Origin of the sequence: Frigidibacter sp. RF13, assembly GCF_026626305.1 — a bacterium.
Classification (GTDB): domain Bacteria; phylum Pseudomonadota; class Alphaproteobacteria; order Rhodobacterales; family Rhodobacteraceae; genus TMP-24.
The window spans coordinates 1-56707 of sequence record NZ_JAPNUE010000015.1 but is presented as its reverse complement, the minus strand read 5'-3'; the positions used below and the strand labels follow the sequence as shown (position 1 = coordinate 56707).

The window sequence follows — 56707 nt, the reverse complement described above, 5'->3', positions numbered from 1 at the left end:
TGCTGCTGGGCGGCGGCGACCGAATTTTCGAACAGGATGCCGGTCGAATGGGCCATCGTCTGGTAGATCGTGCCCAGCGCCATCGCAGGCGCCTCGCCCACGACCTTGACGTTGGATTGGGTCACCGCGTCGGTGATCTGGCTGTTCACGGGGGTAGGCCAAGTCATAGGTTACTCCTCTCTCTCTCAGGTGAAAATGCGTCGGCCGGTCTGGCGTCAGCTCTTGAAGGCGTTCAGGACGGTGAGAAGGCCAGTCAGATTGTCGGCGACACCGACCTGACCGATCTTTTCCGACGCGCCCGCCGTCGCGGTCGTGTCGAGGCTGTAGATCTGCATCACGCCCTGGTTCGCAGCGGCCTGGGCCAGAGCATTCTGCTGCTGGGCGGCGGCGACCGCGTTCTGGAACAGGATGCCGGTCGAATGGGCCATGGTCTGATAGACCGTGCCCATCGCCATCGCGGGTGCCTCGCCCACGACTTTGACGTTCGACTGTGTCACCGCATCGGTAATCTGGCTGTTCACGGGGGTAGGCCAAGTCATCTGTTACTCCTGTGGTAAGGGACTCGGGGGTCTATCCGGGCCTCAGCCGCGGAAGGCTTTCAGAACGGTCAGAAGGCCGCTCATATTGTCAGGCAGGCCGGTCTGGCCGACCTTTTCGGACGCCCCGGCGACAGCGGTCGTGTCGAGGCTGTAGATCTGCATCACGCCCTGGTTCGCCGCCGCCTGGCTCAGCGCATTCTGCTGCTGGGTCGCGGCAACGGCATTCTGCATGAGGATGCCCGTCGAATGAGCCATCGTCTGGTAGATGCTGCCCATCGCCATCGCGGGTGCACCGGCGACGACCGTCACGTTCGTCTGGGTCACCGCATCGGTGATCTGGCTGTTCACAGGAGTGTTGGAGACCATCTGTCTTTCCTTCGCTATAGGGCCACTTGTCAGGGTTGACCGGATTTGGGTTTGTCGGCCGTCAGGCGGACTTCTTCGTGGCCGCGCGGCGGCCTTCAGCCTGCAGCGCGGCGGCAAGCTGTTCGCGGATTTCAGCCGAAAGTTCGTTGCAGATACGGATCGCGGTCTCCGTCACTTCATTCAGCCGCTTTTCGATCCGCGCCTCGGCCTGCAGCAACTTCATGTCGACCGCCGCCGTGACCTCGATACGGATCAGTTCGGCCAGGAGATGGGCAAGCGATTGCAGTTCCTGCGCCGGGGGCGCGGCGCCCGGGCCGGGCAGGTGGTTTTCAAGCAGCATCTGTAAAGTCCGTTCCTCCAGCCGAGAGAGCGATTTCGGCCCGCCCGGGGCTTCCGTCGCACCTACGGATGCAGCGGCCTGCGCCGCACCCGACAGGGTCTGAGCTTCATCGCGTGCGACAGAGGCGAGTGCCGATTGCATCGCCCGCTCCGCCGCGGTCCGGCCTTCGGCGATCACCGCAGAAGCGGCCGCAAGCCCGGTGTTCAGCTTGCCCATCGCCTCGTTGCTCATCTGCTGCTCGCGCTCGTACCAGGCGACGACAAGACGCGTCTCCTCCTCGGTCAGCTCGCGGTTCAGCCACGACTTGGCGACCTGAATCACGCGGGCAAGCTCGGTGATCAGCCCGCTCATTTCCGCTCGCTCTTCTTCGGGCCGGGCCTCAGGGGCCGATCCAGCGGGCGTTCCTCGAAATCGACGGTGACGCGGCGCTCGGTACCGCCTTCACGCACGGTTTCACTGATGCGCTCCTCAAAAAACTCGCGCCGGGCCTCGACCTCGGCCGCCGCGCGCCAGGCGCGGCCAAGCGCGTCGCGTGCCGCCGTCAGGTCGGACGCGAGCCGGTCGATCGGCGGCAGGCTCACGTCCTCGCATTCGATCAGAAACTGGCTCCAGTCTGCGAGGACCTGGCTCAGCAGCGCCGACGTGCGGTCGCGGAGATGTTCGATATCGTTCAGCATTGGGGCCTCCGTGTCGTGGCGGGATTGGTCAGGCATTGGCGATTTCGGCCGGTTCGACCCGGCCGTATCCGGCAAGGCCCAGAAAAGGCGCGACCAGCCGCTCGTAGCTATCGGCATCCACAAGCGCGTTGCGCGGTAGTTGCATTGCGGCCTCAACGCGGGCCTGAACCGACGGCGGGAAGCGCGGGGCGACGACGGCCGGATTGAAATTGCCCGGGAAAATCAGCTGGAAGATTGCCTTGGACAGTTTCTGCAGCGTGATTGCGGGGCCTGGATTGGCGGTGTTCAGCTGCGCGACAACGACGTTGTAGAATGGCTCGCCGAAAATCACCGGATTGGTCGAATCTGGTTGCTGGCCTCCGTGCTCGAACCGGAAGGGCACGACGATCGCGATCTCGTTTTCCTCCCTGGGGATGTTCGGCATCTGGAAGATGTCCTGCAGCACGAAGAGCGCGCGCATCTCCCCGTCCGGGCGGACGTTTGCCCCGCCGAGCGCGTTCCACCGCGCCTGTTGCCATTGCCCGTAAACCCCTGCGATCTGTTCGAGATTGGCGTTTGTCAGGAACGGCGAATAGATCTGCGCGATCAAGGGCCCGTGCGCGCGCAGCCGTCGCGGCATGAGGTTCAGCGCCATCATGGTTTCGGGCATCGAGTGATGCAGCTGGGCGACCATTCCGGCAAAGGCAGCAAAAGCCCGCCCGTCGTTCATGAGGGCGACGATCCGGTCGCGGATCGTGTCCACTGCACCGATCGCCCCGTGCTCGTCGATCGAGTCGAGCATGGCGAGGACTCCCAGCGCATCCGTGGCCGAGCCCGAAATATCCCCGGTCTCATAATATCCAAGCGCCCGGTCGATGGTGCCAAGCACGTCATCGTTGGGAAGGTACCACTGGGTGATACCGACCGGCGGGATCGGATTGAGAATGTCACGCCGCTTGATGCGAATGCGGTTCGTCGTCTTGTTGAACGCCTGGCGGTTCTGAAGCGATCGCAGAAGGGCCTTGATCGGCGTGGTGTGCGGGCTGTCGGGCGCCTCGCCGAACCGGTCGGCGAAAGCCCTCAGTATATCGCCGAACCCCAGGGGGTTGATCACGGTATTTTCCCGAAGCAGTCGCAACTCGGCAAGCATGCGGATGTTGTTGCTGGCGCCGTCCAACGGATCGTCCGCCCGGTATCCCGTCCAGACGGATTCGCCTGAGAAGGTGATCGGGTGCTCGATCTGCTGACCGGCGACGATCCGGCGCGCCTCGTCGCAAAGCCGCTGCGCAAGCCTTGCATGGCGATCAAGTGGCCCGCCCTGCGACAGCGCGAGGTCGAGAAGGCGGATGCAGTAGGCCTCGTCCACCTGCTTAACTTTCGATTTCTGGGCCTCGACCTGGGGGCCGACGAACCACTGGACCTGATCGACCTGTGCGACGAATGTCATGCTCTTCTCCTCTGTCCGCCTAGCGCCCGGTCCGGCTGGCGATGCTTTCGGTGATCTGTTTGATGGCGAACCCGGCCGAGGCGGCCTCCATCGCGCCGCCCGCGGCGGCGACGGCCATGGCGCCCGCCAGCAGCAATTCCGTCCCGGCGATGGCGAGCCCGTCCTCGACCGCGCTTGCCTCGTTGCCCGAGGCGATATCCTCGGTCAGCTTGCGCAAGATCACCGACTGGCTCGCCATAACGAGCTTGGTCATCCCGTCGAAATAGGCCGCCGCCGACTGGGCCGCGAGGCCTGCGGCCTGGCCGATCATCTGATCGGGCGGCGTGACGATCACCGTGGGCGCATAGGCGGTCACTTCGCGGTTGCCGAACTGGACCGACTGCACCGTCTCGTCATTCATCGCCGAGGTGTCGCTGCTGTCGTCACCGCCCGGCATCACCGGGGGCGTACCCGCCCCCGGCGCGCCGGGGGCAGTGATCGGCCCGGCACCGGGGCCAGCTTCGGGGCCAGCTTCGGGGCCAGCGCCGGGCGCCTTCAGCGCCAGCGTCAAGGCGCGGTATTTCTGCAAGGGCGATGTCGGTGCGTCAGCCATGGCCATGCCCGTTCCTCCGATCCGTTTCTCCAGCGCCGCGGCGTCCTGCGCCGCCCGTGCCACCGCCCGGCGCGAGGCGAATTCGACCGCCTTCTCCGCGCCCGCGATCCTGCCCTCGGCCTTCGTGGCCACTGCGGCGACCGCGCTTTCCGCCCGGCCCGCCGCATCCGACAGAAGGTCGGTCTCGACCCGGTCGAACGCAGAGGCGAGCGCACCGGCATCCTTCGCCGCTCCTCCGCCTGTCGCGCCGCCGAGGCGCGAGAGGACCATGTTCTTCAGCGCGCCAAGCATCGCTCATGCCCGGTCACGATTTTGGCGTGTGCGGCGTGACGCCCGAGCCGCCACCTGATCCACCCCCGCCGCCCCCGCCCGGTGTCGTCGGAATCGCGAGGATCTCGCGCACCGCCGTCGCGACGACGGCATTGCCGATCTGGTTGAGGTTCTGCTGGCTCTGCACCGCGTTCTGCATCGACAAACCCGCGGCATGCGTCGCCATCTGGTAGAGCATGCCCAGAGATTGCGCAGGCGCGCTTGCAACTACATTGACGTTCGACTGGGTGACGGCGTCGGTAATCTGACTGTTCACGGGGGTCTGGTTCATCTGCGGTCCATCATTCGGCTGGTGTTAGGTCTGACTGCACAAGCGCCTTCACCAATGAAGACGCGCGAGCGGCGGGCCTGTGAGGGCGCGGGGCGGATTTTTCTTCGACGAGCGCGCGCCGCAGCCGGTCTCGGGCTTCCTGCACACGCTTGCGCGCGCAGGCCTCGCTGATCGAAAGGCGCCGCGCTATGCCGCTGTACGGCTCTTCGTCGAAGACGCGGGCACTGAGCGGCGCCGACAGCGCCGAGGGCAGCGCGGCAAGCGCCAGTGCAAGGCGGGCAAGTACCTCGCGCGCGGCAAGGCGGCGTTCGATATCCTCGTCGCCTGCGATATCCTCGGGCAACAGATCGGAGGGCGCGCCACGCAGGGCGAGACCGCGCCAATGATCCCGCGCCACATGGCCAAGCGCGGTGTGGAACAGGGCCTCGGCATTGCCGACAGGGCGCTCTGTCCGGCGGACATATTCGATCAGCTTGAGGAGCGTGCGCGACAGAAGCGCCTCGGCCAGATCTCGGTCGCCCCGCGCGAGCCGCCGCGCGCGCCGCTGGAGTGGTGCATAGGCATATCGCCAGAGCGCCGCGATCTCCTCGGCCGGGTCGCCGCCACCGAACGGTGCCATCTGGCTCATGCTATCCTCCCTCGTTTCGGGGAAGCTGGCACCAGTTGCTTCGGCGATCAGTTACTCGCGTAACAGTTGTCACTCATTCGTGCCGGCCAGATCGTAGCGGCGCCAGAATGCCTCGCTGCGGGTCACCGTCACCCGGCCCCGTTCCAGCGTGATCTCGCCTTCGCTCGCCCATTTTTGCAGCGTGATATTCACCCGCGTCCGGCTGGCATGAACGAGCGTCGCGATCCGCGGCTGACTGTCCTGAAGCGGTATCGGTGCCTCCGGCCCGTCCGATACCTCCGCCCTGTCCCTCAGATAGGACGCGAGGCGCTTTTCAAGACTGTAAAGCGACAGCCGCCGGAAGTTCTCGCGCAACGCCGCAAGTTCCGCCCGCGCTTCGCGCGCGATCGCCGCCTGCATCACATCAAGCACCAGAAGCGCCCGGCTGTCACGCTCCGACAGACGGATCGCCTGACAGTCGCAGACCGCAAGCAATGTCGCCGACCCGCCCCTTCCGTCTGCAAGATCGCTGAGCCCGATCACCGCGCCCGGACCGTGACTCGACAGGAAGGCCTGCCTACCGTCGGCTTCGCTCAGGACTGCATCGATCATCCCCGCAAGAACGATCGAAAGACCCCTGACCGGTTCGCCTTCGGTGTGAATGATCTGCCCGCGCCGGTAGCGCACCAGAAGCGCGCGCTCCGCGAGCCGCTCAAGATAGTCAGAGCGCAGGGGGGCGAAGAGCGCGACGGCTCGAAGATGCGAGAGAATGATCTCTTTGGCTGAATAAGGCGGTCTGCTGCGCATCGGCACGGTTTTCTGTGCCAAAAGGCGGGATCCGCCAGACGGCTGCTGCGGTCAGGACAAAGAAAACCAAGGACAGATACCCCACATAATACACACTTATAGGTTGTAGTTCGTACGACACAACGAATTTGAAACACGCGACCTCGTTTTCTCCGTCCCAGCCCTCAGACGCTTGCCATTGCCCGAACATCGGGGCACTCTCGCCCTGTTCTCAGGGCGGGGCGAAATTCCCCACCGGCGGTATGGCGCCCCGGCGCCGAGCCCGCGAGCGCCCCGGATTTCGGTCCGGGGGTCAGCAGATCCGGTGCGAGGCCGGAGCCGACGGTTACAGTCCGGATGAAAGAGAACGAGCAGGGAAACGGCGCACAGCCGTGGCCATGCTTCGTGATCGCCTTGGGTGACAGTGTCGCTTTGAAAGGAGATCATGATGACACCCACCCGTTACGCCTTCCTCAAGGCCAACTGGCACGCCGATATCGTCGACTGCGCGCTCGAGGGCTTCGCCGCCGAAATCGGCGCCGTTCTGATCGATGTCTTCGATGTCCCCGGCGCCTTCGAACTGCCGCTTCTCGCCCGCGACCTCGCCGCGACCGGGCGCTACTCTGCCATCATCTGCGCCGCCTTCGTGGTCGACGGTGGCATTTACCGCCATGAGTTCGTCGCCGAGGCCGTGGTGGGGGCGCTGATGCGGGCGCAGATGGAAGCGGGGGTTCCAGTCCTGTCCGTGGTACTGACCCCGCACAACTATCAGGAAACCGCGGCGCACCGGGCCTTCTTCACCGCTCATTTCGTCGAAAAGGGTCGCGAAGCAGCGCGCGCCGCGCGCGCTATTACCGGCCTCAGATCGGACCTGCGCGCCGCCTGAGCACCTGTGTCTGCTTCACGTTCTGTCCGAAAATACTCCCGCGGGGTCCGGGGGGCAGGCAGCCCCCCGGCCTTCCGCCCCGCCCGGCACGCCATAGCGCGCGAGAAACATCTCGACCGCGCCTTTGGCCACGCGGTCGCGGTCGGCCTTGGTAAAGGTGCGTTTCACACCGAAAACGACGGCGGGGAATATATCCGCCTTGCACAGCTCGGCGAACTGGTCGGCCGCGAGGAGCGTGTCCTCGATCACCAGTTCGCCCCGCGCGACCGACCCGTCCAGATAATCCCTGATCCGGTCGCGGACGAGCGCGGGGCCGCTTTCGTAGAACTGCTGGCCAAGCTCCGGAAATCGTTCGGTCTCGGCCACGCAGATGCGAAAGACCCGCCGACCGAAGTCCGAGAGGAAAAAGTCGATGATCCGCCGCGCCGCCTCGGGCAGGACGCAGTCGGGTGGCAGGGTCAGGCCCACCAACTCCACCGCCTCATCGGCCTGACGCTTGCATTCGCGCCGGGCAATCTCGACGAAGAGGATGCGCTTGTCCGGGAAATAGCTGTAGAGCGTCGCCTTCGAAACGCCCGCCTCGCGCGCGATATCATCGACCGACGCGCCCTCGAACCCGTCGCGCATAAAGACTTTCCGGGCGCCTTCCAGCACCTGGTCGAACTTGCGCCCCTTGCGGAGCGTGTCTGCGGCTTCGATTGTCACGTCGGTCTCTCCCCGGAGCCGATCATAACCCCTCGCGTCGGCCTGCCGCAAGCGAACCGGCGCAGTAAGGCAAGAGGGCGGGCCCCGCCGGAGGCCCGCCCCTGTTCCGCCGGAGAGGGGGGATGAGTGGTGGCACCGGCGGAGCGTTCGCTGACCGCCGTCAGCCTTCGGCTCCGGTGCAACCCACAGACTGGGTCGCTGGGCCGGTACAGCCGCGCGTCACGCCCGCATCGGTCGGGAAGTCGAGGCGCGGAATGTCGAAGCTGAAACCTCCGGCAGTGGCCGGCAAGGCGGCGAGGCCGAGAAGTATAGCGACAGAGGCGGTACGGATAAGGCTCATGATGCCCTCCAAGTAAACTGTTTCGTTCAGTGAATTCATCTAAACTCACCAGTTCACTTATGCAAGCGAAAACTGAACTGATGAGTTCATTTTTGCCCATCTGCGGCAACCCGCCGCAGACTGACGACCTGATCGGCACGGGCTTGTGCTTGCACATCTCGGCGCCTAGCTTGGAATCATTCCAAAGAGGGAGGCATCCATGATCCCGGGCCTTGCGACGCGGCGGCGCTTCTCCGACCTCAGCGAACAGGAGATCCTCGCGCTCGCCATCTCGTCCGAGGAAGATGATGCCCGCATCTATCGGACTTACGCCGAACGGCTGAGGCAGGACTATCCGGCCTCCGCCCAGGTCTTCGACGCGATGGCGGTCGAGGAGGATACCCACCGCCAATGGCTGATCGAACGCCACCGCGCTCGCTTCGGCGAGGTCATACCGCTCATCCGCCGTGAACATGTCGCGGGCTTTTACGCCCGCAAACCGGTCTGGCTGATTGAGAATCTCGGGCTTGACCGGATGCGGTCTGAGGCCGCCGCGATGGAAGCGCAAGCCGCAAGTTTTTACGCCCGCGCCGCCGCGCAGACCCAGGATGCCGCGACCCGCAAGCTTCTGGGAGACCTCGCCGCCGCCGAGGCGCGGCATGAGGCGAAGGCGGGCGATCTGACCGAACGCCATCTGGACGGCGAGGCGCGGGCGGAAGAGGACAGCGCAGCACATAGGCAGTTCCTTCTGACCTGGGTGCAGCCGGGCCTTGCCGGTCTGATGGACGGGTCGGTTTCCACCCTCGCGCCGATATTCGCCACTGCCTTCGCGACGCAAGACCCGCATACGACGCTGCTCGTCGGTCTCGCCGCTTCGGTCGGCGCGGGCATATCCATGGGCTTCACCGAGGCGGTCCATGACGATGGCGTCCTCTCGGGCCGGGGCGCGCCGTGGAAGCGCGGCCTCGCCTCGGGCGTGATGACCACGCTCGGCGGGCTCGGCCATGCCCTGCCCTACCTCATCCCCGACTTCTGGATGGCAACCGCCATCGCGATCGCCGTGGTCTTCGTGGAACTCTGGGCCATTGTCTGGATCCAGAACCGCTATATGGACACGCCCTTCCTGCGCGCCACCTTTCAGGTCGTCCTCGGCGGCGCGCTGGTATTTGCCGCTGGCGTCCTGATCGGAGGCGGGTAATATCGGGTCCGAATCGAGAGGTCTGACGTCTATGTATTTCCGCGAGAAAGTCCGCTACGAACCTCTGCCGCTACCTGACCGCGTGCGCCGCCCCGATGACGAGGCAGTGCGCGAGGCCCTGGCCTTTCGCGATGACCTTAGAAAGCGCCATTCGGTCAGGGATTTCTGCGCCGATCCGGTCCCGGAAGAGGTGATCCGCGCCTGCGTCGAAGCCGCAGGGACCGCGCCCTCGGGCGCCAATCACCAGCCCTGGTTCTTCGTCGCAATCTCCGACCCGGCGATGAAGGCGCAGATCCGGGCGGCGGCGGAGGAAGAGGAAAAGGATTTCTACGCGGGCGGCGGCGGCGATGAATGGCTGAAGGCGCTGGAGCCGATCGGCACGGGCGTCTCGAAACCCCATCTCGATATAGCGCCATGGCTGATCGTGATCTTCGCCCAGCGCCATGGCGTGACCAAGGACGGAGAGCGGTACAAGAATTACTATGTCCCCGAAAGCGTGGGCATCGCCACCGGCATGCTAATCGCCGCGCTACACCGGGCCGGGCTGTGCTGCCTGACCCATACACCGAACCCGATGCGGTTTCTGAACGGTCTCTGCGGTCGGCCGGAAAGCGAAAAGCCGATCATGATCCTCGCTGTCGGGCACCCGGCGGCGGACGCGACAGTTCCGGCGGTCGCGAAACTGAAGAAACCGCTGGACGATATCCTGTCTGTTCACAAGGGCTGACCTCTCCGCCCGCGCGCCCGCCGATTTCTTTAAAAGAAATCGGCCCGGAGTTTTGAAAAACTCCGGGTCCCGCCCCTCCGGTGGCCTCTGGCCCCTTCCACGGCGGAATGTTATGCGCGGGATGAGATGCTGGAGATTTTCCTCAGAACCCTGCCCTTCTTCGCGCTCATCGGCCTTGGCTGGGGCGCGGGGCGGTCGGGCTTCTTTCCGGCCGTCGCCACCGAATGGCTCACCCGCTTCGTCTTCTATTTCGCGCTGTCGGCGATGCTCTTCCGCTTTGCCGCCACCCTGCCGATCACCGGTATCTTCGATCTGCCCTTCGTTCTGGCCTATCTGACCGGCTGCTTCGCCATCTACGGCCTCGCCTTCGCGGTCGCCTTGGCACGGCGCCTGAAAATCGAGGAAGCGGCGATGGAGGCGCAATGCGCCATCATCGGCAACACCGGCTTTCTCGGCGTTCCCCTCCTGGTGGCGCTCCTCGGACCGCAGGCAGCCGGGCCGGTCCTCATGTGTCTGGTCGTCGATCTGATCGTCTTTTCCTCGCTCATCACCCTCATAGTCACCGCCAGCCGCGAACGGCAAGTGGGTGCCGCCATCGTCCGCAGCCTCGCGGGCGGGCTGGCGAAGAACCCGATGATCGTCTCGATGGTCGCGGGGATGATCTGGTCCTTCTTCACCCCCACCCTGCCCCGGCCCGTCGACGATTTCCTGACGATCCTCGGCGCCGCCGCCACGCCCGGCGCGCTGTTCGCCATCGGCGCCTCGCTTTCCGGCCGCTCGGCCGACCGGCCGGCCGCCGCGCTCTGGCTCAGCCTGTGCAAGCTCGTCCTCCATCCCGCCGCAGTCGCGCTTGCGGCCCTTCATCTCTTCCCGGTCGACCCGTTCGCGGCAGGCGTGATGATCGCCGCCGCCGCATTGCCGGTCGCGGGCAACGTCTATATCCTCGCCAGTCATTACGGCATCGCCCCCCGGCGAGTGTCGGCATCCATCCTCATTTCCACGGCGGCCAGCATCCTTACCGTCCCGCTGGTCGTGGCCTGGATCACCAACGCCTGATCGGAGGGCCAATGCAGACCATATCGGAGAACAAGTGCTACGGCGGCATCCAGGGGGTCTATTCCCATCGTTCGGATGCCTGCGCCTGCGACATGACTTTCGGGCTTTTCCTGCCGAAAGAGACCGCGGACGAGCCGGTGCCGGTTCTGTGGTATCTCTCCGGCCTGACCTGCACGCATGAAAACGCAATGGTGAAGGCAGGCGCGCAGGCTTGGGCTGCCGACCATGGCATTGCGCTGGTTTTCCCCGACACAAGCCCGCGCGGCGAGGGCGTCGCGAATGATGAGGCCTACGATCTCGGCCAGGGCGCGGGCTTCTATGTGAATGCGACGGAGGCGCCCTGGTCCACCCATTTCCGCATGTGGGATTATCTGGCCGAGGAACTGCCCGATCTCGTCACCGCGACCTTCGCGGTCGATGAGGATCGCCAGGCGATCACCGGTCATTCGATGGGCGGCCACGGCGCACTGACGCTCGCGATGCGGCTGCCGGGGCGGTTCCGCTCGGTCTCGGCCTTCGCGCCGATCGCCAACCCGACCCAGTCCGACTGGGGGAGGAAGCAGTTCGCGGCCTATCTGGGGACCGATGAGAGCGCTTGGGCCGCGCATGACGCCACGCTTCTGATGCGGCGCTTGGGGTTCGACGGGCCGGTCCTGATCGATCAGGGCTCGAAGGACCAGTTCCTCGACCTTCTGAAGCCCGAGGCACTGGCGCAGGCGATGATAGAGCGGCGCCAGAATGGCCTTGTCCGCATGCAGCCGGGCTATGATCACAGCTATTTCTTCGTCTCCACCTTCATGGCCGATCATATGGCCTTCCACGCGGAGGCTCTGTTTCGGGATTGAACCATCGCGCGCGCCCGCTCCTGTCATCGGCTGACCTGCCATGACCCTCTTCATCGACGCCGACGCCTGTCCGGTGAAGGATGAGTGCATCCGCGTGGCCGAGCGTCAGTCGGTGCCGGTGAAGCTCGTCTGCAACGGCGGCATCCGCCCGCCCGTCCATCCGTTGGTCGAGACGGTCTATGTGACCGAGGGACCCGACGAGGCCGACAAATGGATCGCTGAACGCGCGGGCGTTGGCGACGTGGTGGTGACGGGCGACATCCCTTTGGCCGCGAAATGCGTGGCGGCGGGCGCCCGTGTGCTGAAACACGACGGCGAGGCGCTGACGGAAGCCAATATCGGCAATGTGCTGGCCACGCGCGACCTGATGGCCGACCTGCGCGCCGCCGATCCGTTCCGGCAGGGCGGCGGCAAAGGCTTTTCCAAGGCCGACCGCTCGCGCTTTCTCGACGCGCTCGACCGCACGCTCCGCGCCGCCGCGAGGCAGTCATGAGCCCCAGCCGCGCCGCGCTTCTCGGCATCCTGTGCATGTTGGGCGGGGTCTTCTTCGGTACCGTCCTCGATGTGGCGATCAAATTCCTGTCGTCGGGCTATGCGCTCCATCAGATCATCCTGATCCGCACGCTGGTGGCAATTGCGATCCTTGTCGCGATCGTCCTCCGACAAGACGGCGATTTCCGCCAGTTCCGCACCCGCCGGATCGGCGCGCACTTCTGGCGCACCATGATCGTGATGCTGTCGAACGTCTGCTTCTTCACCGGCCTCGCCGCCATGCCCTTCGCCGACGCCCTGGCGATCGCCTATGTCGCGCCCCTCCTCATCACCGGCGCCTCGGCGCTGTTTCTGGGCGAGAAGGTCGGCCCCCATCGCTGGGGCGCGGTGATCGCCGGGCTCATTGGCGTCGTGGTGATGCTGCGGCCCGGGGCTGAGGCGATCCAGCCGGCCGCAATCCTCGTCCTTCTGTCGTCCGTCTGCTATGGCATCAGCCAGCTGATGACCCGCCAGATGCGCGAGACGGAAAGCACGGTGACGCTGAATATCTACCTGCATGTGGGTTTCCTGCTCATCAGCCTCGTGATGGGTCTCGTGGCGGGCGACGGGCGGTTCCTCGGCGATCCGGACAGTACCATCGCCTTCCTCTTCCGGCCCTGGGTCTGGCCGCCCCTGCCGGATTGGCCGATCCTGATCGTCACCGGCATTTCCGTCGCGGTTGCAGGTCTTTTCGTCAGTCAGGCCTACCGGCTGGCAGAGGCGGCGCTGGTCGCGCCCTTCGAATATCTCGGCATGCCACTCGCTATCCTCGCGGGCGTCGTCGTCTTCGGCACCTGGCCAGATGCGACCGCCTGGGCGGGCATCGCACTGATCGGCGGCGCGGGCCTCTACGTGCTCTGGCGCGAGACGGTGCATCGGTCAGTCAAAGACCCCGCAACCCCGGTGGGGGGTGATCTGTGACAGCGATGCCCGGCGCGATTGCTCCCTTGCCCACGCCGCTCCGCGGCATCTTCTTCGCGCTCGGCGGGGCGCTTGTGCTGTCTGTCAATGATCTCGCGATCAAGGCCCTGTCGGGCAAGTATGCGCTGCACCAGGTGATCCTGACCCGCGCCTTCGTGGGCATGGCTCTGGTCCTGACCGTCATGGCCCTGTCGCAACGCGGGCTCTGGCAGATCTTCACCCGCCGGCCGCTGGACCATCTGATCCGCGTGTCGGTCGTGATGGTGTCGAACGTCACCTATTTCCTTGGCCTTGCCGCCCTGCCGCTTGCCGACGCCGTGGCGACTGCCTTCGTCGCGCCTCTCTTCATCACGCTTCTCTCGGCCCTGATCCTGAAGGAGCCGGTCGGCCCCCGCCGCTGGGCCGCCGTCGCGGTCGGCATGCTGGGCGTGATCGTGATGCTGCGCCCCGGCGCGGGCGTGATCCAGCCTGCAACCCTCCTCGTCCTCATCTCCGCCTTCAGCTACGCCTCCAGCCACATGATGACGCGGCGCATGAGAGAGACTGAAAGCGCGATGACGCTGAATTTCTACACGCAACTCGGCTTCATCCTCGTTTCCTCCACCATGGGCCTCTGGGTCGGCGATGGGCATATGTCGGGCGCGTCCGACCCTTCGCTCGCCTTCCTTTTCCGGCAATGGCATTGGCCGCCCCTGGCCGACTGGCCCTATTTCATCGCCACGGGCCTTGCCGTCGGCATCGGCGGGCTGATGATGGCGCAGGCCTACCGCACGACCGAGGCGGCGCTGGTCGCACCCTTCGAATATGCGGGCATGCCGATGGCAATCCTTTGGGGTGTGCTCTTCTTCGGCACCTGGCCCGATCTGACGGCATGGGCGGGGATTGCACTTATCTGCGGGGCGGGCCTTTATACGCTCTGGCGGGAAACGGTCAGGAAACAGGTGCAGGATGTCGCGGCCCCAAGCGGTGATCTTTGATATCGGCAATGTGCTGGCCGAATGGCACCCGGAACGGGTCTATGACCGGCTGATCGGGCGCGCGCGGCGCGAACGGCTGTTCGCCGAGATCGACCTGCACTGGATGAACGCGTTGATCGACACCGGTGCGCCTTTCCGCGATACGGTGCAGGCTTGGGCCGACGACCATCCCGAATGGTCGGCCGAGATACAGCTCTGGCACGACCGATGGATCGAGATGTTCTCGCCCGTCATTCCCGGCGCGGTCCGCCTGCTCGACGCGCTGCGTGCCAAGGGCGTGCCGGTCTTCGCGCTGACGAATTTCGGCATCGACACTTTCGCTTACGCCCGCACGCAATATGATTTTCTGAACCATTTCGACCGCGCCTATGTGTCGGGTGAGATGGGCGTCATCAAGCCCGATCCCCGCATCTACGAGATGGTCGAAGCCGATTGCGGCCTGCCACCCGAGAGCCTCCTTTTCACCGACGACCGCGCCGACAACATCGCTGCTGCCGATCGCCGGGGCTGGCGCACGCATCAGTTTGAAAGCTGGCAGGGCTGGGCACGGCGGCTGGTGGCAGAGGAACTCTTGACGGAAAAGGAGGCAGGCCTGTGACATTCCGTATTGTCGGCGCGGAGGCCGAGGCGAAACTGAACTGGCTCGATCTGACCGATGCTCTGGCGGCGGGCCACGCCCTGCCGCGCGCCGAGGTCGGCGATACGCTGCTGCGGCATGGGCCGGATACGCTCCTGACCCGCTCGGCCTGGATCCCCGGCATGGGGATTGCAGTCAAGGCCGCGACCATCTTCCCGGGCAATCCCGCGAAGGGCTTGGATGCGATCGACGGTGCGGTCAACCTCATGTCGGCTGACACCGGCGCCTTGGAAGCACTCGTCGATTTCAAGCTCGTCACCAAATGGAAGACCGCCGGCGACAGTCTCCTGGCCTCCCGCCGCCTCGCCCGCTCGGATGCCGAGACTATCCTGATCGTCGGCGCGGGTGCCGTCGCGCGCTCGATGGTCGAGGCCTATTCCGCCGCCTTCCCCAAGGCGCGCTTTCATGTCTGGGCCCGCAACCCCGACGCCGCCCGCACCTTTGCCGACGCGACCGGCGCCACGCCAGAACCTGACCTCGAAGCGGCGGTCCGCCGTGCCCATGTAATCGCCACCACGACCATGGCGACCGAGCCGCTGATCCGGGGCGTCTGGCTTCAGCCCGGCACACACCTCGACCTGATCGGCGCCTACCGGCCCGACATGCGAGAATGCGACAGCGACACGTTCGCCCGCGCCCGCGTCTTCGTCGATGCCCGCGTCACCACGCTCCACCATATCGGCGAACTGATGGTGCCTTTGAAGGAAGGCGTGATCACCGAGGAGGATGTCGCTGCGGACTTCTACGACCTGCCGTCTGGCCGCTTCACGCGCAGGACCGCCGATGAAATCACGTTGTCCAAGAACGGCGGCGGCGCGCATCTCGATCTGATGACCGCACGCTACATCCTCAAGGCTGCCAGCGGCTGATCCTCCACGTTCTGTCTACAAATACTCCCGGGGGCCCGGGGGAGAGCCCCCGGCTGTTCAGGCCGGAACCGCCGCTGGCCGGTTTTCCCGGATCGGCAGATGGATCAGCGCCGAGAAGGCCCCGACAGCAACACCGATCCACCACACGACGGTGTAGCTGCCATAGGCATCATACATCCGCCCGCCGAGCCAGACGCCGAGGAACCCGCCAAGCTGATGGCTGAAGAACACGATACCGTAGAGCGTGCCCATATAGCGCAGCCCGTAGATATGCGCGACAAGGCCCGAGGTCAGCGGCACGGTCGCAAGCCACAGCGCCCCCATGGAGATGGAAAAGAGCGCGACCGACAGGGGCGTGATCGGCAGCATGATGAAAAGCGCCGCCACCACCGTCCGCGCGGCGTAGATGCCGGACAGAAGATACTTCTTCGTATAGGTCTTGCCGAGCCAGCCCGCGGTGATTGATCCGACAATGTTGGCCAGCCCGATCAGCGAAATCGCGATGGCGCCGAGGCGAGCCGTCGAATTGATGCCGATCCCGGCCAGCATCCCCGACGGGTCGATTGCCGCGCACATCTCGGTCACCAGCGCGGGGAAATGCGCGGTGATGAAGGCAAGCTGATAGCCGCAGGAGAAGAAGCCAAGGAAGATGAACGTGTAGGACGGGTCGCGGAAGGCTTTCAGAAGCACTTCGCCCATGCTTTCCTCAAGCTCCGCCCGGCTCGCCCGCTCCGGCGCGCGCATCATCGGCAGGACGGCGAGAATGGCGAGGATGGCGACCGCAAAGATTACGAAGACTGTCTGCCACGGAAAATGGTCGAGAAGGGTCGAGGCGATCGGCGCGCCGATCACCTGCCCGGCAGAACCCGCGGCGGTGGTGATGCCCAGCGCGATGGAGCGGTTTTCCGCACTCGCCGCGCGGCCGACGACGGCAAGGATCACGCCAAACCCCGTCCCGGCGATGCCGAAGCCCACGAGGAACTCCAGAACCTGATGTTGGCCCGGCGTCACCGCAAGGGACGACAGGACAAGGCCTACGGCGTAGAACAGGGCCCCCGCGATAATGGCGCGGCGGTCGCCGAACCGTTCGGCCAGCGCGCCGAAGATCGGCTGGCCGATGCCCCAGGCAAGGTTCTGGATGGCGATCGCGAGCGAGAAATCCGCCCGCGCCCAGCCAAACTCGGTGGCGATCGGGATCTGGAACACACCGAAGCTCGCGCGGATCGCGAAGCCCACCATGATGATGAGGCAACCGGCGATGAGGACCGGGGTGATGAGGGGCGCGCGCGTCTGCATGGTCTTCTCCTGTCAGCACGCGAGCCTTGCGCCGCCCTCATGGCAAGGTCAAATCGGAAATTGTGACGCAGACAATTCCGCTCCGGTATGACTTCGGAACAGTTACACGCGACCCACCGGGCCTCCACCCTGCGCCGGTCTACCGGGCCAGCACCAGCGCGTCGGCGTCGCTCCAGGAAAGCGCAACCTCGGCGCCCGCGGCAACAGCGGTTCGTTCGCTGTTCGACCGATAGACCACGACCGGCGCCGTCAGACCGTCGACCGCCACCAGATAATGACTGCGGTCGCCAAGGTAGGAGACCGAGGCAACCCGACCTGCGACGCTGTTCGGCCCGGCAGCGCCAGCAGCGGATATTTCGATCTTTTCCGGTCGAAGCGCCATGAGGATCGCCTCGCCGGACGCCACCGGTCGATCGGGCGATCTGCCGACCAGATTGCCAAGGGCGCGGCCATCGGCGATCACCTGCCCGCCGTCCACCTGCTGCACTTGGGCGGGAAAGAGGTTCATCGTACCGACAAATTCCGCCACCTCGCGGCAGTTCGGCCGCTCGTAGAGCCCTTCGGGCGTATCAATCTGCAAGACCCTGCCCCCGGACATGACCGCGATCCGGTCCGACAGGGTCAGCGCCTCTTCCTGATCATGGGTCACGAAGACGAAAGTTATGCCGACGGTGCGCTGCAGGCTGCGCAGCTCCTGCTGCATCTCCTCGCGCAACTTCTTGTCGAGCGCAGAGAGTGGTTCGTCCAGCAACAGAACCTTCGGACGGCAGACGAGTGCGCGGGCAAGTGCCACGCGCTGGCGCTGGCCGCCGGACAGCTGATGGGCGCTGCGGTCGTCCAGGCCCGTCAGTTTCACCAGTTCGATCGCCTCGTCAGTGCGCGCCTTCGCCTCGGCTTTCGTGAGGTTCTGGTAGACCAGCCCGTAACCGATGTTCTCGCGCACCGTGAGATGGGGAAAGATCGCATAGCTTTGAAAGACCATGTTGGTCGGCCGCCGGTTGGCTGGGACCCCGGCCATCGGCTTGCCGTCGATCGTCAACTGCCCGCGTGTCGGCTGTTCGATCCCTGCAAGGATGCGCAAAAGCGTGGTCTTGCCGCAGCCGGAGGCACCAAGAAGCGAAAAGAACTCGCCGCGTGCAATGTCGAAGCGGATATCCTTCAGCGCCTGAAAGCTGCCAAAGCTTTTCTCCACCCCTTCGATGCGGATGATCGGATCGTCCATCAGATATCTCCGGGATTGTCAGACGCCACGCCGCGCTTCCTGACGATTTCCGCAACGATCACCAGCACGGCGGAGCCAACGAGGATGAGCGAGCCAAGGGCGAGCGTGCCGGGCAGACGGTTCGGGAAGCGCAACTGCGAGAAGAGGAAGACCGGCAGCGTATTGTCCGTGCCGGTCAGGAAGAAAGAAATGACGAATTCATCGAAAGAGATGATGAAGCACAAAAGCAAGCTCGAGATGACGCCCGGCGCAGCGAGCGGCAGCGTCACCCGGCGGAAGGTGCTCCACCCGCTGGCACCCAGATCGCGCGAGGCTTCCTCGAGGCTCTTGTCGAACCCTTCGAGCCGCGACATGAGGACAGTCATCCCAAACGGGATGCACAGCATCAGATGCCCAGCCGCAACGGTCCAGAGCGAGAGTGGCAGGCTGAGAAGCCTGAGCACCACGATCAGAAGCCCGACGGCCAGCACGATGGATGGCACGACTAAGGGCAGCATCATGAACGACAGGATCGCGCCACCGGCGGGCACGCGGTAGCGGGTCAGGGCAAGGGCGGCGGGCAGCGCCAGCGCGGTCGCCGTCACCGACACGCCAAGCCCGACGATCAGAGAGTTCTTCAGCGCGGTCATCATCGAGGTGTTTTGCGCCATTTCGCCATAATGGCGCAGCGTGAAGCCCTTCAGCGGGAAGGTCGCGAAATTCCCGTCATTGAGTGAGAAGAGCGGCATCAACAGCATCGGCCCGTAAAGGAAAAGAACGAAAAGCACCGCATAGAGGAAAAGCGGATCGAAGCGCCGCGTCATCCGATCCTCCGCCTTATCCGGCCGTAGCCGATCAGCCAGAGGAAGAGGCCGACCAGCACCGCGATGATCAGCATCATCACGATGGAAATCGCCGCGCCCATCGGCGCATTGTCCTGCCTGAGGAACAATTGCTGGACAAGGCTGCCGATCATCGTGCCGCCCGGCCCGCCGACCAGCGTCGGTGTCACATAATCCCCGACCGTCGGGATGAAAACGAGGAGCGTTGCCGCGATCGTCCCCGGCATCGACAGGGGCAGCGTGATGCGGCGAAAGCGTTTCCAGCGGCTGTCGCCAAGGTCGGATGCGGCCTCCAGCAGCGTCCGGTCGATCTTTTCAAGGCTTACATAGATCGGCAGGACCGAAAAGGCGATCCAGCTATGGGCAAGCGTGATCATCACCGCGAGCGGATTGTAGAGCAGGAATTCCAGCGGTTCCCTGATGAGGCCGAGCCACTGGAGCCCCGAGTTGATCGCCCCGTTGAAGCCAAGGACGATCTTCCAGGAAAAGACCCGGAGCAGATAGCTCGTCCAGAAGGGGATGGTCAGCAGGATCATCCACATCGCCTTGTAGCGGGTGACGCGGAAAGCGAGGAAGTAGGCCATCGGCCAGGCGACCCCGATCACGCAGATGGTCGCGACCAGCGACATGGCGAGCGACTTCACCATCAGGACCGCGGGCACCGGATAGGCGAGGGGGAAACGGATGCCGTACCAGACCGTTCCCTCGCCCGGTTCCACCAGCCGGGAATAATTCGCAAGGGTGAAGGTCCGGTCGATCTCGAACCCGGACTGGGTCCAGAAGGACATCACGATCAGCGCCACGACCGGCGCCAGCAGCGTCGCCGCCATCACCAGAAAGGCCGGTGACAGCAGCGACAGACCTGTACGTGCGGAACCCGAAGTCATGACGCCGGCGGGCGCTTACATCTTCAGCGCCTTTATGTCGCCCCAGACCCGGTTGTGCTCGACCTGCACCTCGTCAGTGGGGGTGCGGAAGAGGATGGCAGAGGCCATCATCGCCTCGGGGTCGGTTATGCCCATCGCCGCCACCTCGGCCGGGTCGGCAGCTTCGAAGCTCTTCATGTTGGCATGGCCGTAGCCCGAGGATTCGATCAGGTACTTGCCGGTTTCAGGGCTGAGCCAGGCATCGATGAAATCATAGGCCAGCGCCGGATCGGCCTTGCCGGAATTGAGCATCGTCAGCCCGCAGAACCAGGTGAACATGCCCTCCTTGGGCTTGGCATATTCCACCGGGATGCCTTCGGCTTTCAGGTTCTTCACCAAGTCGTTCCAGGCATAGGCCGCGACGATTTCGCCCGAGGCCATCGCCTGCTGCACTTCCGACGGATCATTCCAGAGGAAGCGGCTGACATTCACCGCCTTGGCGCCCCAGGTCTTCGCGGCCTCCTCGAGCGCGGCACCCGATAGTTTGTAGGCTTCGTCATAGGGCATGCCGCCGACCATGGCGCCAATCTGGAAAGCGAGTTCGTTGTCGAGCATCGACACTTTGCCGGTGTAAGCCTCGTCATAGAAGATCGCCCAAGTCGGGTCGGCGGCGAAGGCGGGATCGATCAGATCGCTGCGATAGGCAATCGAGGAATTGCCCCAGTCCGCCGGGGCCATCACCACCTTGCCGTCCTGCACCACGCCCTCCGCGGTCTGGAGCGCCGGAAAGACATCGGCCCAGTTCGAGAGTTTCGACGTGTCGATTTCGTTGACCAGCCCCGCGTTCACGAACCTGGCTACGGAATAGTTGCAGGGATGCATGACATCGGCGGCAAATCCGGCGCGAACCTTGGCCAGCGCCTCCTCTTCGCCGCTGAAGATCGAGAAATCGGGCAGCGCGCCATGCTTGGACACATAGGCACCGACATATTCGGCGGCATCATATCCGCCCCATTCGAGACAAGTCAGCGGCCCGCCTTGTGCCCGCGCTACGCGTGGCAGAACCGTCAGACCAACACCAAAGGCACTCGCCGATCGAAGCATTTCACGGCGCGATAGCTTACCCTGCGCCATCCGGTCGATGAACTTGACGCGTTGCATTGGATGCCCCTGCTAATGTGAGAATGAAGGATGATTGCACGGGTTTTTCATTTCGAGAAGAGGGTTTATCGCCAACCGGTGGTTGCACAAATTTCGCTTGCCAGGGCGACAATGTCGGCTTCAATCTGCCGCCCTCTATCATCCGAAAGGCGCTTTCCATGCAGTCGGTCGACCTGATTCTCATCAATGCCCGTATCGTGACCATGGACGGCTCGGCGCCCTATGCCGAGGCTCTGGCAGTACGTAACGGGCGCATCCTTGCGCTGGGCTCGACGGCGGACATAAGGGCGCTGGCGAACGGATCGACGCGGGTGATCGACGCGGGCGGGCGGCTGGTGCTGCCGGGGTTTCAGGACACGCACATCCATCTGCAGGACAGCGGGCAGGACTATAGTCAGAATGCCGACCTGTCCTTCGCGCGTACCCCCGATGACATCGTCTCGACCCTTGCCGCCTTCGCAAAGACCCATGCGCGGCCCTGGGTGAACGGTACCGGCTGGTATTCCGGCATCTTCCATGCCAGAAACCTCGACCGGCAGCTTCTCGACCGCGCCGTGCCAGAACGGCCCTGCCTGATCGTCGCTTCCGATGGCCATAATGGCTGCCTGAACACACTCGGCTGCCAGGCAATCGGCCTCACAGCAGCGACACCCGATCCGCAGAACGGTCATTTCGTGCGCGGGCCGGACGGGGAGCCGACCGGCATGCTCTACGAAAACGCCATCATGTGGGCCGAGGCGCGCATGCCGCGTCCGTCGGATGCCGACTTTGCCGATGGCGTCAAATGGGCGCAGGCGCTTGCGCATCGGAACGGGATCACCGGGGTGCTGGACGCGCGGGTCGAGGAACGGCATGTGCGCGTCTACCGCGCTCTGGAAGCGGCGGGCGAGCTGACGCTGCGGGTCGCGGCGACCGCATTGGTCAATGCGTTCGACACGACAGACGGAGCGGTAGAGCGGCTGACCGGCTTCCGCGCCAATGCTGGTGGTGGCCGGTTCAAGGTCCATTCGGCGAAATTCTTCCTCGACGGCGTGGTCGAGAACCGGACGGCAGCGATGATCGCGCCCTATTCGGATGCCGAGGGCGGCAATGCCCCCCTGATGTTCAACCCCGACCAGATCAAAGAGATGTTCACCGCCCTCGACGCCGCGCGGTTCCAGATCCATGTCCATGCGATCGGCGACATGGCGGTCAGGGCGGCGCTCGACGGCTGCGAGGCGGCACGGCGGACGAACGGTGACTGGCCGTCGCTGCATCAGATCGCCCATATCCAGTTCATCGACCCCGCCGATATTCCGCGCTTTCACCAGCTTGGCGTGATGGCGAATGTCCAGCCGCTCTGGGCGCGCAGCGAGCCCTCGGTGACCGATGTCGCCGTGCCGATGGTCGGCAACGAGCGCAGCCGCTGGATCTACGCATTCCGCTCGCTTCTCGACGCGGGCGCCGCAATGGCGCTTTCGAGCGACTGGGGCGTCTCGACCCTCAACCCGTTCCAGATCATCGAAACCGCGGTCACCCGACAGCCGCCGGTCGCCGAGGGCAAGGTGCCGCCCTTCCTGCCGGAGGAGCGGATCACCCGGGAGGAGGCGATCGCCGGTTACACGACGGGCGCGGCGGCGGCGGCCTGGCGCAGCGCCGATACCGGCACGCTTTCGCCGGGCAAATGCGCCGACCTCATCCTCCTCGACCGCGATATCCTCACCTGCCCGGCCTATGACATCGGCGACACGCAAGTGGTGGCCACGCTCGTGGATGGCAAGGTCGTGCACGGCGGGGTCTGAGCTGAGGGGCGGTAACGGCCGCAAGCCCGTTGCACGCAGGACACCGGCGCGCTTGGCAGCCGCCGCCCCGGCGCGGCGTGGTTGTCCCGGCGCGGCCTTTCCCCTAAAGCTCCGTGAAGAGGATGAGGGGGCCCCAATGTACCGCGTCTGGAACTATATCTCGACCTATTCGCTTCTGCTGATCGCCGGCGCGCTTGTTGCGCTGGTCTGGGCCAACATCGATCCGCACAGCTATCACGCGCTGGTCCATTACGTGCTTGTCGACGATTTCCTGATCGGCGAGGCAGAACCCGAAGGCGGGTCGGTCAGGCGGGTGCTGACGCTGCATTTTCTGGTGAACGACGTGCTGATGGCGCTCTTCTTCGCCATCGCGGCCAAGGAAGTCTGGGAGGCGGTGATCCTCGAAGAGGGCAGCCTGCGCGGACGCAAGGCCGTGACCCCGCTCATCGCCACGGCAGGCGGCATGGTCGGACCGGTCGCCGTCTATCTGGCGCTCGCCGCTGCGCTTGGGGTCTTCGATGCCGTCAGCCGCGGCTGGGCGATCCCCACGGCCACCGACATCGCCTTTTCCTATCTCGTCGGCCGCATGGTGTTCGGCGCGGGCCATCCCGCGATCCGCTTCCTCCTGCTTCTGGCCATTGCCGACGATGCAGGCGGGCTGATCATCCTGGCGATTTTCTACCCGACCGCAGAGCTCGCGCCTGAATGGCTGCTGCTGTCCATCGGCGCCTCAGTGGCGGCTTTCCTTCTCTTCAACTGGCTGCCGAGGTATCTTGATCGCGGCAATCAGTTGCGCCCGACCTCGACCTGGGTGCGCAAACGGCTGAGCTTCTGGCCCTACGCGATCGCGGGCGCGCTGAGCTGGTATGGCTTCCAGGAAGCGGGGATTCACCCGGCGCTCGGCCTTCTGCCGATCATTCCGGCGATCCCGCATGCCGACCGCGCTTTCGGCATTTTCGCCGAGGCGGAACAATATCTGACCGACCTTCTGAACCGCATGGAACATGCGCTGAAGGTGCCGGTCGAGATCGTGCTTTTCTTCTTCGGCCTTCTGAATGCGGGCGTCGAGTTCAGCGCGATATCGGAGCCCACGTGGCTTGTCCTTCTCGGGCTGATCATCGGCAAGCCGGTAGGGATTTTCCTCTTCGGCTGGATCGCGGTGCGGCTTCTCAGGCTCGGCCTGCCGGACGGGATGGGGATGCGCGAACTGTTCGTCGTTGGCTGCGTGGCGGCGATCGGCTTTACCGTGGCGCTCTTCGTGGCGACCGTGGCTTTCCCGGCGGGTGCAGTACAGGACGCGGCGAAGATGGGCGCGCTCTTCTCGTTCGGCGCAGCCGCGATTTCCATCCTGGCCGGGCGGCTGATGCGGATCGAGAAGGTCGCGGACTAAAGGCGCTGCGGCGCGAGGAGCAGGGGGGCGCGATGACGCGCCTTTCCCCCATGTGCCCGTTGCTCGGCCCCGGCCTTGCCATCATAATGCCCGCAAAAGGCTGTATCGCCTCGTTAACCAGCCTGAGCTAAAAGGGGAATCGAGCGGCTCCCGGGAAAAGATGCTTGAGTTTGTGAATGTCTCGAAGTCCTACTGGACTGGTCAGCGGCGCAAGGTCATCCTCGACCAGGCGTCGTTTCGGGTCGAGCTTGGCAATTCGCTTGGCATCCTCGCGAGGAACGGGACCGGTAAGTCCACCATCATCAGCATGATGGCAGGGCTTGAGAAGCCCGACGAAGGCTACGTTAAGAAGACCTGCCGCGTTTCCTTCCCCCTGGGCTTCATGGGTGGCGTCGCAGGTAGTCAAAGCGCGCGCGAAAATGCCCGCTACATCGCCGGTCTCTACGGGCTCGACCCCGACTATGTTGAAGCCTTCTGCAGATGGGTCTGCGGGCTTGAAGAATATTTCGACATGCCGCTGTCGACCTATTCTACGGGCATGAAATCGCGCTTCAGCTTCTCGCTTCTGCTCGCACTTGAATTCGACATGTATCTGATAGACGAAGGCATGCCCTCGACCTCCGATGTCGAGTTCAACCGCAAGGCTGGGTCGATCCTGAAGGAGCGATTGGAAAAGGCAACCGTGATCGTCGTGTCTCACCAGGTCTCGACGCTCGAGCGGTTCTGCCGGTCGGGCGCGGTATTGAAGGACGGGCGGCTCACCTTCTACGATACGCTCGAAGAAGCGAGATGGCACTATGAACAACCCGCCTAAGGCCACCCGCTTCCGCGTCAGGCGCGTCGAGGCACCGCCCGCACCCGCGCCTGCGGGCGCGCCGCAGTCCGACTTGCCTTTTGCGCCGGCACCCGAGGATGATGGATTCGGGGGGCTCAAGCTTGACGCCGGGCCCGTCGCACCTGCGTCGCCCCCCGACATGGATGCCGCCCTCGCCGCTATTCGCACCGAAGGTCTGAGCGCGCGCCAGTTGCGGCTCGCACGCCGGATAGCACTGCGCCACGGGATCGACGCAACGAGCGACGAGGAAGCCGTTTTCCTCTTGCGTCGGAAGGGTATAGACCCGTTCCAGCGCGAGAACATCCTCGGCCTGGTCGAGGAAAGCGCCGTACCGTCGGCACCTGCGGCAGGCTCTGCCTCGGAAAAGTCGGGCGGCAAGGCTGTGGTACCTGCGGGTCCCATGAAACTGCCCTCGACCCAGGTCCTGAGCGAGAATGACCGCGCCCGCGCCATTATCGAGATGCAACGCGACATCGTGCGGCGGCGGCGGCGCAATTTCACGCTTCTGATGATGCGGCTGGCGTTCTTCGTCCTTTTGCCGACCTTCTTCGCAGGCTGGTACTTCTACAAGCTTGCGACACCCTTCTATGCCACCAAGTCCGAATTCCAGATCCAGCAGTCCGAAAGCGCGGGCGGGATCGGCGCGAACTTCCTCAAGGGCACGACCTTCGCAAATTCGCAGGATGCGATCGCGGTACAGGGTTACCTGCAATCGCGCGAGGCGATGCTGCGGCTGGATGAAAGCCTTGGCTACAAGGATCATTTCTCGCAGAGTTTCGTCGATCCGTTGCAGCGGTTGGAACCGGGTGCGACAAACGAAGCCGCCTACAAACTTTATAAACGCAATGTGAAGATCGCCTACGACCCGACCGAAGGGATCGTGAAGATGGAGGTCTCGGCGGTCGATCCGGCGACCAGCCAGAAATATTCGGAAGCACTTCTCAAGTTCGCCGAAGAGCAGGTCGACAACCTGACCCATCGGGTCCGCGAGGACCAGATGAAGGGCGCGCGCGAAAGCTATGCCGACGCCGAAACAAAGGTGAAGGAGGCCGAGCAGAAGGTTCTCGATCTGCAGACCAGGCTCGGCGTCCTCGACCCGAAGGCGGAAACGACGCTCGTGATGACCCAGGTCGCCGAGCTGGAGGGACAGTTGCGCCTAAAGGAGCTGGAGCTGAGCCAGCTTCTGGACAATGCCAAGCCCAATCAGGCGCGCGTCGATGGGGTGAAGGGCGACATGACGCGCATTCAGGGCCAGATCGACAGCCTGCGCGCCTCGATGACCCAGGACGAGAACAGCACGCTTTCGCTTGCGCAGATCACCGGCCAGCTCCGCATCGCCGAGACTGAACTGCAAACCCGGCAGCTGATGTTGTCGAAGGCGCTGGAACAGCAGGAATCGGCGCGGATTGAAGCCAACCGTCAGGTCCGCTATCTGTCTGTAAGCGTGGCGCCCGTCGCCCCGGACGAGCCGACCTATCCGCGCGCGTTCGAGGATACGGCGCTGGCGTTCCTGGTCTTCGCGGGCATCTATCTGATGATGTCGCTGACCGCCTCCATCCTGCGGGAGCAGGTGACCGCCTGAGGAGCTGGCATGACGGCAATGAAAGATGTGGCCTTCGGCAACGTGACCGTGGGCAATGACCGGCCCTTGACGCTGATCGGCGGACCTTGCCATCTCGAAACCCTAGATCACGCGCTGATGATCGCCGAAGTGCTGAAGGAGGCCTGCGCGAACGCGGGCGCGCAATATGTGTTCAAGGCGAGCTATGACAAGGCCAACCGCACCTCGCTGAAGGGCGGGCGTGGCCCGGGGATCGATGCCGGGCTGAACATCCTCGCCGAGGTCCGGGCGCGGACCGGCGTGCCGGTCCTGACAGACATTCACGGCGTAGAACAGGCGCGCGTGGCGGCCGAAGTGGTTGACGTGATCCAGATACCCGCCTTCCTCTGCCGCCAGACCGATCTTCTGGTCGCGGCCGGAGAGACGGGCGCGGTGGTCAACATCAAGAAAGGCCAGTTCCTCGCGCCCTGGGACATGGAGAATGTCGCCAACAAGGTCGCCTCGACCGGCAATGAGCGCATCCTCCTGACTGAACGCGGCGCCTCCTTCGGCTACAACACGCTGGTCGCCGACATGCGCTCGCTGCCGACAATGGCCAAGACCGGCTATCCGGTGATCATGGACGCCACCCATTCGGTGCAGCAGCCGGGCGGCCTTGGCGGCTCGACCGGCGGCCAGCGCGAGTTCGCCCCCGCGATGGCGCGCGCCGCCGTCAGCCTTGGCATCGCGGGGGTCTTCATCGAGACGCACGAGGAACCGTCACGCTCGCTCTCGGATGGGCCTAACATGGTTTATCTCAAGGACATGCCGCGCCTCATCGCACTGCTGATGCAGATCGACCGGATCGCCAAGGCAGACCCGATCAGGGTCTGACGCCAGGGCTTGACCGGCCGCTCATCGGTCCCTGCGGTCCCTCTTCGCTGGGTTCCCCGGCGAGGAAAACGCGGTTGCGCTCGACGAACCACCCGGCGGGGGCTTCAAACCGCCTGCCCGGCCGCCCAGCCCGATGACCAGGCCCATTGGAAATTGTAGCCGCCAAGCCAGCCGGTCACGTCCACCACCTCGCCGATGAAATGAAGTCCCGGCACCGTCCGCGCCTCCATCGTGCGGGCATCGAGCGCCCTTGTATCGACGCCGCCGAGCGTCACTTCGGCCGTCCGGTAGCCCTCGCTTCCGATCGGCCTGACCCGCCAGCGGTTCACCGCCGCGCCGATCCGGTCGAGCGTTGCGTTCGACTGGTCGGCGAGCCGCCCTTCGATGCGGAGCCCGGCAAGAACCGCGTCTGCCAACCGCGCGGGAAGATGGGCCGACAGCGCCCGCCCGACCGATACCTTGCCGCCCGACCCGCGCGCCGCCCTGAGCGCGGCAGCAATGTCGCTGCCCGCGGCGAGATCGACCTCGATCTCCTCACCCTCGCGCCAATAGGAGGAGATCTGCAGGATCGACGGGCCGGAGAGGCCGCGATGGGTGAAGAGAAGCCCCTCTGCGAACCCGGCCCTGCCATGGCCCACCCGCGCCGAAACCGACAAGCCGGAAAGATGCTTCCAGGCCGCGAGGTCATCCTCGCCGAAGGTCAGGGGTACCAGCGCGGGTCGCGTCTCGGTCACCGGCAGGCCAAACCGGCGCGCAATATCATAGCCGAAACCGGTCGCGCCCATCTTCGGGATAGACTTACCGCCCGTCGCCACCACCAAACGTTCGGCCTCGACCGGCCCGCGCCCTGTCGCCAGCAAGAACGCGCCCGGCCGAGTAACCTCAGTTGCCTGGGTTCCGAGCCACAGGTCGGCCCCAGCCTCTTCCATCTGACCGCAGAGCATCCCGACGATCTGTCGCGCACTGCCATCGCAGAAGAGCTGCCCGAGCGTCTTTTCATGCCAGGCAATCCCCGCACGATCGACGCGCGCGATGAAATCCTGCGGACGGAAGCGGCTGAGCGCGGAAAGGGCAAAGCGGGGGTTCTGCGACAGGAACCGCTCGGACGCGACCGAGAGATTGGTGAAATTGCACCGCCCCCCGCCGGAGATACGGATCTTCTCGCCCGGCGCCTGCGCATGGTCGATCACAAGCACCCGGCGCCCGCGCCGCGCGGCCTCGATGGCGCACATCATGCCCGCCGCGCCCGCACCCAGGATTGCAACATCGACCCGTTTCATCGCCCCGCGATACAGGCCCGCCTTGAAGACATCAATCGAAAGAAAGCCGCGTTTAGCTCTTGCGGCGCCGCGCGCGCTTGGCTATTTACCCGCCCGAGTTGGGGCGTCGCCAAGTGGTAAGGCATCGGTTTTTGGTACCGACATACCTAGGTTCGAATCCTAGCGCCCCAGCCAACCACTCCCCCTGACAGAGACGTCTGACGGCCGACGCCGGAATAGTCGGCCATTTCCGGGGCTTTGCCGGACAGGCCGAGGGACGTGAGACGGCGAACAGGGGCCAACCTCCGGCTTTTGCGGCCGCAGTCTCAAAGTCCCAATTTGCGGTCTGGCGTTTGCCCCGAGGGCGATGCGCCGCGCATCATCTGCAGATGCGCGCCGGGGCTCAGAGTCGGGCGATCAGCGCGCGTTGCTCCGCCCAGTCGAGCGGCAGCGCATGGCGGAATATCCACTTCGAGGTGAGGCCGAGCGGCTGACGGCCTTGCAGCACCTGCCGGATGATGTCGGGGGCGAGAAAGGCATAACAGATCGCCTGCTGCACCCGGTATTTGGGCACGCCGTCCTCGTCGGCGATCTCGGCATAGGTCTTGCCAGCCTTGATCCGATCGAGCCAGCCGAGAGCGGCGGCAATATTCGTAAGGAGCCTTTGGTCTGGCGGCCCGGCCTCGTTCCCGAGGATGAGCTTCGTCTCCACGCCGCGGCGACGCATCGTGAAGGCGGTCGCGACCCTGAGCTGGTCCGGGTCGATGCGATCCTCCGCAACGTTGAACTGTGCGCTGATCGCGACCGGGCAAAAGGCGATCCCGAGCCGACCTGGCGCGAGATCGACCCGCGCGATCAGATCTGCTACGGCGCGCGCCCGAACGTCTGGCGGGAGATCGTCACCGATGCGTTCCACGATCCGGCCGCGGGCGCCGAGGAGTTCGTCGGTGGTCGCGTCGAGGAGGATTGCGGCCAGGACGCTTGCATCCCCAAGGTGCCGCACCGCGATGCGGACGGTCAGCTCCTCCAGCATCTGCGCGTTGAGCCGCCAGCCGGTGACATCTGCCTCACCGCTCTGCGCAATCAGCCGGTGCGAAACGTAATAGCGATGACGGACGCCGCTGCGGGCCTTCCCGTGGCTCGGGGTCAATCGGTCGCCGGTCTCATCGAAGAGCCTTCCCGTCAGCAGCGACCGGAAGGATGATCCGCCAGTGTCCCGGCTCCTGGCCTTGGCCGCATCCGACTTCAGGCGGTCCTGTACCGTTTCCCACGTCGTCGGATCGATGATCGCCGGGTGCTGGCCCTCGTGAACCTCATTCCGGTGGCGGATGCGCCCGGCGAAGACTGGATTGGTCAGCAGGTAATGGATATGGCCGCGATCGAAGGGCGTGCCGCCGCTGATCGCGCCTGAGGGTGAGGTACGCTGCTTGGATCGCAGTCCCAGTCTCGCGGCCTCCTCCTTCACCTCCCGGACCGTGCCGAGGCGGAGGTAGAGATCGTAGAGCATCTTTACCGTTGCCGCCTCCGCCGCGTTGATCTTCAGCGTCCGGCCGTCGGCCTCGTAGCCCAGGGGGACGTTGCCGCCCATCCACAAGCCCTTGCGCTTGGAGGCGGCAATCTTGTCGCGGATCCGTTCGGCGGTCACCTCGCGCTCGAACTGCGCGAAGGAGAGAAGCATGTTGAGCGTGAGCCGCCCCATGCTGGTCGCGGTGTTGAACGACTGGGTGACCGAGACGAAAGAGGCACCCGCCGCGTCGAGCCGCTCGACGATCTTGGCGAAGTCGGCCAGGGACCGCGTAAGCCTGTCGATCTTGTAGACCACGATCTGATCGACCAGCCCCTCCTCCACATCACCGAGGAGCCGCTGCATTGCCGGGCGTTCAAGGGTTCCGCCCGAGAGGCCACCGTCATCATACTCAGTCGGCAGCAGCACCCAGCCCTCGGCCTTCTGGCTCGCGACATAGGCAGCACAGGCTTCACGTTGCGCATGGAGCGAGTTGAACTGCTGGTCGAGACCGTCTTCGGAGCTTTTGCGCGTATAGATGGCGCAGCGGATCTTCGGCATCGCTCAGCCCTCCCTGATTTCCCCGCCTGCGGCCCTTCGGCTGACAAGGCCGAAGAAGCGCGGGCCGGACCAGTTGGTGCCGGTGATGCGTTTCGCGATGGAACTCAGAGACCGATAGGTCTTGCCGTCGAAGCGATAGCCGTCGGCGAGCACTTCAACCCGGTAGCTGCGCCCATTCCAGTCGCGGACGATCTGCGCACCCGACGAGGGTCCGAGCGCGGTAGCAGCCGCCTCCGGGCTGCTCCTACCTTCGGCCATCATCCGAAGCGCCCGGCGCTCGGTTGCTGTCAGCCCGCCGAGCGCCTTCACCTGCCGCTCATGGGCAATCACCCGGGCCATGAACTCCGGCGCGAGGTATCGGGGCGGAGGGCACCCGACAGTCTCCTCCCAAAGACGTTTCAGACCGTCACGATCCGGGCCAGCCAGATCAGCAAGCAGGCTATCGCCCATGTCGCGCGGCATCACGCGGCACCCGCCGCCGGCTCGGGTGCTGCGTCAGGACTCCCGGCGATGCGATCTGCAGGCGCCGCGTCGCCGCAGCCCGGATCTTTCGGAGAGTCGGGCGCGAGCGGTTCCGCTGCCGACGGCAACCCATCACCGGGCAATGCCGCCCTAGCCTGTGCCGCGATCCGGTAGCGGGTCGGTTTCCCGTCCGGCCGCTTCTCAGTGACGACCGGATAGCCGGCCTTCCTCAGTCCCGACAAGGCCGCCCGTGCCGTATGCGGCAGCCAGCTGAACTGTGCGCTGATCGCCGCAAGCTCCACGCCGTTCTTCACCGATAGCATCCGGAGCAGCTGATCGCGCTTCGACGCCGGTCCGGCCTCGACCTTCGCCTCCGCGCCGAGGGCCGCCGGGGCAGGTGCGCGAACCAGGCGCGTCGCCGACTTTGTCGGAGAGGCCACGGATGACATTATGTTTACCGCCGGTCCTGCCGTATTAGTGTTTGTCCTTATCTTCCTGGTCATGCGGGCCTCCTATGCCATGCCAGCGCCACCCCGGCGCCGGTACTGACGGAAGCCCGGCAGGGCTCCGGGCCGAGGCGTGCCCGCGAATTGGTGCGTCGGCCTCACCCGCAGCAACGCTTCGATCGAAAGAGAAGTCCAGTCAAAGATGCGCCGCCGCGGGACCCACATCGCCGGGGTGCCTCTCGATCCGTTTCTCGGCAACGTCGACGTGCCGGAGGTCAGTCTCGCCTGGCACGAACCCATCGCTGCTCCTTGTGCACGAGCAGGAGAACCTTGTCTGGAAGCGAATATGTCGACCAGGGCGATCCGGTCGACATTGTCCGCGCGCCTACTAGGGCCATCGCCGCCACGTCTCGCGAACGCCACCGAGTATAGGTCGGAAGGAGGAAGATTCAACATGACAGGCGACAGACTGAAGGCCGCGCCAGTTGATGCGCCGATGCGCGGCGAGCTGCACCGACGCAGCCGTCTGTCAGGCGTCGAAAGGCCAGCAGACGGAGGATCCCGCGGCGTGCGTTGCGCGGGTGAAAACAGGGTATAACAGGGAATATCTGCTTCTTGGGCCGGGTTTCGGGGAATTTCTGGCCAGATCCGGAAGCGATTTCCATGGGTTACGAGGTGAATTCCCTGTTCCTGAATAACAAGGAACGCTGCCACCCATAACAGGGAATTGCGCGTCGCAGTAACAGGGAAAGCGACCCTGCCGGAACAGGGATTGAGAGGCGGGAAAATGCGTGATCAGCCGCTATTGGAATGATCTCGCGCAATCCGATCCACCTCCCCACACTCAGCGCGACGATCGCTGTGCCGAAGCCGTCGAGCCATGCCTTGTTTCGATCCACATTCCCCGCACGGGGGCGACTGATCGACCTCGCCGCCTGCGCCGCCAGCTCCTCGTTTCGATCCACGCCCCCGCGCGGGGGGCGACTGCCCGTTTTGTCGTCATCCCTATCGGCGAAACTGTTTCGATCCACGCCCCCGCGCGGGGGGCGACGGCTTGATGGTGATGTCGATGTATCCGCTGTTCGGTTTCGATCCACGCCCCCGCGCGGGGGGCGACCAGCAAGGCCCTGTCCTGATCGCAGGACGTGAGAAGTTTCGATCCACGCCCCCGCGCGGGGGGCGACCCGTCGCGATAAAAAGCCCGAGAGCAATGGGCGCGTTTCGATCCACGCCCCCGCGCGGGGGGCGACCGGCGACGGCGGAGCGCGTCACCTCGTCGGTCGCGTTTCGATCCACGCCCCCGCGCGGGGGGCGACGGGCCTACCCCTGGATCAGGCTGACCGCCCACAAGTTTCGATCCACGCCCCCGCGCGGGGGGCGACGTCAAAGGTTGGCCGCGTAGCCCGGAAGCGTGACGGTGTTTCGATCCACGCCCCCGCGCGGGGGGCGACATCTCGATAACCCCGGCTTCGGGGCTGTAGTTGTGGTTTCGATCCACGCCCCCGCGCGGGGGGCGACCGTTCATGTTATAGAGGCCTGCAGATCAAGCACTTGCCCAGCAGATTTTGCGAACCAGCCTTCCGCGAGCGATCTGACCAGTGGCCGATAAAGCTGATCCAGAAAATCGATAACATTTTCAAAGAGCTGCGGGGAGTGCGGACTCCTGCTTAGATTCGGGCACGATGGAGCTTCGCACTGGTGTCACGAAGTTGCAATTGAGCCGTCGACAGAGGGCAGACTAGAGGATCAACGGACCGTTGAGGTCGGTCGAAGGTTTCGCACCCACATGTTCAACCTTGCGCTCCCAGTTTGAGCCCAAATGATAGTAACGCAAGCTGTCTGTTTTCGGATTGATGACGGCTTCGAGCCTCGCCTTCAGCTTAGTCCATTGTGCCGGATCAACCTCGATTTCGAAGACGGAGAACTGAACTCTCTGTCCGAAGTCCTCGCAGGTGCGGGCGACACGGCGCAGGCGTTTCTTGCCATCGCCCTCCAGAGTATTCACATCGTAGGTCACCAGCACAAGCATCGGTCAGGTCCAGAACCAAGGAGGATAGGCTTCGAGATCGCCCCGCAGGTGCCGCGCGAGAAGCTGGGCCTGAAGCCATGGCACGAGGCCAAAGGGCGCCTTTTCGTTCAGGAAAGGGTGGACACGCTCCTCCTTCTTGCGATCCTGCCATGCGGTCAGGACGGTCTTGCGAGCGTCGTCGGTAAGAAACACCGCTCCGCTGTCTTGTTTGACGAAGTCTCCTTCGCGCAATTGCCGGCGGTTTATGAGGGACAGGGCGAGACGGTCAACCAGCGGCGCGCGCAGTTCTTCCATCAGATCAAGTGCGAGACTTGGACGCCCCGGCCGGTCGCGGTGGAGGAAGCCGACGGCAGAGTCGAGGCCTGCCGCTTCGCAGGCGCTCCGACAGTCGTGGGTCAGCAACGTGTAGAGAAATGACAGCAATGCATTGACCGGGTCAAGCGGAGGCCGACGCGAGCGCCCAGCCCATTGGAGCGCCGCATCGGGTGAGCGGATCAGGTGGTTGAAGACCGAGAAATAAAGGTTTGCAGCCTCTCCTTCGGCCCCACGAAGCTGATCGAGCACAGGTTCGACATGTTCGACGCGCCGCAGAATTTGCGCCATGCGCATCGCGGCCTGTTCGACGGCGCCGCGGACATCGGGATGATACTCTCCTGCGTAGTCCCTCAGGGCGCGCATCAGAACGGAGCGCTGATTGGCAATCTTGCCAATCACAAGCGAGCGGACGATTTCATCAGGTGCATCGCTGGCCTTGTACTGGGCACGGCGCAGCAGGACGTTACCGCTTACGGGACCCTCGATCCTGGCCTGAAAGCGCCCGATCCGGTCCAGCAACACAAGCGTAATACCTGCCCCGGCGCAGGCACCGATCAGGGCCGGCGAGATGAATATGGGTCCGAAGAGCACGACCGAGGCCAACATGTGCATCGGAACCCGCGCCTTGATCTCGCCCTCGATTTCGGCCACCAGGGTTTCGCCGTCCTTGCGAAGCGCTGCCCCTTCCGTGGTCACATAGACGGTGTTCAGCAGCTTTTTCATGAACCGTCGCTACCCTTTGCCAGCAACGACGCAACCATCCTGCCACGCCAGGCAAGAACTGGGCGGGCAACCGTTTCGGGGCGACAGAGTTCGCTCAGGGAACAGGCGCGGCAACGGCCTTTGTGCGGCGTTGGCGGTGGTGTGATGCGGCTGGCGAATGCGGCGGCGAGGGCGGCAATCGTTGCTTCGGTCAGTTCGCGCAGTCCGGCATCGAATGGAACCTTCACCCGGCGGCGAGTCTCGGCGTAGAAAAGCGCACCTTCCATCACCGGCGTGCCGGTCATTTCTTCGAGGCAAAGACCCTGCGCGCAAAGCTGGACTTCGTCGGCGCGGTGCAACTTGGGCTTGCCGCGCTTGTACTCGACGGGCAAAGCCCACTCATGCGCGTCAGGACCCAGGTGGAATTCCACGACATCCGCAGTTCCTGTCAGATTGAGGCGGCGCGAGCCCAAGGCCATAGCTGCGACCCGACGAACGCCGCGCGAATGGCGCTGGCCACCCTTGTCGGTCACCGCATGCAGGACATCGCCCTCGGCCGTGAAGCGGTTGTCGGACCAAAGCCGTTCCAGATGGATCAGCGCGGCCTGTCTCAGACAGTAAACCGCGTGTTGAAGGGCCGACAACGGGATCGGCGCTTCAACAGGATCGTCCATCAGAGCAATTCCAGGACTTCTACGCCAGTGGGCAGGTCGCTGCGGTCGATAGCAACGACATAGTCCTCGAATTTGCGCGCGGGCGGCAGATTGTCGAGACGCCGGTCGATGGAATGGAACTCGCCGTCGATATTGCGCCCGATCTTGACCCGTTCGAACAGCTTGTGCGCAGGCGCGTTGCCCAAAGCGTTTTCGTGCCGAAAAACGATGAGCTTGCGGCTGGCCATTTCGCCCCGCGCGGCAGAGCGGTCGTGTTCGAACATATTCGTCAGCGCTTCAGTCAAAAGGTCGAGATCGGCGTTCGAGAAACCGGTCCGCTCGGCGAACTTGGCCGAAATGAAGCCATGTGCGACGTAGAGCCCATAAGGCACGATGTGCTTGCGGCCCATCGTGCGGTTCTCCTTGCGCTCGTCGCTGTCGTCACCATCGGCCTTTTGCTTCTTCTCGGCCTCGTTGGTGGCCGCCATTCGGGTGATCGAGATTTCGGCGGGCATGATCGGCTCGACCGAGCTGGCGAAGGTGATCTGCACCGGTCCCTTGACCTGCCCGCAATTCACACCAGTTGACATCACGGCACCAAAAGTCCGCACATCGAAGAAATTGGCGCACATGAAATCGCGCAATTGGTTGGCCTCGGCGTCATCCTTGGGGTTCAGCTTCGCGTCCTTGTCTACTTTGGCATCGCCAGGGCGCAGCGCGCGGTAGGCCTTGCGGTGCTGATCGTTCAGGATCGCGCCCTCCTGGACGTAGATGTGATGTCCGTCTTGCCCGTTTCGCGCGAGATCGACATAGTTGCGGATCTTCCGCTTGAGGCTGACATCCGAGACGAGGCCGTGGCCGGTTTCAGGATCCATGCGCGGCAGGTTTCCCGCATCGGGATCACCGTTCGGGTTGCCGTTGGTCACTTCGAAGACAAGGACGAAATCATGGCGTTGGGAAAGGGCGGTCATTGGGAAATCTCCATAGTTTCGACTTGCTCGTCGCGCTTGCGAAAGAAGTCGCTGCGCTGATGGTAATAGCCGATCCCGAAGAGCGACTGTTCGGCTGCCGAGAGTGAGGATGGAATCGGATCGCAGCTTGGGTCCATCAACTCGGTGATCGAGGTCAGGACCTTTTCCAGGTTCACGGCGCGCCCCGGACTCTGTTTTCGGAGCTTGGCGAAATGGTTGGCTGAACCCCGGTCCAGCAGATGAAAGACCTTCTGGGGTGTCGCCGAGGCGGCACCATAGAATTTGTCCTTGATCGTGGCGTTGACATTGTCACCGAGCGCGGCGCGCTGGATTTCTTCATAGATCGCGAAAAGACGGCCAAGGACGTAGCCCTTGTTTCGCGCCGTGGGGTCAAGGGCCACTGGAACCTCCATCTTGAGAGTTCGGATGAGAACGGATTTGAGGATGCCTGCCCGCAATGCGTTGACATCGCCATCGGCGCGCAGGCGCATCAGCGTGGTGGAGAGCAGCGTCAGCGGATAGGGCGTGCCGGACAGGATCGCGCGCATCCAGTCGCCCGCCAGTTTGGGCGGCACGTTTTCGCGTTTTCCCAAGACAGCTAGTTCGGTCAGATAGCGCCAGAGCGGGGGAAAGCCGTCGCGGGGTGGCGGTTCAATCCGCATGTCGGAGAGATGGCGCTGATAGTTCGCCGTCAGCTCGCCAAAGCTGCTTTCCCACATGAACCGCACCGACAGGCGCGCGGCATTGGGAGCAAGGCCAAGGACATGAAAGCGCACACCCTCGGCTAGGTCCGGCGTCACCTCGGCCAGTGGTTTTCCCGCGCGGATCTGCGCGAGTTTGATGCCGATTTCCTTGGTGGCATCAGCGTCCTCGCCCTGGGGGTCGGGATTGACATATTGGGCAAACAGCCCTTCGGACTCTGCGGCCCATTTCGCATCACTGGTATCCGCCCAGAAGACGGTGGAGGCGTCGCCGATCTGGATGCGATGGCCACTGTCCTTTTCCAGGAAGCGGTTCAGCGCCGTCGTGTAGGCGAATGCCGCCGCTTCCGACACGGGCGCGTTGTCGCCCTGCTCATGACCATAAGAGGTAAATGCGTCTAGGTTGAAGGACACCAGCGCCGCGCCCGACGACTGGGCACCCCAGACACCCTTGATCGACGGGTGCAACCTCGCAACCGGGGCCATCTCGCCGTTTACAAGACAAATTTGGCCGTCGGTCGTCGCCGACGCGGAGAGCCTGCGCCAGAGATCGCGCGCGGCCGGACGGTCGTGCATCCAGAGCCCGGACCGACGATCCGCCTCGAAGGCAAAGACTGCATTCTGGTCACGGAGGTCCTCGGTCCATCCCGGCAGGGTCTGATCTGGAGTCCAGCCCTTCAGAAAGCGCAGGACTGCCAGAAGGCCCGCATCATCCGTTCCCGCAAGCCAGTCGGCGTGAAGGTCCTTAAATGCCTGATGTTCCTGGGCCGTCCGTTTGCCTTCTCCCGCTGTCAAACCCAGGACGTAGGCCGTTTTGTCCCAGAGGAAGTTTGGAGCAATCCCCACGGTGCGTTTTACCGCCTGCGGCACCGTCATCATGCGGGGCAGCCGCTTTCTGTCGTCGCCGCGCAGGTCTATCACCGTTGCAGATCCGTCTTCGCTCAGCGAAATCGCAAAGCCGATCTTCTCGGTTGAAAACCCATAGGGAGGCTTGTCTGGCAGGCGGTCGTAGGCGCGCGCCAGCGAGGCAAGGATGCTCATCTCCGGATCTCCGCAGAATCCGGTCCGGGTACGTCCATCACACCGTTCTCCAGCCGCGCCCGGAAGAACAGCGAGGGGCGGGAAGCCGCGGAATGGTCGATATCCCACAACATGAAACCCAGGTCCCGCGTTTCTGGAATGGCCTTGGGCAAGGCTTCATTCGGAGCCAGCAGCCTGAATTCGGCGGCGAACTCGCGGGTGCCGAGGCAAGGCTGGTGAAAGCATTGCCCGCGTGCCGCGCGCCGGTTGAAGATATCCAGGTGCTTGCCTTCGGTATCGTCAGCCCCTGCCTTGGGGGTCAGTTCGAAATGCGCTTCGATCACGTAAGCGGGGTTCACCAGCACGGTCGAGGACCGCTGCTGGCGATCCTCATCGACCAGAAGTTGCAGCCCTTCCAGATCGCCCCGGTTCATAGCCCGCTTGATGTTGCCCGCCGGAGCCTTGTGCCCGACCTCGTTGCGGCGGATCGACTGAAACCGGATCGGGTGGAGCACATGAACCCGGTCGATCACCCAACGGATTGCCGGTTTCCAGTGGATCGCCTCCAGGATGCCGCGCGCCGCAGAGGGAGTGATGACGTCGTAGCTGACGCGCTCGACCTTCATCTCTGGTCGAGTAAACAGCCCGAACGGCCCTTCGACAACCAGGCGAATACCGTAAGCCATCAGACCTCCCCCAAAGTGTCTTACCACCTTACGGCGAGTCGCCCTTCCGACAAGAGGGATTTATTCAGATGAACGAGGCTTCGGCCGAAAGGTAATCCGCATCTTCCCACCAAAGCCCGGTTTCGGCGTGATAGAGGTCGTTGTTCAGCAGAACTGCAAACTGGTCGCCGCGCAATTGCGGGTTGCTGAATTCGACATGGCCGTTCCGAAGAAGGCTCGCGCGCGCCGATGCCGGCACTTGCACGATATAGCTCTGCAAATCCCGGGCCAGTCGCCCCGAGGAAATCTGCTTAACATCAAGCTGGTCGCACACTGCCCTGGCCTTGTCGTCCCGCGCGATGATGACCGGGACCATCGGGCTTTCGATCATCCGGAAGTCTTCGGCGATGCTGCGGAAGGCAAAATCGCTTCCCGTGCGCGTCACCTTCAGCCTGCCGAGGATATCCTTCCTGTCCAGTCCCTTGTCGAGCCGCCAATAGACTTCAGAAAAGTAGTCCTGAATCGCATCCAGCGACAGCAAATTGTCGTGCTTGTCCCATATCCGTTTCATGTCGCCGATCAAACCAGCGATTTCAGCCGGCGTTGCATAGGCCGGATCGGAAAAGATCGTGACGATACCGTCTGCAGGATCATGCCTGCCTTCGCGGTTGCAGCGGCCCGCGGCCTGGACAACCTGGTCGAGCCCCGCCTCGGCCCGCCAGACCCTCGGGAAATCGACATCGACGCCCGCTTCGATCAGGCTGGTCGCGACCACGCGGCAAGGCAGACCGGCTTTCAGACGGGCCCGCACATCATCCAATATCCTGCGCCGATGCGCCGCATATTGCCGCGTGGTCAGATGAATCAGCGCTTCGATCCCTGCCGCTTTCGCGGCCTTCCACAGGTCAAGCGCGTGGCCGCGACTGTTCACGATGACCAAAGCCTGCGGATGGGCGCGTAACGCCGCGACCAGATCATCCAGCCCCATCTCCCCGCCCCGGACAATCTGCGCACGCTGCAACTTGCGCGCCAGGGCGTGCGGGTCCGGGGCAAGTTCTCGCCCTTCCAGGGGTAGCCCCCCCTTAAGGTTGCGGGCGTCAAGAGCGGGCTGCGTTGCCGTGCAAAGCACGATCGTGCAACCATAGTGGCGGGCCAGCGTGTCAAGCATCCTTGTACAGGGCATCAGCAGCGGACGCGGAATGGTCTGGGCTTCGTCCAGGATGATGATGCTTCCGGCAATATTGTGCAGCTTGCGTGCGCGTCCCGTCCGGGCGGCGAACAGGCTCTCGAAGAGTTGGACATTGGTCGTGACGATGACAGGCGCCGCCCAGTCCTCCATCGCCAGCCGAACTTTGTCTCGGCCTTCGCGGATTTTCTCTTCTTCGATGGCCGAGTGGTGCTCGAGCACGTTGTCATCCCCGAGTATTCCCCGGAAAATAGCAGCGGTCTGGTCAATGATCGACGTGAAGGGGATTGCGTAGATGATCCGCGTGGCCCCGTGAATGGCCGCATGATCTAACGCGAACCCCAGCGAGGCCAAGGTCTTGCCGCCTCCGGTTGGTACGGTCAGAGTGAACAGGCCTTTGGGCAGGGTGGCCTTGTCGCGCACATGGTTCAGAATGTCGCGACGCAGAGCGTTCAGCGGCGTATCGGCGGGAAAGCCGTTGATAGTGACGTCGAATGCCGCGCGGAACTGCCCGAGCCTGTCGGTCAGACTGGGCCAGGTCCGGTCCGGACTGCGCCCTTCAAGCGCGGAATAAAAGTTCTCGGTATCCTTGAAGTCCGCGTCGACAAGGCATGAGAACAACATGCGAATGGCAACCGATAGGTCGAATGGCGTGCTTTCCTTTGTTACCAGCTTGCCGAATTCAGCTTGGATGCCAGAGAAATCCGCCTTGATTTCCGCCTGCCAGACCGGGTCGAGATGATCCTGAAAAGCTCCTAGCCGCGCCTCCAAGCAGGCATCAGTTTCGTTTTTCTTGTCCGGCAGGCCCGCATGGTGGCCAAGGATGGTGTAGCCGATGATCTCGGCCAGATCGCGATCCCCGCCTTGCGCTAGTCTTGCAAGAACAGCGGCACCGGCCGTCGAATGATCGACCCGGACATTTTCGCCACTTAGTATGGCATCGAAAGCGGGATCGTACTTGCCAAGGTCATGAAACAGCGCAGCAAGCCGGGCAGCTTGCGGAAGCCCACAGGCCTTGCCATATTGCTCAGCCTTTTCCGCTGTTCCGATCAAGTGGTCAACCAGGCTCTGCCAGTCACCACGATCCTCTGAAGCACTTGAATGAGCATAGTACATACCCAAACTCGCTCGCCGTTCGCCTTGATTGGCAGTTTTTCGCATCGCGCCCGTAATCACCACGTTTATCCACCGGGTGTATCAAATGCGCCCGCGTCTTTCTGCCACTGATCAAGAGCAAACCGTATCTCCAGAGCTGTCAATGGCGGCGAGGCTTGCTGCGACAGGGAGCAACGACTAGTCTGACGGGATACTATTGGCATAGATTATCTCCCAACCGGCAGCCATGGGCCACTCCCAATCGGCTGGATAGACGCGACTATCCACCTCACTGCCAGCCGCCTGCGCTTTCGTTGTTCGAATCCAGACTGGCATGGATTGGGGGCTGGTCTTCGTTGATTTTTTGCGGAGCAACTATTATCGATGCGGAACGAATGCAATGTCCAGCGATGGTCCTGGAAGCTCCGCGCACGGACGGCTGGATCGCCCTGGCCGTCCACTTCATTTCCGGAAACCTACGTAGATATCAGCTTTGCGATGACCGATTGTCGTTAGCTGGATCGCTGACCAGTTCGCCGCATTCTTCCCGTAGCGCAGCCACTTGTAGCGTTGCAATCTTGAGGCGAATGGTTTACGAGTATCGCACGATGGCTTGTGGTCGCGCGGCAAGGTAGGTGATGGGCCCTGTGACGGCGCGCGATTGGACAACCGGATCACCCCGGCTGTCCGCCATCGACCTCTCCTCGTCGCGATCAAGGGTAAAGTCATACATCCTTCTTGGCACATTGTGCTGCATTGTGGCGAGTATAGTCGCACTAGCCGCAAGACGATGTCGAGGTGCCGGTGCAACACGTCGCTTGATCCACGGACCATCGTTGACCTGCCCCCGAGGGAGCGCCATGACGGACCTGTCGGCGCGGTAAGGCGGAGTTTTCCCTGATAGCTTCGCCGATACAGCGGCTCGAGCGCCCAGGTTGCCAACGCGAGTCCAGACCAGTGGCGGGTTCCTTTGCTTGCTGGTCGACTGGTTGCTCGGCCGAGTGCAATGGCAAGTTGCTCAAAAAGCACAATCGACTCGGAAACTGACGATACCCTGACCTCCAACCGTGCCCGTTTGGCCCTCAAAACAGAGCGGCGACTGTCAGGACCCCGTCAGGATTGCCATTCCGGGTGTCGGGATCCGGAATTCCTGACACCTTGGCCCCCGAAAGCGCCTGACTGGCGCGCATTTTTGTTTAAACATCTGTAAATACACAATTAAATCCTGACACCTTGGAGCACTCCACACCGCAGTTGACAGAGAGCCAGCAGCGAACACATGAAGAACGGAGTGGTCCCGTTGGAGCACTCGTTGCATCAGGAGTGTCTTTGCCATGCCGACCGAGATCGCCGTGAGTGAGCTCAAGCCCTGGGCGCGAAACGCCCGCAAGCATTCGCGCAAGCAGCTCAAGCAGATTGCGGCAAGCATCGAAGCCTTCGGCTTCCTGAACCCGGTGCTGATCGATGCCGGCAAGGTGATCCTGGCCGGTCATGGCCGGGTGGAGGCGGCGCGACTTCTCGGGCGAACGACAGTGCCCTGCCTCTTCGCCGAGCATCTGACCGAGGCGCAGAAGCGGGCCTATGCCCTGGCCGACAACAAGATCGCGCTCAATGCCAGTTGGGACGAGGAGCTGCTCGCCGCCGAATTGCGGGCGCTCGCCAGCGCCGAGCTTGATGTTTCCGTCGACCTGACCGGCTTCTCGATTGCCGAGATCGATGCGCTGATCGATCTCGGCGCGCCGGAAGAGGACCGCAATCCGCGCGACGATCGCCTGCCGGCCATGGTGTCGGCCCGGGTCCGACCCGGAGATCTCTGGGCACTCGGGCCCCACCGGCTGATTTGCGGCGACAGCTGCGATAGAGCGGTGGTCGCGCGTCTGATGGCGGGGGCTGCCGCGCGCATGGTCTTTACCGACCCGCCCTACAATGTGCCGATCGACGGCCATGTCGGTGGCCTGGGCCGACACCGCCACCGGGAGTTTGCCATGGCTTCGGGCGAGATGAGTGCGGAGGCGTTCACCGGATTCCTGCGCCAGGTCTTTGGCCATCTCGCGGCCCATTCCGTTGAGGGGGCGATCCACTACATCTGCATGGACTGGCGCCATATGGGCGAAATCCAGGCCGCGGCCATCGGCATCTACAGCGAGATGAAGAACCTGATCGTCTGGGTGAAGGATGCCGGTGGCATGGGCAGCTTCTACCGCTCACGTCACGAACTAATCTTCGTTTTCAAGAAGGGAACCGAACCGCATCTGAACAGCTTCGAGCTCGGTCAACATGGACGATACCGGACCAATGTCTGGGAATATCGTGGCGCCAATCTCGCCGAGCTGGCGCTCCATCCGACGGTCAAACCCGTGGCGATGATCGCCGATGCAATCCGGGATGTTTCGGGTCGTGGCGAGATCGTGCTCGATCTCTTCGGAGGGTCCGGCTCGACCCTGATCGCCGCCGAGAAGACTGGCCGTCGCGGCTACCTCTGCGAGATCGATCCGGCTTACTGCGATCTGATAGTGGCCAGATGGGAGGACTATGCGAAGGACGAGGCGGTGCTGCTCGAGCGTGCGGAGCGAATGGCCTCTGAGGCAAGCGACTGGGGAGCTGCTCGATGACTGACCGTGAGAGGCCGGAGGTGCCCGAAACAGACGACGCGCTTGATCAGGAGGTGACCGCTCGTGGCCAGCCGACCGGCCCGGGCGGCGGTGAGGTCGGCTATGGCCGACCCCCGGAGTCGGGTCAGTTCGTCAGGGGGCGTTCGGGCAATCCCAAGGGGCGGCCCAGGGGAACGGGCAAGGGGCGGGCCGCGACAACCCCTCCGAAATCGCTCGACGAGATCGTGCTCGCCACGGCTAGGCAGCAGGTACCTCTGACCGGCCGGGACGGGAAGACTGTGGCGACCTCGATGACCGAGGCGATGGTCAAGACCCTTGCCGTCAAGGCCGTGAAGGGGAGCCATCCGGCCATCAGAACCTTCACGCAACGGCTCGCGGTCGCCGAAGGTAGCGGCCCCGACCGGCAGATGGCGCTTAGCCCCCCGATCAAGGTCGGACTAGATCTCAAGTTAGGGGCATTTGTGTTCGAAACAGCGTTCGGCACGCCGCCCCCAGACCCTTTGCCGCGCGCCGACGAAGTGGAAATTGATCTCGTCTCGGGCATGGTGACGTTTCGCCGGCCGATGGGACGACAGGATCAGGCCCTCTGGGACGGATGCTGGATGGCGCGACACGCATCCCAGCAGGAACTGGACCTTCTCGCCCGACATTTCGCCGATCCGGCCTTCTTCGGGTTGCGGTTCGAACTGGAAGAGCGGAGGTCCGTCATCGAGAAGGTGGTTCAGCAGATCGATCATCTGCTAGGTGCCAAGTGGCATCTCACGCCCGCCGAGCTCGCCGCTCCCCCTCGGCATATCCGGCCGGGCATGACGTGGGATCATCTGCGCGATGACCTTTCTCCGTCGCACCGAGACTTCTTCGAGCGCATGCAGGTGATCCTTCTCGGCCAGCAGCTTCTGCGCCGGTCGTATGAAGTGGTTTGCGAACACCCTGCCGCCCCAGAGGCGCCGAGGCCGGAGACCTTGAGGGCGCGCTTCCTCGCATACGCGGATCGGCTGCAATAGGACGCACGGCTTGGTTCTCTGGTTCTCCTCGGCAGGATTGTTCAGGCTCTGGGTTCATTGACCAAAGATTGACAGTCGATGATCCACTTCCACCGCAGATATCCTTATTGACAGCATGCGTTGAGGTTGATCTCTTCTACTCAACTTTACGCTTTGCGATATCTGCTTTGTGAGGGACGGGATGTGGCTGGGTGGGCCGCACAAATCCACCAGCTGCAGGGACTGGACACCTAGGTCCTACGGACAACGCCCCAAGCAAGGCTGGGCCCAACTCAAGCAGCATAGCGCTGGCTTCTGCCTTGCCGAAAGTGACTGAACTGATTGCCGTTGGACCAGTCGGCGCCTTTTGAAGACTCCAAGCTGGGACCGCCACCCGGAGATGAAAAGTAAATCTCCCATCGAGTCTGGTTGCCACATTACCCCCCAATTCTCCGGTGGCAGACCTGCGCTCGACCCTTATCCACCGACGCTCTACGAGCGCTATCTTTATAATGTGTACACAAATGGTTTCCCGCATCGAATGGTTAGTGCTTGGGGGGTGCCAACTTGCGTGATTTTGAACTGTGCCGGGTTTGCCGGAGGCCTCAACTCCCGAGCAGGATGGAGCAGCATGTGCAAGACGACAAACACGTTCTCGCCTAAGGTGCGCGAAGGAGCGGCGCGGCTCGTCGTCAACATCAAGGCGCAGCTTGGGTCGCGCGGCTAGCCAATCGTCTAGATCGCGGCAAAGATCAGCTGTTCTGCCCTTACTCTGAGCGAGTGGGTGAGAAAGGCCGAGTTGGAAAGCGGCAAGCGAACGGGAATCTCTGCCAAGGCGGCCGACCACATGAAGGCGCTGGAGCGTGAGAACTGCGAGCTTCGCCAAGCAAACGAGATCCTGCGCAAGGCCAATGCGCATGTTGAGATCGCGTAGCTTCGAGGTGGTCGAATATGCAACCCCCGGATGGGTCGACTGGTCATTTGACCGACGCCTGCTTGATTCCACTGGGAAATCAAGCTCGCGAAAGCCGCAGCCAGCTTCCACTCAACTCTGTAAACTCAACCCTGGCCGTGTAACTAACGAAAATCAGTCTCCGGAAGACACGGCACGGTTCACTACGCCTCTTCGAGCGAAGCCATCACTTGAGGGCTTCAGTTCAAGAGCGCCGAGATGCTGTCAATTGCGTGTGACAGTGCGCGGAACCGTTCTTTCGAAGGCTTCCAAAGCTCTACCGCAAATGCGGCACCGGGATGACTGCCGACCGGAAACGCCAACATGTTCAAGTCTGGTTCTGCCACGTAGTTCTTGCCGCGCGCAATGCTGAGACCAAGTTTGCCTTGCAGACGGCCGCTTGTAATCTCTGCCTTCTCATCTGGGTCGGCCCATGAAGCATAAGCACTGTGATGTCGTGCGCGTTTTTCTGGTGTCAAACTCAATTGCGCTGCAAGCGCAATCGGTTCATGGCTCAGTGACAAGTCTTTCCCGATGGGAGCGTCCCTCCGCGAGGAGTCCACAATTTGAAAAGAACCGAGTCCGACGAAGACGCCCAGATCAACGTAGACATAGTCCAGCATCAGAAGCTCTTCGAATACAGCTTGAAGCGCTTCTTCATCCCGACGCGCGCATTTGTATGTCGAGAATTCCGATACGAGCGAACCGACTAGCTCGTAACGTTCGTCGCCCGGGCGTTTACGAGCGACACCCATTGATCTCAGCGTATCGAGCGCCCGCCAAACAGTGGACCTATGCAATCCGGTCGCAAAGGACAGTTCGACTATCGAAGTTGCTCCAACTCGCCCAAGAGTGCGCATCACATGGAAGACCCTGGCTGCGGGAGTATTGACCGCTTCGAAGCTGTGGCCGCTTTCGTCGATTACTAGATCCTTCATTGAGTGATCCTGCATGGTTATGGTCATCAAAAATTCCCAACGGCATCTCTTTGGGGTAGAATCGCCCCTTGCCGTCCATCCGTCAAAGCTGAAACAATGGCACCCTTGTTAGCGATTGACCCTGCCTCAACGAAACAACTCCTTGGAAGTCTGGTTCTTGTGTGTACTATTGACCCTAAACTTCGCGCGCGATGACGCGATCTACATTTGTATGCATGCGAGCTGAAGTTCTCGGTAGCGAGTTTTCTTTTGCATCCCCAAGAGTTTCTTGGCGACCCGAGGTGCAACATGGATCTGCGTGATTTGCGGACTCTGCTAGTTGTCAGCGAAACCGCGTCATTTGAGGCCGCCGCTAAACGACTAAATGTGACGAGCAGTGCGGTCGCCCAGCGGATCAGTCGACTTGAACGCGACGCTGGGCAGACCTTGGTTGTCCGAAGCCGTGGCTGCGAACTGACCGAGACCGGACGTTCGATCGCCAGGCTCGCACGCAACATTTCGGTCCTATATGACGAAGCCATCGCGGACATGGGTCTTAGTGCCGACAGGCAGCCCATTACAGTTGCGCTCAACTTCGCGAGCCTTGCGACGTGGTTCATACCTGTCATCACGGAGTTCTCTCACCACGCTCGCACCGAAATTCGTTGCCTTTGCACAGACGAACGCCACGCGCTCGACTTCGTTCGATCCGGCTCGGCGCAAGCCGCGATCTCGCCAGAGGCGAAGGCGCTTCCGAGCTGCTTGGCGATGGAGCTTGGAAAGTTTGTCTATGTCGCTGTCTGCATGCCAGGACTTGCGCAACAGGCACGCAGTGGACAGCTGCCGTCGATTCGATTCTCACCTGTCGATACGACAACAGACCTGTTTGTGCATCGACTCTGCCATGCGCCCGAAGCGGTTCCATGGCACTGCATCCCGAGCGTGAAGGATATGCTGGCTCCTGCGTTGACTGGTGTCGGATGGGTAGTGCTGCCGTTACAGATGGTCGCTGAACATCTTCGGGCAGGCGAACTCGTCGAAGTGGATCCGCAATTCCGGTTCGAGATGCCCTTGTTTTTCCACACTTACTTCCACAAAACAAAGCAGCTTGAACTGCTTCGACAATCCGTAAAGAGTGTGTACGCCAAAGAAGCGGCGAAAGCGGCGGTCTGACTACAAAGGCATCGGGCAGCCGCAAGTTGGTGCAGCAGAATGCGCCCAATTTTCTTGACAATCCATCACCGGTTGCATTGAATGATTGCCGGAATATCCGGCCAGTCTGCTTATTCTCTCTGAACGCATTTTTCTCCGTCGGCTGCAGGCCTTTCTTCTCGATTGGTTGACCGTCGCGGTCTTGAACCTTTTTGCAAACGCAAGGGTAGAAGCGAATGAACTCAAGGCGGAGCGCCCACGAAGAAGCCGCGAACCTTGCTAGCCCTCCGGACCCGTCAGAGGAGCATATCAGGTTGACACGCGAACTTCTTGAGCGTGACCCAGGACTAATGCCGTCCGACGCAGCCAGAATCGCCAAGCTCGCGGAGATCATCGTTCGGGTCTCACGGCGCTGAATCCAACAGGCTGTACGACACCGGGCTCACGGCACTGGTCAGTGCGGTCAGATAGGTCTGCTGCCTTACGCTTCTTACAGTGATTTGCGTGGCCATACACGCTGCAACTCCTCAATTGGTGATGGCCCAAAGCAGCGCAACCCAAGTCAGCAGAGACAGCACAAAGATCGGCAAGATCCACCATCCTGCAATCGCTACTGCATCTCCTGTGTAATCGGGCTCTCGGGATTCCGGGCTACCGACTTCCAATTCGGTGGCGGCCTGCCACGCTTTAGCTATGGTCAGGGCATCTGGTCGGCCGCTTGTTGTAATTCGCAATAGCGACTTCATCTTAGTCCGGATCCACTATGCGGCCGCCGAGCTTTTGGGTTCCACCTTAGCTGGCAGGGAAAGCGTTGCGTTACCGACCGGCTCTTCGGAGGGAAACACGCGATCCAGCAACTGACCAATCGATTCAATGCGATCAGTCTCGGGCACGTAGGCGAACATCTTGAAGCCTTTCTCCTGCATGGAGGCGACATTGATGTAAGTCAGAACGGCCTCCTGCAGCACTCGCTTAGCACGCCGGAGTTTTGCCTCACCCCATGCCTTCGTATTGCTCTCAGCGCATTCGGTAATCAGCATGAATGATGACAGTATCTCATCCTGAGTAGGGATAGTATGATGAACTTTCTGACGCATAAGATTTCCTTTCGAAAGAAGTCATAAGGTTTCGGAAAGACCGAGCGCCAAAAAATGGTCATTATCAACCTATTACGAGGCCTAGAGCAGTATTTCAATTTCGGCGCGTAGTCTTTATAAACGATGCGCCCCCGACTTTCGTCGCTACACCCTGGGAACCGCAAACGACAACAGCCGACGCGGCGGTCTGTTCTCTGCCCGACGTGAAATGATTGGTTGTGCATTTCACCTAGCGCCAGCGGCGAACGCGCGGGCCGCCCGAAAGAGCGCCAACAAGCTACCCATTTGCCAGGAGATTGCCCGAGACGACCCGCGCGAGAATCCTCCAGTGGCCTGACTCTAAATGAAAAAACTCAATTCCGCCAATACCCGTAGGTTGATCCTTCGTCGTCGACACTCTTTGCTCGGGCGGCAATCAGTCTGCGATCCCGAAGTCGGTGGCTCGGAAGCTGCTCGCGGGTAGCCGCCCTCACCGATCTGACTGGCAGGCGCCCTACCGCGACACGCTGATCTGCACAAAGTGTCGAGCAAATCTTTCAAACAAAGCGCACAGATTCTTTGCGGGGGGGAAACTATAATTTTGAATTGCTGCTTGACTAGATACTTGTTTCTGATCAAATGAATGAGGGTTTTTCGTTTTATACTTTAACTTGATTAAGGACGTGATATGACACTCAAGTCTATGGCGATTGAGTTTTCCGGCGAGATCCGAGCCGCTGACCTTCAGGCGGCGCTTTCTGCAATGGTTTCCCTGCGGCGCTCTAGGTTTCAAAGACTGCTCTCTGGAAGCGGTTTAGAGGCGTTCTATTTACGGCGGGCGCTTGTATACCTTTCTTCAGTCGGACTCGTGAGAGTCAAACCCGACTTGGCCACATTCGAAGTGAATTTCGACGTCAGCGACGCTGTATTGTCGATCGTCTCTGACTCCGATGACCAGAACGAACTCTCGGCGGTCTTTAACCTTCTCGCCAGGCTGGAGTGCGCGCATGTTGATGTTGGAGCATTTATTCGCCCCGGCCATTTCACGGTCCTTCGTTCGAATCGGGAGATCCTGCTCACCGGCGAAGCACTGTCTATCTCTGATTCTCCGCTTGCGCTGGCCGGGCAGTTGCTTCTTAGTTCTCATGAAGTCGCCAGACACCATAGCGCATATCCCGCGTCTGGAGACACGGCAGAAGACCGGTGGGCAGGACATAGTCATGCCCTGGGGAAACTGAACATGCACCGGTCAAATCGGCTGATCTGGTCTGACGACGGAACCTACTGCGCGTTTCCTTCGCATAGGTATCCGGGCGCTGCCATCGGAATCGAGCTTTGGTCCGGGGCAGACGCGGTTTCCAGGGCTATGGCTCGCGCAGTTCATTTCTTGACCAATGCTGGAGATATTCAGGACGAGCGCTGATAACAATCGTCGCGCCGTCGCAGGACACTCATTGGTTGCATTTGATCTAATGCATGGCTGACTAGGTCTCGTCCCGCTGCACGAGCGCGGTGACTTCCTTCAATCGCATCCTCGAGACAGGCACCAATTTGCCTACTGATATCTCCAGATAGCGATTGCCAAGTGCGTCTCGATGTAGCGCGACTATGTGCTTTTTTGCAACCCAGTGGGATCTATGTACAAGCATTCCACGTAAACTACCCAACCGGGCACTCACTTCCGAGAATCTTGCGCGAACCCTTGAGGCCCCAGCCTCAGTGACAATCTCGACAAACTTGTCGTCTGCGTTGACCCAGATGATCTCGTCTAACACGAATTCTTGGCCCTGAACAACGATGGCTTGCCGTTGCGTCAGGCTGATCGGACCCTCAGACACGTCACTCACCGAAATCTCGCCATCTAGCTTTGGCCCGAGGACGTGATCCATGATGAACGTTGCAATGAGTGAGCTGAAGACAGTAGAAAGTACCAGGTTCATCGCCATCATTTCCAAGAAATCTGCGGCTTCGACAGTCACGCCAAGTGCGACGCTCTGCGTGACTACGATCCAGAATGTCAGCATTGAAGAGGCGACTGCCGCCACAAAAACTTCGTAGACTCGTGTCGCCCCCATCATTTGCGCTGTTCGGATGGCGAGATCTGCAAGAAGAAGGTAAGTAAAGTATGCGATGATGACTCCGGTCCCGTCTATGAGCACGCCGTAATAAGCAGGGATGTCTCGAAACTGCGAGTAGGGCTGAACAATGCTCATGATCAGAAAGAATACGAAGACACTCAACGCGGTCCTGCGGTTTAGAGCGATACGCCACAGGTTACGTCTTGAAAGCTCCCGCTTCCAACCATTTGTCCATACTATCAAAACACCCGTATCCATAATTCTCCGCTCGGATGTATCTGACATTCAAAGATGCTTATCTCAACACCTTGAGCCTATCTCCGACTCATCCGGAACTAGATACCCGCGGATAGACCCAGGCATGTCAGGAGGTTGGCGATATTGAGGCGAAGTCTTCAGACTAGTGCCTCTTTCGACTTTCCAGTCGTTTCACTTCCTTGATCCGGTATACCATTTTTTACGGAGAGACCCAATTCACTTACCAACGAAAGAAACGCAGACGCCCGACTTCTAGCGACCGGAATTTTTTTGCCGTCGTTTAGGATCACCCGTAGGTTGCGATCCGGCATGCGATACACAACTGCAATTGCACTTGTCGCGATCCAGTAGGACCGGTGAACCAGTTGTCCTGCCGCTTCGGGCAGCATTGCAGCGACATCCGAAATTCGGGCTCGTACAAAATGGTTCCGGCTTTGTGTCGATATACGGCAGTAGTCATCTTCCGCCTCGATTAGTCTCAATTCGGCAATCGCGATTGCCTCGCCCGCTATCACAACTGTACCCTGCACTCTGTTTCGCGCGGGCATTTCGATATGCGTTCCTGCAACCTGTGCTGATGCATCGACAGATTGGATTAGGTCAATCTTTTCAACAGCAGCCCGTCGAACATAGTCTTGAGTGCGCTTCTTGACGTTGTCGCGAACGCGCTTCCTAAAGAAAAACACGTAGAGAAGCACAGCAAGCTCGATCGCCACGTAACAGACAAGAAGGCCGGCGGCATTGCTGAAGAAGGACTGCCTCACACCGAGCGCAGACTTGTAAAAGTAGCAGAAGGCGTTTCCCATCAAGACAACGGCTGTCATCAAGATCGGCGTTGTATATACTGTGTCGTAACCCAGCGCACTCACCACCTTTACACAAGCGTAGATGATACCTGCGCAGGCGAAGCACATCGCTATTCCAAAGATCATGCCAGCTGTAATGAAAAGCACTTTAGGGCCAGGCGGCCCCATCATCGAGAGGATGATTATAGACGAAAGTGTTGCAACGAAATATAGGGCAACTGTGATCGGATCACGGATTGCTGGCCAGAAAGCCGATACTCTGGTATTCACCCAGACGCCTGTTACCCAGACCAGACGTACTTTTCTCTCCGCACTCGCGTCGATAAATTCTTCTGTCATCTTAGTTCCGTTTAGGTAATTGGCTAATGCCTTCAGTCGCTCCACTCCAGGCGACTGAAAAACGCTAACTTGCGACTCGATTGCTCGCGCCTGACCTCTTAACTTCTCGGCCCCTATTAATCGCGGCCGGTCAGACTCATTCTCCTCTCTCCAATTGCGCCGACATCTACCGTTTCTTCACTTCGGCTGCCGCAGCATGTCACAGGCGGTGTGCGCGGATACCCTGGGCCATGTAGTCCACTGTTCTTCCTCGATGCGCCAGCGCCTCATCTCGAATTTCGAAATGAGGCGCTTCTTACAGACGGGCGCAGACAGTACTTTTCAGTTGAAAAAGAGAGCCACAAATGCTCCGGGGGAGGGGAGCGCCGGGGTCTGCATTCTCCGTTGCAGGCCCCGGCAGCCGCTCTGTTGCGGCGCGCGCTGCGCCGGTGCCCTCATACAGTTTCTGTCGATGGAATTTCCAAGGACCGTCTCAGGTTTGCGTCCGAGCATTACACCGATCGGTGTCCGTCTGTTGTCGGACACTCGTCTTCGACAGAGGGATCCGGCGCCGTGAGGCGCCGTAACTCTTCGCCCGAAGCCGCGATACACTTTTCTTCGCCGTGGTTGTTCGCGGCCGGGAGTATGAGTAGACCGTTCCCGTTCAGCGGATTGCGTACGCTTCGAAACATCACACTGAGCGACTTTCCTGTTGATTGGCTGGTCATTGCTCATCCTTCGATTTGGCGAAGCCGGGGCGCTGGTAGCCGGGGGTCAGGTGGGGCTGAGGCTCCCCTGCTTTCCAGCGCCCCTCTTCCGTGCAGGAAGCGAACCGTCGACAAGACGGTCCTACAGCGGTTGAGGAGTGGTGGCAGGTCCGAACCGCTGTCAGATGAGCCCGGGGCGTCTGGTTAGGGGCGCCCCGGGCAATTCTTACACGAACTGAACGACCACGGTGGTCTGCACCCAGATTTCCTCGCCGTGGCTGCCGACATAGCGGTTGTAGTCGGCAGTCGCGGGGTTGCTGTCGTGATCCACAGTTCCCGAGGCGGTGATCCCGCTTCCCAGTTGCAGCGTATCATTCGCCTGGCCGGTGACGGTCAGGTGATAGCTGCTGCCGGCGCTGTTACCCAGCGCCTGCAGTGCTGCATCCGAGACTTCGAGCGTGCCGACCCCCGCAGCCGTTCCATTGAAGGCAAAGGTGCCGATGCCGGCAAGTTCGGTCGCATCGGCAACCGAAAGGATGACCTCGCGCGTACTTCCGTTCATCAGGAAGTTCTCGTAAGTGCCGTCATTGTTGGTGTCATTCGCCTGCGCGCCCCAACCGTTCGCCGTATCGAAAAGGCGATACTGATAGGTATCGAAGGTCCCGTTATCGTCCGTATCGGTATGGACCGACTTGAGGTTGCCGTTCACCCAATACTGGCGGCTGTTGACGATCCCGTCATTGTCGCTGTCTGTGTCGAGCTCGTCCAGCGTGCCGTCCGAATTATACGTCCGTGTCGTCACGGAATCGACCGTGCCATCGTCGTTCGAATCGGTCTCGGTCCGGATCAGCTGGCCGCTGCTGTTGTAGAAGTTGCGGCTGTTGACGATCCCGTCATTGTCCGAGTCGGTGTCCTGCTGGATACGGACGTTCAGGTCATTGTAGGTGTTGGTCACAACCTGATCGATCGTCCCGTCGTTATTCGAGTCGGTCGAGGAAGTCACGATGTTATCGCGCTGATCGTACGTCCGATGCACGATCGAATCCACCGTGCCATCGCCGTTGCTGTCAGTGCCGACACTGATGATCTGGTCGAAGGCGTTGTAGGTGAAGTAGGTCGCGTTGTCGGTCGTGCCATCTGCGTTGGTATCGTTCAGCGTCGCGGACCAACGGCCAAAGCTGTCGAACTGACGCGTTTCGATCACGTCGATGACCCCGTCGTTGTTATTGTCCTTCGAGATCGTATTGACCTGGAGCCGGTCGGTGTAGGTGTAATAGTCGATACGGTCCAATACACCGTCGAAGTTTGTATCCCAGTCCAACTGAAGGGTAGTGTTGAAGTCGTTGTAGTGGCGCTGGGTTCCCTGGTCGACGGTGCCATCGTTGTCGATGTCGGCCTGCACCGTATTTTCGTAGTAACTCTGGTTGATCTTGATCAAGGTAACATCGCGGATCCGATCGATCGTACCGTCTCCGTCCAGATCGTAGGACTCGACATACTGAATCAGGCTCGGCCAGCTCGTCGCCGTTGAATTGTCGACCGTGCCGTCGTTGTTGATGTCTTGAGTCTCAAGAGTGACGCGGCCCTGTTCGTCACGAACAAACGCGTCCGTACGGTCGATTGTTCCATCGACATCATAGTCATACTGGTACTGCACGGCACGACCATCCGTGAAGGTCGAGTAGTCGAGCGTGATGTAGCGGATGTCGTCGACGGTCCCGTCGTTGTCGAGATCGTTGCGTTCTTCGATCACGTCCCCGAACGAGTTGAGAACATAGTCGGTTTTCCGGTCGACTGTTCCGTTGCCGTCTCGGTCTATGCTCTCCGACGTCTTGTTGCCCAGCGAGTCGTACGTGTAGCTGAATACCCGATCGACGGTGCCATCGGCATTGTAGTCATAGGCACGCGACGTTTCATTGTTCAGCCCATCGTAAGTAAAGTCGACAATCAGATCGACCGTACCGTCGCCGTTCCGGTCATATTCGACATGGGTCGAATTGCCCGCTGCATCGCGGGTGTGGACTTCGATCCAGTCTTCCGTGCCATCGCCGTCATCGTCAAAGGCGATCCGCGTTGCCCGGCCTTCCACGTCGAACTCGCGCGAAACGCCACGGTCCTGAACGCCGTCACCGTCATTGTCGATCGATTCGAAGATGATATTGCCCTGGGCATCGAGCGTGTAGGTCGCAACGTTGTCCGGATCGCCGTCATTGTCGGTGTCGATCGAGACGCTCGTCACCCGGCCCTGCGCGTCGTAGGTGTAGGTCGTGCTGGTATCAACCGTGCCATCGTTGTCCAGGTCAGTCTGCGAACCGGTCGTGTTACCATTCGCATCGACCGTGTAGGTCACCGTCTGGTCAACAACGCCGTCATTGTCGCCGTCGATCGCGGCACCGATGACGTTGCCGTTCGCATCCAGCGTATAGGTGGTGGAATTGTCAGCAACTCCGTCGCCGTCCACGTCGGTCGCAACGCCAGTCGTGTTGCCGTTCGCGTCGATCGTGAAGGTCTGGGTCGTGTCGACGGTGCCGTCGCCATCGAGGTCGGTCGCAATCCCGGTGACAGTCCCGTTGGCGTCGCGCGTATAGGTCACGGTGCGATCTGCAACACCGTCGCCGTCGAGATCGGTGGACTCGGTCGCAACATTGCCCAGCGGATCGACGGTGATGGTCGACGTCGTGTCCGTATTTCCGTCGCCGTCAACGTCGACCGCCGTAGACGTCACATTGCCGTTGGCGTCGAGCGTGTAGGTTTCGACCCGGTCCACCGTGCCGTCGCCGTCAAGATCGAACGAGGTTTCGGTGATGTTGCCGTTCGCGTCGAGCACATAGGCTTCTGTGCGGTCGGTCGTTCCGTCTGCATCCTCGTCGAAGGCGACCCCGATGATCCGGCCGCTGGCGTCGAGCGTATAGGTCTCGATCCGGTCCGCGGTACCGTCACCGTCGTTGTCAAACGCAATGGCCGTGATGTTGCCATTGGCGTCGAGCGTGTAGGTCTCGATCCGGTCAGGCGTCCCGTCGGCATTCTCGTCAAAGGCGGTTGCAATGACGTTGCCGTTGGCATCAAGCGTATAGGTCTCGATCCGGTCGGGCGTGCCATCGCCATCGTTGTCGAACGCGGTCGCCGTGACATTGCCATTGGCGTCGAGCGTATAGGTCTCGATCCGGTCAGGCGTGCCGTCGCCATCGTTGTCAAACGACGCACCCGTCACATTGCCGCTGGAGTCACGCGTATAGGTGATGATCTGATCGGGCGTCCCGTCACCGTTGGTGTCGATGGACTCGCTGATCACATTGCCGCTTCCATCAACGGTCGTGGTGACCGATTGGTCGGGCGTCCCGTCGCCGTTGTTGTCCACCGCCGTGGAAGTCACGTTTCCATTGGCGTCGAGCGTGTAAGTCTCGATCCGATCGACAGTGCCATCGCCATTATTGTCAAACGACGTTGAAGTCACGTTGCCATTGGCGTCGAGCGTGTACGTCTCGATCCGGTCCACAGTGCCATCACCGTCGTCGTCAAACGAAGTTCCGATCACATTCCCATTAGCGTCAAGCGTATAGGTCTCGATCGCGTCGGTGGTTCCGTCGCCGTCATTGTCAAACGCTGTTCCGATCACGTTGCCGTTGGCGTCAAGCGTGTAGGTCTCGATCCTGTCTACGGTGCCATCACCGTCCGCGTCGAACGCGGTCGAGGTCACGTTGCCGTTCGCGTCCAGCGTCGAGGTCTCGATCGCCGTCACGTTGCCGCTGCTGTCCAGCGTGTAGGTCTCAAGCGTTTCAGGAACGCCGTCGCCGTCCGCGTCGAACGCGGTCGAGGTCACGTTGCCGTTCGCGTCCAGCGTCGAGGTCTCGATCGCCGTCACGTTGCC

General features: G+C 62.1%; 52 protein-coding genes, 1 tRNA gene, 1 pseudogene, 1 CRISPR repeat array and 1 riboswitch (1 of these 56 cut by a window edge). Of the genes and pseudogenes, 21 read left to right on the top strand and 33 right to left on the bottom strand.

Annotated elements, in window-relative coordinates:
• From OU426_RS17495 to OU426_RS17450, 10 genes are all read right to left on the bottom strand, one after another.
• Positions 1-167: the 5' end (the start) of a RebB family R body protein gene (locus OU426_RS17495; protein WP_267635436.1), read on the bottom strand. It extends 178 nt beyond the left edge of the window; only the first 167 of its 345 coding nucleotides appear in the window; its start codon is at positions 165-167; the stop codon falls past the left edge of the window.
• Between the two features lie 48 nt (positions 168-215).
• Positions 216-539, bottom strand: a complete 324-nt coding sequence (locus OU426_RS17490; protein WP_267635434.1) for a RebB family R body protein — start codon at positions 537-539, stop codon at positions 216-218.
• Between the two features lie 42 nt (positions 540-581).
• Positions 582-905, bottom strand: coding sequence for a RebB family R body protein (locus tag OU426_RS17485; RefSeq protein ID WP_267635433.1), 324 nt, complete (start codon positions 903-905; stop codon positions 582-584).
• 61 nt (positions 906-966) lie between these two features.
• Entirely contained in the window at positions 967-1596 is a 630-nt protein-coding gene (locus tag OU426_RS17480) for a hypothetical protein (RefSeq protein ID WP_267635431.1), read from the bottom strand.
• Entirely contained in the window at positions 1593-1922 is a 330-nt protein-coding gene (locus OU426_RS17475) for a hypothetical protein (protein ID WP_267635429.1), read from the bottom strand. Before OU426_RS17475 ends, OU426_RS17480 begins: the two co-directional genes overlap by 4 nt.
• Positions 1923-1950: 28 nt before the next feature.
• Positions 1951-3348 (bottom strand): hypothetical protein, encoded by a 1398-nt coding sequence (locus OU426_RS17470; RefSeq protein ID WP_267635427.1) that lies wholly within the window; start codon positions 3346-3348, stop codon positions 1951-1953.
• 19 nt (positions 3349-3367) lie between these two features.
• Positions 3368-4231, bottom strand: coding sequence for a hypothetical protein (locus OU426_RS17465; RefSeq protein WP_267635425.1), 864 nt, complete (start codon positions 4229-4231; stop codon positions 3368-3370).
• A 13-nt stretch (positions 4232-4244) separates the two neighbouring features.
• Positions 4245-4541 (bottom strand): RebB family R body protein, encoded by a 297-nt coding sequence (locus tag OU426_RS17460; RefSeq protein ID WP_267635424.1) that lies wholly within the window; start codon positions 4539-4541, stop codon positions 4245-4247.
• A 10-nt stretch (positions 4542-4551) separates the two neighbouring features.
• Positions 4552-5169, bottom strand: a complete 618-nt coding sequence (locus tag OU426_RS17455) for an RNA polymerase sigma factor (protein WP_267635422.1) — start codon at positions 5167-5169, stop codon at positions 4552-4554.
• 69 nt (positions 5170-5238) lie between these two features.
• On the bottom strand, positions 5239-5976 hold the full coding sequence (locus OU426_RS17450; RefSeq protein WP_267635420.1) for a Crp/Fnr family transcriptional regulator: 738 nt from the start codon (positions 5974-5976) through the stop codon (positions 5239-5241).
• 182 nt (positions 5977-6158) lie between these two features.
• A riboswitch (FMN riboswitch) is annotated at positions 6159-6307 on the top strand.
• Between the two features lie 75 nt (positions 6308-6382).
• On the opposite strand from OU426_RS17450, the gene OU426_RS17445 reads away from it, so the two are divergent.
• Positions 6383-6820 (top strand): 6,7-dimethyl-8-ribityllumazine synthase, encoded by a 438-nt coding sequence (locus OU426_RS17445; protein ID WP_267635419.1) that lies wholly within the window; start codon positions 6383-6385, stop codon positions 6818-6820.
• 15 nt (positions 6821-6835) lie between these two features.
• Here the strand turns inward: OU426_RS17445 and OU426_RS17440 are convergent, their stop codons facing one another.
• Both OU426_RS17440 and OU426_RS17435 read right to left on the bottom strand, forming a co-directional pair.
• Positions 6836-7525: a TetR/AcrR family transcriptional regulator gene (locus OU426_RS17440; protein ID WP_267635418.1), complete on the bottom strand. Its 690-nt coding sequence runs from the start codon at positions 7523-7525 to the stop codon at positions 6836-6838.
• Between the two features lie 160 nt (positions 7526-7685).
• Entirely contained in the window at positions 7686-7865 is a 180-nt protein-coding gene (locus OU426_RS17435; protein ID WP_267635417.1) for a hypothetical protein, read from the bottom strand.
• 199 nt (positions 7866-8064) lie between these two features.
• Between OU426_RS17435 and mbfA the strand changes: the two genes are divergently transcribed.
• The 9 genes from mbfA (at position 8065) to OU426_RS17390 (ending at position 15605) form a co-directional block, all read left to right on the top strand.
• A complete protein-coding gene (gene mbfA / locus OU426_RS17430; protein ID WP_267635416.1) occupies positions 8065-9042 on the top strand; it encodes an iron exporter MbfA in 978 nt (325 codons plus the stop codon).
• Between the two features lie 31 nt (positions 9043-9073).
• The gene (locus tag OU426_RS17425; RefSeq protein ID WP_267635415.1) at positions 9074-9769 is read left to right on the top strand and encodes a nitroreductase family protein; all 696 of its coding nucleotides are present in this window, start codon (positions 9074-9076) and stop codon (positions 9767-9769) included.
• A 126-nt stretch (positions 9770-9895) separates the two neighbouring features.
• Positions 9896-10825 carry an AEC family transporter gene (locus OU426_RS17420; protein WP_267635414.1) on the top strand — a complete coding sequence of 310 codons (930 nt, stop codon included), beginning with the start codon at positions 9896-9898 and terminating at the stop codon, positions 10823-10825.
• An 11-nt stretch (positions 10826-10836) separates the two neighbouring features.
• Positions 10837-11670 carry an S-formylglutathione hydrolase gene (fghA, locus tag OU426_RS17415; protein ID WP_267635412.1) on the top strand — a complete coding sequence of 278 codons (834 nt, stop codon included), beginning with the start codon at positions 10837-10839 and terminating at the stop codon, positions 11668-11670.
• 40 nt (positions 11671-11710) lie between these two features.
• A complete protein-coding gene (locus OU426_RS17410; protein ID WP_267635411.1) occupies positions 11711-12163 on the top strand; it encodes a YaiI/YqxD family protein in 453 nt (150 codons plus the stop codon).
• On the top strand, positions 12160-13122 hold the full coding sequence (locus OU426_RS17405) for a DMT family transporter (RefSeq protein WP_267635409.1): 963 nt from the start codon (positions 12160-12162) through the stop codon (positions 13120-13122). The genes OU426_RS17410 and OU426_RS17405 overlap by 4 nt, the downstream gene beginning before the upstream one ends.
• Before the next feature lie 5 nt (positions 13123-13127).
• The gene (locus OU426_RS17400; protein WP_267635444.1) at positions 13128-14099 is read left to right on the top strand and encodes a DMT family transporter; all 972 of its coding nucleotides are present in this window, start codon (positions 13128-13130) and stop codon (positions 14097-14099) included.
• Positions 14071-14697: an HAD family hydrolase gene (locus OU426_RS17395; protein WP_267635408.1), complete on the top strand. Its 627-nt coding sequence runs from the start codon at positions 14071-14073 to the stop codon at positions 14695-14697. The genes OU426_RS17400 and OU426_RS17395 overlap by 29 nt, the downstream gene beginning before the upstream one ends.
• Complete coding sequence (locus OU426_RS17390; protein ID WP_267635406.1) at positions 14694-15605, top strand: ornithine cyclodeaminase family protein; 912 nt, start codon at positions 14694-14696, stop codon at positions 15603-15605. Before OU426_RS17395 ends, OU426_RS17390 begins: the two co-directional genes overlap by 4 nt.
• Positions 15606-15662: 57 nt before the next feature.
• Here OU426_RS17390 and OU426_RS17385 read toward each other — a convergent pair whose 3' ends face one another.
• The 5 genes from OU426_RS17385 to OU426_RS17365 form a co-directional block, all read right to left on the bottom strand.
• Positions 15663-16901, bottom strand: coding sequence for an MFS transporter (locus OU426_RS17385; RefSeq protein ID WP_267635404.1), 1239 nt, complete (start codon positions 16899-16901; stop codon positions 15663-15665).
• A gap of 139 nt (positions 16902-17040) precedes the next feature.
• Positions 17041-18123, bottom strand: coding sequence for an ABC transporter ATP-binding protein (locus tag OU426_RS17380; protein WP_267635403.1), 1083 nt, complete (start codon positions 18121-18123; stop codon positions 17041-17043).
• Positions 18123-18926 carry an ABC transporter permease gene (locus tag OU426_RS17375; protein ID WP_267635402.1) on the bottom strand — a complete coding sequence of 268 codons (804 nt, stop codon included), beginning with the start codon at positions 18924-18926 and terminating at the stop codon, positions 18123-18125. Before OU426_RS17375 ends, OU426_RS17380 begins: the two co-directional genes overlap by 1 nt.
• Positions 18923-19831, bottom strand: a complete 909-nt coding sequence (locus OU426_RS17370) for an ABC transporter permease (RefSeq protein ID WP_267635401.1) — start codon at positions 19829-19831, stop codon at positions 18923-18925. The genes OU426_RS17375 and OU426_RS17370 overlap by 4 nt, the downstream gene beginning before the upstream one ends.
• 15 nt (positions 19832-19846) lie before the next feature.
• Positions 19847-20971 carry an ABC transporter substrate-binding protein gene (locus OU426_RS17365; RefSeq protein ID WP_267635400.1) on the bottom strand — a complete coding sequence of 375 codons (1125 nt, stop codon included), beginning with the start codon at positions 20969-20971 and terminating at the stop codon, positions 19847-19849.
• Positions 20972-21129: 158 nt separating this feature from the next.
• Between OU426_RS17365 and OU426_RS17360 the strand changes: the two genes are divergently transcribed.
• The 5 genes from OU426_RS17360 to kdsA all read left to right on the top strand — a co-directional run bounded on the left by OU426_RS17360 (position 21130) and on the right by kdsA (position 27411).
• Positions 21130-22752 (top strand): amidohydrolase, encoded by a 1623-nt coding sequence (locus tag OU426_RS17360; protein WP_267635399.1) that lies wholly within the window; start codon positions 21130-21132, stop codon positions 22750-22752.
• Positions 22753-22888: 136 nt separating this feature from the next.
• On the top strand, positions 22889-24142 hold the full coding sequence (locus OU426_RS17355) for a Na+/H+ antiporter NhaA (RefSeq protein WP_267635398.1): 1254 nt from the start codon (positions 22889-22891) through the stop codon (positions 24140-24142).
• Positions 24143-24302: 160 nt separating this feature from the next.
• Positions 24303-24956, top strand: coding sequence for an ABC transporter ATP-binding protein (locus OU426_RS17350; RefSeq protein WP_267635396.1), 654 nt, complete (start codon positions 24303-24305; stop codon positions 24954-24956).
• Complete coding sequence (locus OU426_RS17345; protein WP_267635395.1) at positions 24940-26559, top strand: KpsE/RkpR family capsule polysaccharide export protein; 1620 nt, start codon at positions 24940-24942, stop codon at positions 26557-26559. The genes OU426_RS17350 and OU426_RS17345 overlap by 17 nt, the downstream gene beginning before the upstream one ends.
• Positions 26560-26577: 18 nt before the next feature.
• Positions 26578-27411: a 3-deoxy-8-phosphooctulonate synthase gene (kdsA, locus tag OU426_RS17340; protein WP_267635443.1), complete on the top strand. Its 834-nt coding sequence runs from the start codon at positions 26578-26580 to the stop codon at positions 27409-27411.
• A 104-nt stretch (positions 27412-27515) separates the two neighbouring features.
• On the opposite strand, the gene OU426_RS17335 is transcribed toward kdsA, so the two are convergent.
• Positions 27516-28691, bottom strand: coding sequence for a BaiN/RdsA family NAD(P)/FAD-dependent oxidoreductase (locus OU426_RS17335; RefSeq protein ID WP_267635394.1), 1176 nt, complete (start codon positions 28689-28691; stop codon positions 27516-27518).
• 99 nt (positions 28692-28790) lie between these two features.
• Between OU426_RS17335 and OU426_RS17330 the strand changes: the two genes are divergently transcribed.
• Positions 28791-28865, top strand: a tRNA-Gln gene (locus tag OU426_RS17330).
• Positions 28866-29073: 208 nt separating this feature from the next.
• Here OU426_RS17330 and OU426_RS17325 read toward each other — a convergent pair.
• From OU426_RS17325 to cas3, 10 genes are all read right to left on the bottom strand, one after another.
• Positions 29074-30735 carry a recombinase family protein gene (locus tag OU426_RS17325; protein WP_267635393.1) on the bottom strand — a complete coding sequence of 554 codons (1662 nt, stop codon included), beginning with the start codon at positions 30733-30735 and terminating at the stop codon, positions 29074-29076.
• 3 nt (positions 30736-30738) lie between these two features.
• Positions 30739-31185 carry a DUF2924 domain-containing protein gene (locus tag OU426_RS17320; RefSeq protein WP_267635442.1) on the bottom strand — a complete coding sequence of 149 codons (447 nt, stop codon included), beginning with the start codon at positions 31183-31185 and terminating at the stop codon, positions 30739-30741.
• Between the two features lie 11 nt (positions 31186-31196).
• A complete protein-coding gene (locus OU426_RS17315) occupies positions 31197-31700 on the bottom strand; it encodes a DUF3489 domain-containing protein (protein WP_267635392.1) in 504 nt (167 codons plus the stop codon).
• Between the two features lie 896 nt (positions 31701-32596).
• A CRISPR array of direct repeats spans positions 32597-33161; the repeat unit is 32 nt; unit sequence GTTTCGATCCACGCCCCCGCGCGGGGGGCGAC.
• A 220-nt stretch (positions 33162-33381) separates the two neighbouring features.
• Positions 33382-33672: a CRISPR-associated endonuclease Cas2 gene (gene cas2 / locus OU426_RS17310; protein WP_267635391.1), complete on the bottom strand. Its 291-nt coding sequence runs from the start codon at positions 33670-33672 to the stop codon at positions 33382-33384.
• 3 nt (positions 33673-33675) lie between these two features.
• A complete protein-coding gene (cas1c, locus tag OU426_RS17305) occupies positions 33676-34710 on the bottom strand; it encodes a type I-C CRISPR-associated endonuclease Cas1c (protein ID WP_267635390.1) in 1035 nt (344 codons plus the stop codon).
• Positions 34707-35363 carry a CRISPR-associated protein Cas4 gene (gene cas4, locus OU426_RS17300; protein ID WP_267635389.1) on the bottom strand — a complete coding sequence of 219 codons (657 nt, stop codon included), beginning with the start codon at positions 35361-35363 and terminating at the stop codon, positions 34707-34709. Before cas4 ends, cas1c begins: the two co-directional genes overlap by 4 nt.
• Positions 35363-36313 carry a type I-C CRISPR-associated protein Cas7/Csd2 gene (gene cas7c / locus OU426_RS17295; RefSeq protein WP_267635388.1) on the bottom strand — a complete coding sequence of 317 codons (951 nt, stop codon included), beginning with the start codon at positions 36311-36313 and terminating at the stop codon, positions 35363-35365. The genes cas4 and cas7c overlap by 1 nt, the downstream gene beginning before the upstream one ends.
• A complete protein-coding gene (cas8c, locus tag OU426_RS17290) occupies positions 36310-38055 on the bottom strand; it encodes a type I-C CRISPR-associated protein Cas8c/Csd1 (protein ID WP_267635387.1) in 1746 nt (581 codons plus the stop codon). Before cas8c ends, cas7c begins: the two co-directional genes overlap by 4 nt.
• Positions 38052-38720 (bottom strand): type I-C CRISPR-associated protein Cas5c, encoded by a 669-nt coding sequence (gene cas5c / locus OU426_RS17285; RefSeq protein ID WP_267635386.1) that lies wholly within the window; start codon positions 38718-38720, stop codon positions 38052-38054. Before cas5c ends, cas8c begins: the two co-directional genes overlap by 4 nt.
• Positions 38721-38784: 64 nt before the next feature.
• Positions 38785-41001, bottom strand: a complete 2217-nt coding sequence (cas3, locus tag OU426_RS17280) for a CRISPR-associated helicase Cas3' (protein ID WP_267635385.1) — start codon at positions 40999-41001, stop codon at positions 38785-38787.
• A 1331-nt stretch (positions 41002-42332) separates the two neighbouring features.
• On the opposite strand from cas3, the gene OU426_RS17275 reads away from it, so the two are divergent.
• The 3 genes and pseudogenes from OU426_RS17275 to OU426_RS17265 form a co-directional block, all read left to right on the top strand.
• Positions 42333-43592 carry a site-specific DNA-methyltransferase gene (locus OU426_RS17275; RefSeq protein ID WP_267635384.1) on the top strand — a complete coding sequence of 420 codons (1260 nt, stop codon included), beginning with the start codon at positions 42333-42335 and terminating at the stop codon, positions 43590-43592.
• A 20-nt stretch (positions 43593-43612) separates the two neighbouring features.
• Positions 43613-44596 (top strand): DUF5681 domain-containing protein, encoded by a 984-nt coding sequence (locus tag OU426_RS17270; RefSeq protein ID WP_267635383.1) that lies wholly within the window; start codon positions 43613-43615, stop codon positions 44594-44596.
• A gap of 610 nt (positions 44597-45206) precedes the next feature.
• Positions 45207-45494, top strand: a pseudogene (locus OU426_RS17265) (transposase); the annotation flags it as partial.
• Positions 45495-45727: 233 nt separating this feature from the next.
• On the opposite strand, the gene OU426_RS17260 reads toward OU426_RS17265, so the two are convergent.
• Entirely contained in the window at positions 45728-46492 is a 765-nt protein-coding gene (locus OU426_RS17260) for a helix-turn-helix domain-containing protein (protein WP_267635382.1), read from the bottom strand.
• A 261-nt stretch (positions 46493-46753) separates the two neighbouring features.
• On the opposite strand from OU426_RS17260, the gene OU426_RS17255 reads away from it, so the two are divergent.
• The gene (locus tag OU426_RS17255; RefSeq protein ID WP_267635381.1) at positions 46754-47617 is read left to right on the top strand and encodes an ArgP/LysG family DNA-binding transcriptional regulator; all 864 of its coding nucleotides are present in this window, start codon (positions 46754-46756) and stop codon (positions 47615-47617) included.
• Positions 47618-48357: 740 nt separating this feature from the next.
• Here OU426_RS17255 and OU426_RS17250 read toward each other — a convergent pair.
• Positions 48358-48693: a hypothetical protein gene (locus OU426_RS17250; RefSeq protein WP_267635380.1), complete on the bottom strand. Its 336-nt coding sequence runs from the start codon at positions 48691-48693 to the stop codon at positions 48358-48360.
• 667 nt (positions 48694-49360) lie between these two features.
• Between OU426_RS17250 and OU426_RS17245 the strand changes: the two genes are divergently transcribed.
• Complete coding sequence (locus OU426_RS17245; RefSeq protein WP_267635379.1) at positions 49361-50095, top strand: hypothetical protein; 735 nt, start codon at positions 49361-49363, stop codon at positions 50093-50095.
• A 61-nt stretch (positions 50096-50156) separates the two neighbouring features.
• Here OU426_RS17245 and OU426_RS17240 read toward each other — a convergent pair whose 3' ends face one another.
• The 3 genes from OU426_RS17240 to OU426_RS17230 all read right to left on the bottom strand — a co-directional run.
• Positions 50157-51035, bottom strand: coding sequence for a LytTR family DNA-binding domain-containing protein (locus tag OU426_RS17240; protein WP_267635378.1), 879 nt, complete (start codon positions 51033-51035; stop codon positions 50157-50159).
• Between the two features lie 110 nt (positions 51036-51145).
• A complete protein-coding gene (locus OU426_RS17235) occupies positions 51146-52153 on the bottom strand; it encodes a LytTR family DNA-binding domain-containing protein (protein WP_267635377.1) in 1008 nt (335 codons plus the stop codon).
• A gap of 912 nt (positions 52154-53065) precedes the next feature.
• On the bottom strand, positions 53066-56707 hold a 3642-nt coding region (locus OU426_RS17230), incomplete at its 5' end, for a beta strand repeat-containing protein (protein WP_420712616.1).

What these genes read in the sequence shown, in the direction of transcription:
- OU426_RS17260 (WP_267635382.1), bottom strand. Translation starts at nt 46,492, where the DNA reads ATGACCATAACCATGCAGGATCACTCAATGAAGGATCTAGTAATCGAC.
- cas7c (WP_267635388.1), bottom strand. Translation starts at nt 36,313, where the DNA reads ATGACCGCCCTTTCCCAACGCCATGATTTCGTCCTTGTCTTCGAAGTG.
- OU426_RS17345 (WP_267635395.1), top strand. Translation starts at nt 24,940, where the DNA reads ATGAACAACCCGCCTAAGGCCACCCGCTTCCGCGTCAGGCGCGTCGAG.
- OU426_RS17480 (WP_267635431.1), bottom strand. Translation starts at nt 1,596, where the DNA reads ATGAGCGGGCTGATCACCGAGCTTGCCCGCGTGATTCAGGTCGCCAAG.
- cas3 (WP_267635385.1), bottom strand. Translation starts at nt 41,001, where the DNA reads ATGTACTATGCTCATTCAAGTGCTTCAGAGGATCGTGGTGACTGGCAG.
- mbfA (WP_267635416.1), top strand. Translation starts at nt 8,065, where the DNA reads ATGATCCCGGGCCTTGCGACGCGGCGGCGCTTCTCCGACCTCAGCGAA.
- cas4 (WP_267635389.1), bottom strand. Translation starts at nt 35,363, where the DNA reads ATGGACGATCCTGTTGAAGCGCCGATCCCGTTGTCGGCCCTTCAACAC.
- OU426_RS17370 (WP_267635401.1), bottom strand. Translation starts at nt 19,831, where the DNA reads ATGACTTCGGGTTCCGCACGTACAGGTCTGTCGCTGCTGTCACCGGCC.
- OU426_RS17255 (WP_267635381.1), top strand. Translation starts at nt 46,754, where the DNA reads ATGGATCTGCGTGATTTGCGGACTCTGCTAGTTGTCAGCGAAACCGCG.
- cas5c (WP_267635386.1), bottom strand. Translation starts at nt 38,720, where the DNA reads ATGGCTTACGGTATTCGCCTGGTTGTCGAAGGGCCGTTCGGGCTGTTT.
- OU426_RS17425 (WP_267635415.1), top strand. Translation starts at nt 9,074, where the DNA reads ATGTATTTCCGCGAGAAAGTCCGCTACGAACCTCTGCCGCTACCTGAC.
- OU426_RS17400 (WP_267635444.1), top strand. Translation starts at nt 13,128, where the DNA reads ATGCCCGGCGCGATTGCTCCCTTGCCCACGCCGCTCCGCGGCATCTTC.
- OU426_RS17485 (WP_267635433.1), bottom strand. Translation starts at nt 905, where the DNA reads ATGGTCTCCAACACTCCTGTGAACAGCCAGATCACCGATGCGGTGACC.
- cas1c (WP_267635390.1), bottom strand. Translation starts at nt 34,710, where the DNA reads ATGAAAAAGCTGCTGAACACCGTCTATGTGACCACGGAAGGGGCAGCG.
- OU426_RS17475 (WP_267635429.1), bottom strand. Translation starts at nt 1,922, where the DNA reads ATGCTGAACGATATCGAACATCTCCGCGACCGCACGTCGGCGCTGCTG.
- OU426_RS17365 (WP_267635400.1), bottom strand. Translation starts at nt 20,971, where the DNA reads ATGCAACGCGTCAAGTTCATCGACCGGATGGCGCAGGGTAAGCTATCG.
- cas2 (WP_267635391.1), bottom strand. Translation starts at nt 33,672, where the DNA reads ATGCTTGTGCTGGTGACCTACGATGTGAATACTCTGGAGGGCGATGGC.
- OU426_RS17465 (WP_267635425.1), bottom strand. Translation starts at nt 4,231, where the DNA reads ATGCTTGGCGCGCTGAAGAACATGGTCCTCTCGCGCCTCGGCGGCGCG.
- OU426_RS17395 (WP_267635408.1), top strand. Translation starts at nt 14,071, where the DNA reads ATGTCGCGGCCCCAAGCGGTGATCTTTGATATCGGCAATGTGCTGGCC.
- OU426_RS17315 (WP_267635392.1), bottom strand. Translation starts at nt 31,700, where the DNA reads ATGACCAGGAAGATAAGGACAAACACTAATACGGCAGGACCGGCGGTA.
- OU426_RS17460 (WP_267635424.1), bottom strand. Translation starts at nt 4,541, where the DNA reads ATGAACCAGACCCCCGTGAACAGTCAGATTACCGACGCCGTCACCCAG.
- OU426_RS17240 (WP_267635378.1), bottom strand. Translation starts at nt 51,035, where the DNA reads ATGTCAGATACATCCGAGCGGAGAATTATGGATACGGGTGTTTTGATA.
- kdsA (WP_267635443.1), top strand. Translation starts at nt 26,578, where the DNA reads ATGAAAGATGTGGCCTTCGGCAACGTGACCGTGGGCAATGACCGGCCC.
- OU426_RS17235 (WP_267635377.1), bottom strand. Translation starts at nt 52,153, where the DNA reads ATGACAGAAGAATTTATCGACGCGAGTGCGGAGAGAAAAGTACGTCTG.
- OU426_RS17420 (WP_267635414.1), top strand. Translation starts at nt 9,896, where the DNA reads ATGCTGGAGATTTTCCTCAGAACCCTGCCCTTCTTCGCGCTCATCGGC.
- OU426_RS17490 (WP_267635434.1), bottom strand. Translation starts at nt 539, where the DNA reads ATGACTTGGCCTACCCCCGTGAACAGCCAGATTACCGATGCGGTGACA.
- OU426_RS17410 (WP_267635411.1), top strand. Translation starts at nt 11,711, where the DNA reads ATGACCCTCTTCATCGACGCCGACGCCTGTCCGGTGAAGGATGAGTGC.
- OU426_RS17385 (WP_267635404.1), bottom strand. Translation starts at nt 16,901, where the DNA reads ATGCAGACGCGCGCGCCCCTCATCACCCCGGTCCTCATCGCCGGTTGC.
- OU426_RS17435 (WP_267635417.1), bottom strand. Translation starts at nt 7,865, where the DNA reads ATGAGCCTTATCCGTACCGCCTCTGTCGCTATACTTCTCGGCCTCGCC.
- OU426_RS17335 (WP_267635394.1), bottom strand. Translation starts at nt 28,691, where the DNA reads ATGAAACGGGTCGATGTTGCAATCCTGGGTGCGGGCGCGGCGGGCATG.
- OU426_RS17405 (WP_267635409.1), top strand. Translation starts at nt 12,160, where the DNA reads ATGAGCCCCAGCCGCGCCGCGCTTCTCGGCATCCTGTGCATGTTGGGC.
- OU426_RS17350 (WP_267635396.1), top strand. Translation starts at nt 24,303, where the DNA reads ATGCTTGAGTTTGTGAATGTCTCGAAGTCCTACTGGACTGGTCAGCGG.
- OU426_RS17320 (WP_267635442.1), bottom strand. Translation starts at nt 31,185, where the DNA reads ATGGGCGATAGCCTGCTTGCTGATCTGGCTGGCCCGGATCGTGACGGT.
- OU426_RS17380 (WP_267635403.1), bottom strand. Translation starts at nt 18,123, where the DNA reads ATGGACGATCCGATCATCCGCATCGAAGGGGTGGAGAAAAGCTTTGGC.
- fghA (WP_267635412.1), top strand. Translation starts at nt 10,837, where the DNA reads ATGCAGACCATATCGGAGAACAAGTGCTACGGCGGCATCCAGGGGGTC.
- OU426_RS17470 (WP_267635427.1), bottom strand. Translation starts at nt 3,348, where the DNA reads ATGACATTCGTCGCACAGGTCGATCAGGTCCAGTGGTTCGTCGGCCCC.
- OU426_RS17360 (WP_267635399.1), top strand. Translation starts at nt 21,130, where the DNA reads ATGCAGTCGGTCGACCTGATTCTCATCAATGCCCGTATCGTGACCATG.
- cas8c (WP_267635387.1), bottom strand. Translation starts at nt 38,055, where the DNA reads ATGAGCATCCTTGCCTCGCTGGCGCGCGCCTACGACCGCCTGCCAGAC.
- OU426_RS17245 (WP_267635379.1), top strand. Translation starts at nt 49,361, where the DNA reads ATGACACTCAAGTCTATGGCGATTGAGTTTTCCGGCGAGATCCGAGCC.
- OU426_RS17355 (WP_267635398.1), top strand. Translation starts at nt 22,889, where the DNA reads ATGTACCGCGTCTGGAACTATATCTCGACCTATTCGCTTCTGCTGATC.
- OU426_RS17325 (WP_267635393.1), bottom strand. Translation starts at nt 30,735, where the DNA reads ATGCCGAAGATCCGCTGCGCCATCTATACGCGCAAAAGCTCCGAAGAC.
- OU426_RS17375 (WP_267635402.1), bottom strand. Translation starts at nt 18,926, where the DNA reads ATGACGCGGCGCTTCGATCCGCTTTTCCTCTATGCGGTGCTTTTCGTT.
- OU426_RS17455 (WP_267635422.1), bottom strand. Translation starts at nt 5,169, where the DNA reads ATGAGCCAGATGGCACCGTTCGGTGGCGGCGACCCGGCCGAGGAGATC.
- OU426_RS17445 (WP_267635419.1), top strand. Translation starts at nt 6,383, where the DNA reads ATGACACCCACCCGTTACGCCTTCCTCAAGGCCAACTGGCACGCCGAT.
- OU426_RS17250 (WP_267635380.1), bottom strand. Translation starts at nt 48,693, where the DNA reads ATGCGTCAGAAAGTTCATCATACTATCCCTACTCAGGATGAGATACTG.